The sequence below is a fragment of the Pseudovibrio sp. Ad13 genome (genome assembly GCF_001623225.1).
Classification (GTDB): domain Bacteria; phylum Pseudomonadota; class Alphaproteobacteria; order Rhizobiales; family Stappiaceae; genus Pseudovibrio.
Map to the genome: position 1 here is coordinate 57,672 of NZ_LMCC01000004.1, position 57,112 is coordinate 114,783.

Here is a 57,112-nt window from a genome sequence, read left to right on the forward strand (position 1 = left end):
TACAGAGAAAGAATTACCTATAAATTAACCAGTATTCTTAACCCTAATATTTATTATTAACAAACAACTAACAGACACAAACCAAGCAAATGCTAGAAAGTTAATTTACATTTACTTATGCACCCCTCAGATTTCAAATCAAAGAAAGCGGACATCCGAAGATACCCGCTCTCAAAACTCGATAAATTAAATAGTTTCAACTAGCTAGCTGCAGCCTTTTTAACTGCGTCAACAATGCTATCAACCACCTTGTTCAGAAGATTTGCATCATCAGCCTCACCCATCACACGAATGAGCGGCTCGGTACCAGAAGCGCGAATAACAAGGCGACCCTGTTTACCAAGCTTCTCTTCTCCAGCCTTAATAACCGCCTTAACAGCCTTATCTTCGAGAGGTTTACCACTCGCATAGCGCACATTCTTAAGGACCTGAGGCACTGGCACGAATCGGTTACAAACCTCTGAGACCGGCTTCTTCGTCTTCTTCACGCAAGCAAGAATCTGTAATGCAGCGACGAGGCCATCACCAGTCGTACCAAAGTCAGACATCACAATATGGCCGGACTGCTCTCCGCCAACATTGAAACCACCTTCACGCATCCGCTCAACAACATAGCGGTCACCAACTTTGGTACGTTCAAGAGAAAGACCAAGCCCTTTCAGGAAACGCTCCAAACCTAGATTCGACATCACGGTCGCAACGATGCCTGGCGCCGAGAGACGGCCATCTGCTTTCCAGGATTCAGCAATCACGGCCATCAGCTGATCTCCATCAACCACCTTGCTGTTTTCATCCACGATGATCACACGGTCTGCATCACCGTCCAGCGCTATCCCGATGTCCGCCCGAACTTCATGAACCTTCTTTGCAAGTGCATCTGGTGCAGTGGAACCGCAATCCTTATTGATATTGAAGCCATCCGGATCAACACCCAACGGGAACACTTCTGCACCCAACTCCCAAAGGATCTCTGGAGCAACCTTATAGGCAGCACCGTTTGCACAATCGATCACGATGCGCATGCCATTCAAATTCAGATCACGCGGCAAGGTGCGCTTTGCAAACTCAATGTAGCGGTCCTTCATGCTGTCGATACGCGTTGCTCGACCCAGAGTGTCTGGTGCCGGCAAGCTTTGGCTCATGTCACTATCGATGAGACGTTCAATTTGAAGCTCAACTTCATCAGACAGCTTGAATCCATCTGGACCAAAGAACTTGATGCCGTTGTCTTCGAATGGATTATGGCTCGCAGAAATCATGACACCAATGTCAGCACGCAACGAACGCGTCAACATTGCAACCGCTGGGGTTGGCATCGGGCCAAGCACAAAAACATCCATGCCCATCGCAGTAAAACCAGCAACGAGCGCGTTTTCAAACATGTAACCAGACAGGCGCGTATCTTTGCCGATAACCACGCGGTGCCTGTATTTGCCACGGCGGAACACCACACCAGCAGCCATTCCAACCTTCAGCGCAACTTCCGCGGTCATTGGCCACTTGTTTGCAGTACCGCGCATTCCATCGGTGCCAAAGTATTTTCGCGACATTTAATGTTTCCCTGAACTCTCAAATGCGGAGCGTATCGCTCACGATAAATCTAATTGAAATGGTGATACACGCTTGCCCTTGCCTGGTCCTGTCAAATGATGTGTCCAAATATTACGTTTCACCCGCAATTTGCCGCAGCAGCAAAGGTGAATTCTCATCAATACAAAGCCAAACAATTGAGCCTCAATAGCAAATGCCCGACTGAACAGCCGGGCATTTAATACTTTAAAGCGCCATCAAGAAGACTGGCTGTTAGCTCTGCGGCTGTGGGTTAAGCCCATCAGAAGCTTCACCGCCATGCTTTTTTCCGCCGGCAGTAGGCACGCCAGTAGAGCGCGGAGTAGATGGACTATCATCACCGGTATCACGCACAGGCTGCTCACCATCAAGCATCTTGCGAATTTCGTCACCGGAGAGAGTTTCATACTCCAACAAGCCTTGAGCAATCAGATGCAGCTGATCTTCATGCTCTTTCAGAACCTTATTCGCGGTCTCGTAGCCCTGATTAACGAAGCTTTTTATTTCCGCATCAACCATTTTCTGGGTTTCATCAGAAACATTCTGACTCTTCGCAACAGAGTGACCAAGGAAGACCTCTTCCTGGTTTTCTCCGTAAAGCAATGGGCCAAGCTTATCGGACATGCCAAACTGCGTCGCCATAGCCTTCGCAAGCTTGGTTGCCATCTGGATATCGCCGGAAGCGCCAGAAGTAACCTTCTCATAACCGAAGATCATTTCTTCAGCCACACGGCCACCCATAGCAACAGCAAGGTCAGCTTTACACTTCGCACGGGTCAGAGAAACCTGATCTTTCTCAGGCAACCGCATCACCATACCCAGCGCACGACCACGAGGAATAATAGTTGCTTTGTGTACCGGATCAGACGCAGGCATATGCATCGCAACCAGCGCATGACCAGCTTCATGATAAGCAGTCAGCTTTTTCTCTTCTTCGGTCATGACAAGCGTACGACGTTCCGCACCCATCATCACCTTGTCTTTAGCATCTTCAAACTCAGCCATGGTGACCAGACGCTTGGAGCGGCGCGCGGCTAGAAGCGCAGCCTCGTTCACAAGGTTCATCAAGTCAGCACCAGAAAAACCAGGTGTTCCACGAGCAAGTGTATGCACGTTTACGTCTGGAGCCAAAGGCACTTTACGCATGTGAACTTTGAGGATCTTTTCACGGCCAGTGACATCTGGATTTGGCACAACAATCTGACGGTCAAAACGACCCGGACGCAGAAGCGCAGGATCAAGCACGTCAGGACGGTTGGTCGCTGCGATGATGATCACACCTTCATTCGCTTCAAAACCATCCATCTCAACAAGGAGCTGGTTGAGGGTCTGTTCGCGTTCGTCGTTACCACCGCCAAGGCCTGCACCACGGTGACGGCCAACAGCATCGATCTCATCGATGAAGATAATGCATGGGGAGTTTTTCTTCGCCTGTTCGAACATGTCACGAACACGAGAAGCACCAACACCAACAAACATTTCAACGAAGTCAGAACCGGAAATGGTGAAGAACGGCACGTTTGCTTCACCAGCCACTGCACGGGCTGTCAAGGTCTTACCAGTTCCTGGAGGACCAACAAGCAAACAACCGCGTGGGATACGACCACCAAGACGCTGGAATTTCTGCGGGTCACGCAGGAACTCAACAATCTCCTGAAGGTCTTCCTTCGCTTCGTCAATGCCCGCAACGTCTTCAAACGTCACACGGCCAGAAGCTTCAGTCAGCAGTTTCGCTTTGGATTTGCCAAAGCCCATAGCTTTGCCACCACCACCTTGCATCTGACGCATCACAAAGATCCAGATACCGAGGATCAACAGCATCGGTAACCATGAAATCAAGGCTCCAAAGAGAGAGAAACTCTCGGAAGGTGGCTTCGCGTTAATCAAAACGCCTTTGGTTTGCAGCACATCAACATATTTGGCATCACTAGGCGCATAGGTCTGGAAAGTACCGCCATTGCTGTATTTGCCGGTAATCTGTTGTTGTTGAATCGTGACCTCACGGATATCGCCCTGCTCAGCTTGATTGATAAACTGAGAATAAGCAATTTCATTAGTGTTACTTCGTGAGGTCGGGTTCTGAAAGAGCTGGAACAGCGCTATCAGCAACAGACCGATAATCACCCAGAGGGCAAAATTCCGGAAATTGGTGTTCATTTCGATCCCTTTACCGCAAGGTGGCGGCGATCCTCGCACGTGTCTCTGTCAAGATCATAGCGAGCCCTAATGGGCTTTCTACGTTTTCCTGAGAATGACACAGATTCTTTCTCAGTTTTCTTAAGGCCAACGGAATTTTGCCGGTTACCCCTGAAAATTCAGGATTGATGCTCCGTTAATTCCGACTTTACCAGCCCAGACGTTCAAGTTGCATTCCTCTAAAGCATAAATGCATAGATTTAACAGAACGCCAGCAAAACTAAGATTTACTCAAAATGTTCTGCTCACTGGAACCATCGAAATCCCGTAGGTCCTCGATCTTACATCAGCATCAGCTGTTGTTCGACCAATCTTCTTCCAAGGCATGTAGGATACCCCACCCGCAAAAACAATAAGCGGAGCTGTCAGAAATGCTGTTTTCAGCCAGTTAGCAGGAATTTCTAGCTCAAAATCTCCACAAAGCTCTTTTTGAACATAAGTGATTTTGAAGCTTTCTGCAGAATGCGCCGCTTTATAACGCCAGCGATCATCCCATATTCCTTCATCTCCCGGCTTAACTTCAATCTCCGGCAAGCCAGCCCTGCCGGCCTCTCGAAAGCAAAACCAGGTAGATTCGTCATGCGGTTTCGCCAGCGCAAACCTGACCCCGCCTAGAGTGGCCGCCCTGCTCCCATCTTCTGTTTTCAGAGTTTCATAAAGCCCCTCAAGCTTGGCAAGGCGCGGCATATAAGGCGCGCCAGAAATGTAGCGGACGAGCCGTCCAACCAGCCTCAAGCCAATCTCATCGGGAATGTACTCCAGACACGAACTGTCAAAACGGACGGGTCCGGCACTATGAAACGTACAGGATTTCTCAGCTACTTCATCCACCCAAACATCAATCGCATCAGCAGCACGGGCCATGCGTCGCGCCGTGTCGGAAAGCTTCGCCGCAGTCAACCCAAGTTCGTCGAGCTCTTGCTGCGCTTGTCGAAATTTTACACGCGTAAACTGCTCATCTTCATTAGAGGGATCTTCAAACCATGGCACCTGGGCAGAATGCAAAAGCGACTTGAGCCGAACCTTGCTGATTTCGAGTAATGGACGGCAAATCTGAAATCCATCCAACTCGCGGTCCTTACGAATACACGCAAGACCATAAACCCCACTGCCCCGCGCCAGACGTGTCAAAAACGTTTCTGCCTGATCTTCCAGATGATGACCTAGAAAGAGCCCCTCACATCCGTGGTCTTCAGCAGCCTGTCGCAAAAGAGCATGGCGCGCATCTCGGGCTTCCGATTGGATGTTTGAAGACGGTTTCTCACCAATCCAATGTAAGGTCTCATGTGGCACGTCAATGCGCCGGCAATACTGCGCAACGCCTGCAGCTTCGCTGGCAGCCTCAGCACGCAAACCATGATCGACTGTGAAAGCATAAAGTTCAGGAGCAGAAAACCCCAGTTCCTGCGTCCACTGCTTCAACAGGTAAAGCAGAGCCATAGAATCAGCACCGCCGGACACACCAACGGCGATCCGGCGGAAAGACTTATACTCTCCGAAAAGCTCATTCAGCTCGTCGGAAGAAAAGAGAGCAACTTGATTAGAGGCAGTTGTCACGTTTTTGTTGAACCTTGGCCTGCTCCAGCACAGCAGGGGCTGCAAACTGGAAATTGGCGAGAAGCTGCTTATAAGTCTCACAAGCAGCGGGCGCATTCCCCATACCTGTAAGGGCAGTCCCCAATTTCAGCAAGCTTTCAGGAGCCAGTTCACTCTCAGGAAAATCAGTATAGCTTTTTAGAAAAGCTTGTGCAGCGTTCTCATACTGACGCTGAGCCAGCAGGCTTTCGCCAAGCCAATGCTGCGCATTCGCAGTCAGCTCATGATCAGGATACATGCCAAGAAAAGTATCAAAACCCTCGGTCGCGGCAGGGTAGTTACCGCCTACCATCAGACCATAAACAGCATTGTAGTCCGACTGCGGATCACCGCTCAGCAGTTCATTCACGCTGCCAGAGAACTGAAGAGAACCAGAACTTGGTGCAGGTGTGGAACCGGTAGGCGCAGCGTTGTTGCCGCGTGCAATCTGAGAAAGATCCAACGGACCGCTATTCGTTCCCTGTGCAGGCGTATTCAGCGTAGAAAGTTGCTGAGACCTATTTGTCGGAGCCGTCGTGCTCGGCTGCTGAACAACAGGAGGCTGGACAACGCGAGGTGTCTGACCCGGATTTTCCAACTGCTGCAGGCGGTACTCAACGTCCTCCTGAGAGCGCCGCAGCGCATCTTCAGTCAGGCGTAGTTTGTGATTGAGCTCTTCAACCTTGCCTGTCAGCAAGCGAACCTGCTCTTCAAGTTGACCAAGGCGAGCAGTGTTCTGTGCGGTTTCATCATTTTTAGATGAACCAAAAAGCTGCGCAGATGCTGGTAAACTTGTAGAGGTTACAAGCGCAAGAACAACAAAGCTAGTTGCAATACGTCGGTAAAGAGCCATCAATTATCTCCTGAGACACCCTACAGGGGCCGGGTCGGAATTTCTCATCTCTTGGCAAGAGGAAAAGACGAAAATAGGGCACACATTCAGTGTTTCTCTCCTATTTGCGGCTTCTCCCCGACCAATTTCCGTTCTCCTACAAGTTTGCAGGAGTTTCAACAAAAAAGGCTCCCCCAATTTAGAGAAGCCTTTTCCATATTTCAGCGAGTCAAACTCAATTACTGACCGTTCAGAACTGTCACAGCACGACGGTTCTGGCTCCAGCAGGAAGCCGCATTACAAACCGCAACCGGACGTTCTTTACCGTAGGAAAGAGTCTTGATGCGGGTTGGGCTAATGCCTTTTGCAACAAGGTATTCCCGAACTGCAGCTGCACGTCGCGCACCCAGTGCAATGTTGTACTGGCGGGTGCCGCGCTCATCAGCGTGACCTTCAATAGTAATTGAGTAATTTTTATAGTGCTGCAGCCACTGAGCCTGCTTGTCCAGCACTGCTCGAGCAGAACCATCAATGGAGCTCTGGTTATTGAGGAAGAATACACGATCCCCAACATTCACAACGAAGTCCTGTCCAGAGCCAGCTGCAACAGAACTATTGCCACTGGTTAGTTCAGGGCGTGTCTGCGAACAAGCTGCTGCGACGAGACACACAGCCACCACAGCGGCGAAACGCGCTCCGCGCGCGAACAGCGTCTTTGACATTTATAGAATCTCCTGTCCCTCAAACCCCGAGGGTTAAAAAAGCCCTAGACCAACTTGGTTAAGGGTAACTTGAATTTATTGGTTAATGAAGTGCTAATGCCCCCAAATTCCCGCAAGAAATTAGGGGCTCAGCTTTTTGATTAGTCGAGCAACGGAGACCACGCTGGATCTGAAGCAAAGTTTGGCGTCTGAACCAGCTGTTCATTATAGCCAGTCAGGTCAACCGTCCAGACCTGAGGACCGCCCTGCTCACCCACAGTATCCCGGAAGAAAGTCAACACACGTCCATTCGGAGACCACGCAGGCCCCTCGTTGTGATAGCCCTCGGTGAGAATACGCTCCCCTTTGCCATCCGGACGAATAACGCCAATCATGAAGCGCCCCTGATGCACCTTGGTAAAGGCAATCAAATCACCGCGCGGCGACCACACAGGCGTAGAATACTGACCTGGACCAAAGGAAATGCGCGTTGCTCCACTTCCATTAGAATTCATCACATAAAGCTGCTGAGAACCGCCACGGTCACTTTCAAACACCACCTGACTTCCATCCGGAGAGAAGGAAGGACTGGTGTCAATTGCAGCTGTGTTGGTCAGACGCGTTGTCCGGCGAGTACGCAAATCCATGAGATAAAGGTTGGCGTTGCTGCCTTGCTGCAAACTCATGATGACCTTTTGACCATCAGGCGAGAAGCGCGGCGCAAACGTCATACCCGGGAAGTTGCCGAGAACCTCACGCTGTCCAGTTTCAATGTTGAACAGGTAAACCTGCGGATTACCGCCCACATAAGACATGTAGGTCACTTCCTGTGAGACAGGAGAGAACCGAGGTGTCAGCACAAGATCATCACCACGGGTCAAGTAGCGCACATTAGCACCATCCTGATCCATGATCGCAAGACGCTTACGGCGCGCATCCTTCGGACCGCTTTCATCAATAAAGACCACACGGGTATCGAAGTAGCCTTTCTCACCAGTCAAACGCTGGTAAACCGCATCGGAAATAATGTGTGCCAGACGACGCCAGTTTTCCGGTGTGGTGAAGAACTGCTGGCCAATCAACTGCTGACCGGCAAACACATCCCACAAACGAAATTCTGCCCGGATCTGTCCGTTTGCCTGCTGCGCAATGGAACCAGTCACCAAAGCCTGAGAACCAATGGTTCTCCAATCGCCAAAGCGCGGCATGGTGCCTACATTCATTCCCTGCTGGATATGCGCTGTCGGATCAATCGGACGGAACAAGCCCGAGCGCTGCAAATCCGCTGCAACAACTTGAGAAATCTGCCCTGCCACGTCTTCCTGCAAGCCGGAACCTGCAAAGGGAGAAATTGCAATCGGCATAGGTTCAACGTTGCCCTGAGTAATATCGAGTTCAATCAGAGCATATGCAGGTTGAGAGATCGCAGCAACAGCAACAGCAGCAGCCACAAGGCGACACGCATGACGCCACAGCTGCTTAATTCCTGTTGTACGCATTGGGTTAAGCCCCATCACAAAGGACATAGACCTAAGCTCCTTTCAATCTCAATACCTAGTATCCAAGCATATCGCGTGGATCAAAATTCAAGATGACGGTTTTCCATGCATCATATTTAGCTGCTGGCAGAGAATACGGACCGCAGCGATAGACCGCGCGTTCTGCACTGCTTGCAGCAGCTCTGAATGTCGGGTTACTGCTGGAATTCAGAACCTTTATCTGCCCTTCAACTTCACCGGTACGGCTCAAGTTAAACTCTAGGCGAACGTTAAGATCTTCAGCACCAGCGGCACCCACAGGTGGGTTCCAGCACCGGGCAACCTGTCCGCGAAGCGCATCCAGTTCAGACTGGCTCATCTTCACGTTGGTCTGACCCAATTCGGATCCAAGAGAAGCCGGTTTTGCGGACTTTGCAGTCCCGCTCGACTTCGCATTCGTTTTGTTCAGCAAAGCCGCCATCTTCGAGTTAAAATCTTCCTTCTTCTTCGGCTCTTCCTTCTTCGGCGCTTTAGGGCGCGCTGGAGGCTTTGGCTTAGAACGTGGACGGACTTTAACGACCTGCTTCGGCTTTTCTGTTTTCTCGACTTCAGGACCAAGTTCTGCAGTCTCCGCAGGAGCCTTCTCTTTTGGCACTTCCTTTGGGGCTGGTTCTGGCTCAGCTGGTTCTGGTGGTGGCGGCGGTGTTTCAGCCTGCTGCACTTCCTTTTTCGCTTCCTGAACCTTCTTCACCTCTTTCTTAGCTTCACCGGTCTTTTTCTCCGGCTCTGGCTTTTCTGCAGGCTTCTTGGTCGGCTGCAACGCAGCCTCTTTGATTTCCTTCGCTTCTTTTGTGCCTAGCTGCAGCTTTGTCAGCTCGCTCACAGGCACAAGATCCACGGGCAGTGAATCCACCGGGGCAGTGGTCAGCTCTTTACCGAAGTTAAGCGAAACCGCTCCGGCAACAAGCACGACCACGTGAACAACTAGCGATGCGATAAGGCCTGCACGCATTCCCGGTTAACCCTGCTCCTCTAGAGTGACGAGCCCGATGCGCTTGTATCCAGCAGCATTGATGCGACCCATAACTTTCATGATGATTCCATAATCGGCATCCTGATCACCACGCACGTAGATACGTTCGTTGTAACCATTCTCGGCAATCGCACCGAGTTTCGCGATCAATTCATCAATAGGGATCTCAGTATCCTGAATGAACACGCCCCCATCAGACTTCACCGAAATCGCTATCGGCTCAGTATCACCTTCCATCGCTTTTGCGCGAGTTTCAGGCAGGTCAATCGGCACGCCGACAGTCAGCAAGGGAGCTGCCACCATAAAGATGATCAGCAGTACCAGCATCACGTCCACCATCGGCGTTACGTTGATCTCGCTCATCGGTGCGTGAGAATGCCTGCGGCGACCACGTCTGCCACCTGCACGACCACCACCACCAGCTGCTCCAGTGCTCATACCCATGGGTTATCCTCGCTCATCAATGCGGCGGGACAAAATAGCGGAAAACTCATCTGCAAAGCCTTCCATACGCGCGGCAAGCTTGCCGGAATCGCTCTGCAGTTTGTTGTAAGCAATAACCGCCGGAATAGCTGCAATCAGGCCCAAACCGGTCGCAAACAGCGCCTCGGCGATACCCGGAGCCACAACGGCAAGGTTGGTGTTCTTGGAAGCTGCAATAGACGTAAACGCATTCATGATGCCCCAAACCGTACCAAACAGACCAACAAATGGAGCCGCACTGCCAATCGTTGCAAGGAACAGCAAGCGCTTTTCAAGCCGCTCAACTTCACGGGAGATGGTCAAATCCATCACGCGGTCGATACGTTGCTGCAGGCTGGCAATCGCAGGCTTATCCCCTTCATGAGAGCGCTTCCACTCACGCATCGCAGCCACAAACAATGCGGACATGCCGTTATTCGCGCGGGAGGATAAAGACTTATAAAGCTCTTCGAGAGATTGGCCGGACCAGAACACATTCTCAAAACGGTTCATCTGGCGACGAGAGCGACCGTACAGAACAATCTTGTCAAAGATAATCGCCCAGCTCCAGACAGAAGCAGCGATCAGACCGATCATTACAATCTTGACGACGATGTCTGCTTCCAGAAACAACGAAATGTAGGACAAGCCCGAACCCGGAGCTGCACCCAGCTCAACAGATTGCACGTCCTGAGCCGTTGCAGCCAATGGCGTCAACAAAGCCACCGCTGCGCTCATGGCCACAACGAGTTTCATCACCTTAGAGTTCATGTAATAAGGACCTCTTGCCCTGATAACCCAAAGACCTGTCCACGGTAGAACCCCTGCCATGGACACAACCAGTCTATTAAACATTTAGCAGCCTTCCTGCCTGTCGAATTTGGCGAAACTTCGACTACAGCCAGCATTGAAGGCATAAATGAAAAGACCTGTTTAAGGTTACTGAAGGATTAAAAGGTTTCCAGTCCCGTTTACTTTGAATGAATATTGGTGATTTTTCGCGATGATTATCGCGCTTATTCGCCGTTCATTTGGGCGACTAGATCCTTGGGCAATCTGCGTGGTTTCCCGTCCGCAGAAATAGCCACAGCAGTCACACGCGCCTTGATCAAAACTTCGTCACCACGCATAACTCTCTGGCTTATAAACATTCGGACACCCTTCACCTCACTGATATCCGTATGAACTTCAAGCACATCATCGATTCGTGCAGGCTTGAGAAAATCAATATCCATATGGCGAACAGCAAACGCCAGACGCTCCCCATGCATGCCTGAATCCAGTTCATGATGATGCACACCGCGCATACGCAGCAGCTCAGTGCGGCCACGCTCCATGAACTTCAGATAAGCCGCGTGATAGACGACGCCGGAAAAGTCGGTGTCCTCGTAATACACACGCACAGGCAAAATATGTTCGTTGCCGTCAACTCGCCCTGTCAGATCGGGCCAATTTGCCTCAGTTTTTTTGGTGTTCATATCTGCAGGTCAGTCTTCATCGTGTTGAAAAAGAGCCATCTGAGGTGCATTCGGGTTGTCCGGCACCGCCAAACCAAGGTGTTTGAAAGCGATTGGCGTCAAAATTCGGCCACGCGGTGTCCGTTGTAGGTAGCCATTCTGGATAAGATACGGCTCAACAATCTCTTCAATCGCATCCCGCGGCTCAGAAAGAGCCGCTGCAATCGTCTCGATTCCAACAGGGCCGCCACCAAAGTTCAGCGCAATCTGCTTCAGATAACGCCGATCGAGGCTGTCAAAGCCAGCACTGTCCACTTCCAGCTGCCGCAAAGCCCGGTCAGCAAGCCCACTGTCAATCTCAGCATCCCCGGCAACAATCGCAAAGTCCCGCACACGGCGTAACAAACGTCCTGCAATACGCGGTGTCCCGCGGGAGCGCTTGGCAATCTCTCGTGCACCAGCATCACTCATGCCGATTCCCAAGAGCCGCGCACCGCGCTTTACAATCAGCTCCAGCTCTTCCGGAGTATAAAACTCAAGTCGAACAGGAATGCCAAACCGGTCACGCAACGGCGTCGTCAGCAAGCCAATACGGGTCGTTGCGGCCACCAAAGTAAACTTGGCAAGGTCAATCTTCACAGACCGCGCAGCTGGCCCTTCACCAATGATGAGGTCGAGCTGGTAATCCTCCATCGCCGGATACAACACCTCTTCAACCGCAGGGTTGAGACGGTGGATCTCGTCAATGAACAAAACATCCCGGTCTTCCAGATTGGTCAACAGCGCAGCTAGATCACCCGCTTTTGCGATCACGGGACCAGACGTTGCCCGGAAGTTCACACCAAGTTCACGCGCCATAATCTGCGCCAGCGTTGTCTTGCCAAGGCCCGGAGGCCCAACAAACAACACATGGTCCAGCGCTTCGCTCCGTGCTTTCGCCGCTCCAATGAAAACCTTCAGGTTTTCACGAGCCTGCGCCTGTCCGGTAAAGTCATCCAGCGTTTGCGGACGCGTTCCGCTGTCAATCTCGTCGCCCCGAATTTCAGGAGTAACAAGGCGATCCTCACCCTCATTCATTACGCAAGTTCCTTAAGGCCGAGGCGAATAAGTTTTTCAGCGCTCGCATCTTCACCTGCTGTTTTTACAGCAGCCGCCACAGCGGCTGAAGCCTGAGCAGGCTGATAACCGAGATTGGAAAGAGCCGAGACAGCATCTGCCACAGGCCGGGACGCCACATTTTCCGCAACGCTTTGGGAAACAGCAATGGTGTCATCTTCAACAGAGGCAAAGGCAGGCGCTTTGTCTTTCAGCTCTGTCACGATACGCTCAGCAACGCGCTTGCCAACACCCGGCGCCCGTGTGATCGCAGTCTTATCGCCCAGCGCAATCGCGTTCGCCACTTCTGTCGCGCGCATGATGCCTAAAATGCCCAGCGCAACCTTTGCCCCAACACCCTGAACGGTCATGAGAATGCGGAACCATTCACGCTCATTGTCCTCGGAAAAACCGAAGAGCTTGATCATATCCTCACGGACCATGGTCTCAATGGCCAGCACAGCAGCTTCGCCGACACGCGGCAATTGTTGCAACACGCGAGAAGGGCAATGCACCTGATAACAAACACCCTGCACATCCAGCAGTACAAAATCATCGCCGTAACTGTCGACGACACCCTTGAGTTTCCCGATCATTTCAAACGCGCCTCCGCTGCGGCCAGACGGCCCGTTACACTACCCCGGTGATGACTATGGCAGATCGCAATCGCCAGTGCATCCGCCGCGTCGTCCGAATTAAACGTCGCCTTCGGCATCAACACCTTCACCATCATACGGATTTGCTCTTTTTCCGCATGCCCGGTTCCCACCACGGTCTTTTTCACCAGGTTCGGAGCATATTCTGAAACCACGAGATTGTGCAGAGATGGCACAAGCAGAGCGATCCCCCTCGCCTGCCCCAGCTTAAGCGTAGCTCCGGCATCCTTGTTCACAAACGTATTCTCAACCGCAGCCTCAGAAGGATCATAGCGTTCAATCACTTCTTGCAAGCCAGTGTACAACTGCTTGAGCCGTTCTGCGAGGGAGTACTTGCTGTTGGATTGTATCGTACCGCTTCCAATGAAGCTGACGCGATTACCTTTGGCATCAATAATGCCCCAACCAGTGTTCCTGAGGCCAGGGTCAACACCCATGATTCGAATTGAATGATCCATAGAACAAACCGGTAACGAAAAATCTCCGAAGACGCTAGCCGGTAACCTCAACCAATCGCTTAATCCGTTAAAATTCAGGAGTAATCCACGCGTTCCTGCAAATCCTGCAGGTAAGGACCCGGTATGATTGAAGCATTGTCTGCACACTCCGCCTTGCAGTTGTGTCTGGTGGCTGGAGCCATCCTTTTGGCAGGTTTGATGCGTGGATTTGCCGGGTTTGGCTCAGGTATGGTCTGGATCCCCCTCGCTGCCCTGGTCATCGGCCCAAAACTCGCTGCCGCCACACTTCTCATCCTCGACACCGTCATCGCACTGCCACTCATTTTCCCGGCAACCAAGTTGTGCCGATGGAAAAGCGTCGTGCCTGCCGCCATTGGAGCGATCCTAGCTGTCTCTGTCGGCGCATGGATCCTCGCCAACGCACCACCATTTATTCTGCACTGGGGCATATCCATCGTAGTGCTCGCGCTGCTGGCCGTCCTCATGTCCAACTGGACCTATTCAGAGGAACCCAGCCGCAAGCAGAACCTCGGTGTCGGGGCACTCTCCGGCCTGCTTGGCGGCTTCAGCCAGATGCCATCCATCCCCATCTACACACTTTGGGCAACCGGCCCCCATCCACAAAACGTAATCCGCGCTAACATGATCGTGTTTATCGCGATAGCTGACGTCTCCGCGTATGCCTCCTACGCTTACAACGGCCTTTTCACAAAAGAACTCATACCGGTCCTGATCATCGCCGGCCCAATCTATCTGGGCTGTCTTATGTTTGGTGCGAAAGCCTTCAAAAGCGCACCACCTACGTATTTCAAATGGGCGGCAAAAGGCATCATCTTCCTCGCTGCTGTCGTTTCCCTGCCATTCTTCCACGACCTCTAACCATACCTGCCTCACTCAATTTCCCGCAGTTTCACAAGGCTAAAGGGCAAATTGCGATGTCCTCCAGAGGGTAATTGAGAAATTCTCGACAATTCCTCCAATTGTCCCGATTGGAGGAAGGCACCTTCGTAACTTATAGTCCGCACAACTAGGAAGCCTAAAACCGACCTTCTCAGCAGAGGCATATATGCTCCCAGACGTCGCAGGACTAGAATCCCCGGCCTTCTTGATGGTGTGCGCAACTATAGCGCTCGCTGGGTTGACCCGTGGGTTTGCGGGCTTCGGAGCCGCGATGATCTACATGCCCATCGCCTCCGCCATTATGGAGCCAAAGCTGGCCGCCGCCTCCCTTCTCATGGTCGATGCAACAATCTCACTCCCCATGGTGGTCTCAGCCACCAAAATCTGCGACTGGAGAACCGTCCTTCCAGCAGCAGGAGGGGCAGTGATCACCGTATCTATCGGCGCATGGGTACTCACGAATGCCGATCCCTACGTTTTGCGCTGGGTTCTGTCCGGAGTGGTCCTCCTCCTGCAAATCATTTTGATTTCGGGATGGCGTTACACCAAGGCACCCAACAAGCGCACCTCCTTTGGGGTTGGCGCAGTTTCCGGCCTGCTCGGTGGCATGACACAACAGGCTGGCCCGCCGGTCATCACCTATTGGATGTCTGGCCCCCTACCCGTCAGCGTCATTCGCGCCAACCTGATCACCTACTTCTTCTTCACCAGTTTCGGCTCATTTGCAGCGTTCTGGTGGAATGGCCTGATCACACAGGAGCTGCTGCTCCTCTCACTCCTGATCTGCCCGGCATACGGCCTGAGCATCTATTTGGGAGCCAAAGGCTTCTCACTATCAAGCGGTCGCTCGTACCGCGCACTCGCTTATTCACTCATCTTGGGAGCCGCCATCACAAGCATGCCAATTTTGGATGGAATTCTCAGATGATCTAAGACAATACACACACGTTGAAAACGGCCAAGAGAAGCCTCAGGCAACCAACACAGCTTGCGAAACAAAGAAAAACAACTTAGTTTCCGCAATAATATCCCTATAAACAGACGAAAAAACCAGATTTATGCCAAAATCATCGCTCGACAAGATTGACCTAGAAATCCTGAAGAATCTTCAGGAGGACGGTCGCCTAACCAACGTAGAGTTGGCAGGTAAAGTTGCCCTATCCCCATCCCCATGCCTGCGCCGCGTCAAAAACCTCGAAGACAGCGGCGTGATCAACGGCTATCAGGCATCCGTGAACCGCAAGACTGTTGGTCTTGGCATGACGGTCTTTGTTGAAATGCGCGTAGGCAAACAAAGCAAAGCGCAGATCATGTCGATCATCGAGCGCGTCACCTCTCAGCCAGAGGTCGTATCTTGTCATCTGGTCTCAGGTCAGTCTGATATCCTTGCTGAGATCGTTGTCCCAACGCTGGAAGCCTACGACGTCTTCCTCTCTGACTTCCTGATGTCACTGGACGGTGTCGAGGATGTGCGCTCCAACTTTGCAATCCGCACACTCAAGGCAAACGGCGCATTGCCACTGCAGCATTTGGAATCCATCATCGACGATGATTAATCAATCAGGAGGCGTCCTCGTTCTTACCTGAGCCGGTAACGATCTGCGCCATACTGACAAGCTCGGAAATCCTGTCCTGAAGGAAGTTGCTGTTTTGAGCGATGAGCAGCATCTGCCTTTGATAAAGGCAAAACAAGTATGCACCAATACAAAGCCCCAATCCGATAAAGGAGAGGGGCTGCCCGAGCAAAGCAAGGCCGATGTAGAGCAAAGGTGGGAATACAGTCACAGTGACTGAACACAGGGATACCCACCATTCTCCCTTATGAAAACCATTGATCGGCATGGTTAGAATAGCAGCTGTCGCAATCAGACAGCGCTCTTTCATTGTCCGGGCAATGTTCACCGCCTGCCGCAGATACAGCGCTGTCAGTAGACCAGCCACCGTCAGCACATACGGCGCACTGAGCACACAAAAGCCGTAGACCCGCGCCACCAATGGCGCCCTCTCCTCCCAAACACCGGAAGGCGTTTCCAGCACGGCACCAAGAACCAGCAGAGCGGCATAAGCAATCGCCAGCAAATGCAGCCGCCATGCTGAGCCGATAGCATGCTCAATCACGCGAACCTTGTCGTTTTCCTCACTCACGAACCTGCCTCAACCCTGATCATAGTCGCAAAAAGGTTTCACAGAGCCCCAACGAAGCCAACTCCATTGAAATCAGGGGCACCCTCACAAAACAAGCACGTAACAAAAAAGGCGGCACGCAAAACGTACCGCCTTTAGAGAACTTAATCAGAAAACAGGCTTAGCCGAGCTTTGCCATGATTTCCTCTGAGATGTCGAAGTTAGAGAAGACGTTCTGCACGTCATCATCATCTTCCAACGCATCCATCAGCTTCATGATGGTGCCAGCTTTCTCTTCGTTCACTTCTACAAGATTCTGCGGCTTCCAGATGATCTTTACAGACTCAGCTTCGCACAGCGCTTCTTCCAGCGCCTTGGAAACGTCGGAGAGATCCTCGAAGGCACAGATAATGGTGTGGCCGTCTTCATCGCTCTCAACGTCATCAGCACCGGCTTCAATGCCAGCTTCCATGACGGTGTCCGCATCACCAGCTTCAGGCTTGTAAACAAGCTCGCCAACACGATCGAACATGAAAGAAACAGAACCGGTTTCTCCCATGGATCCACCGTATTTGGTGAAGTAGGAACGCACATTTGCAGCAGAGCGGTTTTTGTTGTCAGTCAGGACTTCAACAATAATCGCGGTACCACCCGGGCCATAACCCTCATAGCGAATCTCGGTATAGTCAGCACCCTCACCAGCCTGAGACTTTGCGATCGCGCGGGCAATGTTGTCCTTCGGCATGGACTGGGCCTTCGCGTTCTGCACAGCAAGGCGCAGGCGAGGGTTTTTGTCCGGGTCAGGATCACCCATCTTCGCAGCAACGGTAATCTCTTTGGAAAAGCGCGAGAACAGTTTGGAACGTACAGCATCCTGACGTCCCTTGCGGTGCATGATATTTTTGAATTTTGAATGTCCGGCCATAGGTCTTCCCGGCTTGTGTTTGCAAATAAAACTTATAGCTCAAAGGAGCGCTCACCAAGCCGCTGATAGCTTGGACAGCGCTCTCCCCGACACGTATGTCGCCAAAACGTCGAGCAAATTTGATGAAAGCTTATAAGACGCTTACACGACAAAATCCAGAGCAAGAAACCGCGAGAGAGCTCCCAACCTTCCTCTTCCCTACCAATCAGCGTGTAAGCATGACGTTTATTCAGGCTCAGCCGTTTGCTGCGATTGGCCAAAATGGTGGGATAATCTGCGACAAACGCCCGCCAATCCGTACCGGAGAGACATGCTTGGCCAGACCCGTGCGGTCATCCGTCTCAACAGCAACACCACAAACCGTTGCTTCACCCAATGCAGGTGTAAAACGGCTGCCATTCACTTTGCGCAGGAAGCGGTTGACCGGTTCTTCCTTATCCATACCCAAAACAGAATCATAATCGCCACACATACCCGCATCGGACATATAAGCCGTACCACCCACCAGAACCTGATGATCAGCAGTTGGAACATGCGTATGGGTGCCAACAACCAGAGAGGCACGTCCATCACAGAAATGCCCCATCGCCTGCTTTTCACTGGTCGCTTCGGCGTGCATATCAATAATGATCGCATCAGCCATTGCGCCCAGTGGGCAGTCAGCCAGAATTTTGTCGATAGCAGCAAACGGACAATCCAGCGCATCCATGTAAACACGGCCCATCACATTCACTACCAGCACGTCAGCACCGTTTTTGGCACGGTAAAGGTTTGCGCCCTTACCCGGTGTACCTGATGGATAGTTTGCAGGGCGCAGCAAGCGGTTCTGACGCTCAATGTAAACAAGCGTATCGCGCTGATCCCAAATGTGGTTGCCAGTGGTAACAACGTCAGCACCAGCATCCAGCACATTTTCAAGAATTTCTTCGGTGATACCAAAGCCTGCTGCGGAGTTTTCGCCGTTCACAACGACAAAATCCAATTGGTTGTCTTCAACAAGTTGAGGCAGTTCATCAGTCGCAGCGTTGCGACCAGCGCGCCCAACAAGATCCCCAAGAAACAGCAGCTGCATCTATACACCCTTTCAGACGTATCCCCGAAATGCTCAGCTGGCTTTCTATCAGGACACGCACAAAACAAACCGTAGAACATGACGCGTAACTGCATTTAAACGCGAGACATGCCCTGCCACGTATTCCAGACCTAAGGCTTTATAATGAAAGAATACGCGCACATCATTTGGACCAAAGCAGACCCGTCAGCTCTCGAGCATTTCATGCAAATCGCAGAAGGCCCAGTGCCTGACAAATCACTCTAATCACCAGCTTTCAGAAGCCCATGATCTGTCAGGATTCCATCCAATTGACGATCATGCGGTTCCATCGGAACCTCTTCTACCTCTTGAACCGCAAATGCAACCCCAATCGCAGTGAGATCGGTAAGTTTTTCCAGATCACTCAATGCACGGTCGTAAAAACCTTTGCCATATCCGATCCGGTTGCAATGCCTGTCAAACGCTGACAATGGCACCAACACCACGTTGGGGTGCACAACCTCTGCCTCAGGTCCCGGTGCCATACTACCAAAACCCGCCGGTTCCAGCGGCCCGCCCTTATCCAAACGGCGAAACTCAAGATCATCACCAATGACAACAGGAAGGCACAACGAACAGCCACTCTTCGCCAGCGCATCCATCAGCGGACGTGGATCAACCTCATCCCGAATAGGCCAGAACCCGGCAACAACCGATCCCGTTTCCACCCCAAGCTCACCAGCATACCCAACAAGATCAAGCGACCGCTCAATCCGCTCTACTGGCGATAGAGTTGCCCGCGCAGCAAGTCCTGCTTTGCGGACTTCACGCTTGGCCAGCTTGCACTCATCATTCTCGATGTCTTGGGATGTCAACACGCACCTCACTTCTATTGAATGGCGCATTTCCGAAAGGATTGGATCACTTATCGGAACACAATACGCATGAACGACGCGCATTATGATGCAGCCTGCGAAAAATCGCAAAGCAAGAGAGCATCACTGAAATGAGAGAGGAAAACAAAAAGATAAGAGCGCGCCACAACAGCCGTTGGAGAGTGTGCAATCCCGGAGAACCTACTATGTAGGTGGGCGCCGTGTCCCCAAGCCCACGAGCGAGGGAAGGAACAGCTCCCAAAGGAATGCGTAAGGCCCCGGGGATATGTGTCTCCTGACGAACCGCGCAGCAACGCAATGGGTGATATAGGCCAGAGCGAATAAAATTACCAGCCCCTCGGATCCAACCTTCCCATTAAATCAAGCGTAACCCACTGTCATAAACAAGTATCGCCAGCCCGTATGCGGGTAATTTTTCAAGACTATTAACTCGATTACCGAGAACCCTTCATAACGCCAGGGCATGTTCGGCAGCTTCTTCATAGTTTCCGCGTAAATATGGGCCCTTGAAGAGGAAGACGGACTTAAAGGCCCTTGGGACTTATCGAGAGGAAGGAAAGTTGAATGTCAAACAATGCATTTGCAGGCGTTCAGAAGCTCGGGCAATCCTTGATGCTGCCAATTGCAGTGCTGCCGGTCGCAGCGATCCTCCTGCGCATTGGACAAGCCGACCTTCTTAATCTTCCCTTCGTTGCCTCTGCTGGGAGTGCAATTTTCGCCAATCTGGGCATGCTGTTTGCTGTAGGTATCGCAGTCGGCTTTGCCAAAGGGAACCACGGCGCAGCAGCTCTGGCAGGTTTGGTCGGCTTCCTCGTTGCACAACAAGGCGCTGTTGAACTGGCAGGGCTCAGTCCAGAACAAGCTCTCAAGATGGAAGGCCGTATTGCAGTCCCGGTCGGGATCATCATGGGTATTACGGCAGGCCTGCTCTACAACAAGTTCCGGGATATCAAACTTCCCGATTACCTCGCCTTTTTTGGAGGCCGCCGCTTTGTACCCATCGTAACCGGCGTCGCCGCGCTGCTCGTTGCCGCCCTCTTCGGATATGGCTGGCTCTGGTTCGACAGGGCTTTAATCTCCCTCACAAACACAATTACGCATATGGGTGATGTGGGCTTGTTCCTCTATGGCGCTTTGAACCGACTGCTGATCGTCACAGGCCTTCATCACATCCTGAACAACATCGCCTGGTTCATTCTGGGCGATTATATCACCGCCTCAGGAGATGTTGTCACCGGCGATCTGAACCGCTTTTTCGCAGGAGATCCAACCGCCGGAGCCTACATGGCCGGCTTTTTCCCAGTCATGATGTTTGGGCTGCCCGCCGCATGCCTTGCCATGTACCATTGCTCAAAGCCAGAAAATCGCAAAGTCGTAGGAGGCATATTGCTCTCCATGGCGCTCACGTCATTTTTGACCGGCATAACTGAGCCGATCGAGTTTGCCTTTATGTTCCTGGCCCCTGCACTTTACGTGATCCACGCAATCCTCACAGGCGTCTCGATGGTTGTCATGAACGTGCTGGGTGTGAAGCTGGGCTTTGGTTTCTCAGCAGGTTTGTTCGACTACCTGATCAACTACGGCATCTCCACAAAACCGCTCCTGCTAATCCCGGTTGGAGCTGCATTCTTCGCCATCTACTACTTTCTGTTCGTAGCAACCATTAAGCTTTTTGATCTGAAGACCATGGGTCGTGAAACTGAAAAAGCGGCTGAAACAGCGGACAACCCAACCGCAACAAACAGCAAAGCGCATGCTTATCTGGAAGCCTTGGGTGGCTCAGCCAATCTTTTGGAAATAGATGCCTGCGCAACCCGGTTGCGCCTGAAAGTGGTAGATAGTGATGCCATAAATGAAGCGGTTTTGAAGCAACTCGGCGTTCACGGAGTCATCAAACCTGCTGCTGGCTCAGTCCAGGTGGTTGTTGGCCCAATAGCGGACCAACTGGCAGGCGAGATAAAGGAAGAAACAAAAAAGTCTTAAGCGGCGCTTTCGTCTTCGCGCAGCTCGCTGTCCATATCAGTGCTCAGCTGCTCAATCTTGTCTGCGCTTTCCAGCAGGCGCGCAACAATTCTGGCTTCTTTCTCACGATACTCTTGTTCGAGCTCTTCAATGCGGCTCAGATAACGCTGCTCTTGCGCAGCCAGGCGCCCTTCAACAGAAGCCTCAGCCTTTCCGAGTTCTTCGATACGCCCTTCAGCAGCGCGCAATTTCCGCTCAACTTCGGCAAGGTGATCCGTCACCATGATGCCCGCCATCACGGTTAAGCGCTGATCGCCAATCTCACCAAAATTCTCTCTCAGGCTACTGATGCTGTCGTCAAAACGCTGAGCAAGACCGAGAAGCCGTTCTTCCTCACCATCATCACACGCCATGCGAAAGCTGCGATCATTGATTGTAACTGTAATCTGCGCCATTGATCTTAGCTCTCCTGTCCGTCGAGAACAGTACGAATGGATTCCATGGCAGCAACAAGGCGGCGGGAAACATCTTTGTTGACATCTTCAAGTCGCGAACCACGCGCCTCGGCCTGATCAAGCTTTGATGCCAGCTGTGTTCGATCCTCACCAATTCTCTGCAAGTCGTTTTCTAACGCATCAAGGGTCTTGTCACGGGACGTCCTGCGATGAAGCGCCCCTTCAAGCTTCGTGATGGAGGCAGTAATACGATCCAGCGCATGATCCAGATCTTGCCCACTATCCATCTTCACCTCTGACATCTACCTGTATCCGTACTCACCAAAACATCAGTCACCATTGGGAGATGGCAACCCGACCTAATCCCGTCTAGGGAAGCGGAAGACAATTATCCATTAGCTGGAGGGAATCGTCGAGCTTTATTCACATAATATCTTAGGAATATGCGAGAACCATCTCATTTATCAGTGATTACAGAACTTACAAACGCCTTCGACTCGAAAAATTACCCCACGCAACATTCGTGAACAAAACACAAGCTCCGCCACCATAAAAATCTAATGAACACGCATTTTACGCTAAGCAAATTCACTCATTAAAGAGACCTTGGCAACATAACTTATGTTGACAAATGCTATTCAAATTTCAAAAGCGCTCAACTTACGCAATAAACGGCACCAGAAGAGCTCAGTTTCATTGACTCAACTTTCTGACCTGCTATGTCTCCTTCCGTTATTCGTTCGTGGACAACTGCCAATTCGCATTAGTCTGGGGCAAAGACTATGGCACCTGTCATCGAATTTACACTAGCTATTAGTAAAGAACCGGCTGCCCTGCCGGGTCGACAGCGGGAATAAGATGACCGATCTCGAAAAGCACTCTCGCATGGCGAATGCGATACGCTTTCTTTCAATGGACGCCGTTGAAAAAGCAAAATCTGGGCACCCTGGACTTCCAATGGGTGCAGCCGATATCGCAACGGTCCTGTTTTCCAAGTTTCTGAAGTTTGATCCGAACTCCCCGAAATGGGCAGACCGTGATCGCTTTGTGCTCTCCGCAGGGCACGGATCCATGCTGCTGTATTCCACACTCTATCTGCTGGGATACGAAGACTTCTCCATTGAACAGCTTCAGCAGTTCCGCCAGCTCGGCGCACGGACATGCGGCCACCCGGAATACGGTCATGGCGCAGGCATCGAGACCACCACCGGTCCTCTCGGACAGGGCCTTGGCAACGCAGTTGGCATGGCAATCGCTGAGCGTCTGCAGGAAGAGCGTTTCGGCAAAGATCTCGTAAACCACTACACCTACGTTCTCGCAGGTGATGGTTGCTTGATGGAAGGTATCTCTCAGGAATCTATTTCTTTGGCAGGCCACCTCAAGCTGAACAAATTGATCCTCATCTGGGACGACAACGGCATCACCATTGATGGTTCCGTAGATCTGTCAGACAGCACCGATCAGATCGCACGCTTCAAGGCATCCGGCTGGAACACCATCTCCATCGATGGTCATGATCCGGAAGAAATCGAAGCAGCGTTGACTGAAGCTCGCAAGAGCGACAAGCCAACAATGATTGCGGCGAAAACCACAATCGGCTTCGGGTCTCCAAACAAATCCGGCACCAACAAAGTGCACGGTGCTCCTCTGGGCGCTGAAGAAATTGCAGCAACCCGCGAAGCTCTTGGCTGGTCTGCTGAGCCGTTTGAAGTACCAAGCGACGTTCTTGATGCATGGCGCATCGCAGGTCTGCGTTCCGCAAACGCTCGTAAAGAGTGGGAACAGCGCTTCAACGAAGCAAACCCTGAGCAGCGTGGCGAGTTTGAACGCCGTTGCCGTGGCGACCTGCCATCCGGCTTCGACGCAGCAATCGACGCCTACAAGAAAGAGCTTGCAGACACCCAGCCAAAAATGGCGACCCGTAAGGCGTCCCAGGCTGTTCTGAAAGTGATTACAGGTGCTGTGCCAGAAACCATCGGCGGCTCTGCTGACCTGACTGGTTCCAACAACACCAACACCGAACATACACCACCAGTCACTCCGGACGACTTCTCCGGCCGCTTCATTCACTGGGGCATCCGTGAGCACGGCATGGCTGCAGCAATGAACGGTATGGCCCTGCACGGCGGAGTTATCCCCTACTCTGGTGGCTTCCTGATCTTCTCCGATTACTGCCGTCCGTCTCTGCGTCTGGCAGCCCTGATGAAGCAGCGCGTCATTCACGTAATGACTCACGACTCCATCGGTTTGGGTGAAGATGGCCCAACACACCAGCCTGTGGAGCACTTCGCGGCTCTACGTTGTATCCCAGATCTGCAGTTCTTCCGCCCAGCGGACATCACTGAGACCCTGGAATGCTGGCAGTTGGCAATGAAAGCCGCTGATAATCCAAGCGTTTTGGCTCTGACCCGTCAGAACCTGCCGTCCCTTCGTCCTCACTACGAAAGCGAAAACCTGTGTGCCAAAGGCGCATACATCATCGCTGATTGTGAAGAAGAAGCGACCGTTACTCTGTTCGCAACCGGCTCCGAAGTTGAGATCGCAGTCGATGCGAAAAAAGAGCTCGACGGCAAGGGTATTGCGACCCGTGTGGTCTCCGTCCCTAGCTTCGAACTCTTTGAGCAACAATCTGACGCATATAAGAATGCCATCATTGGTGGTAGTCCGGTGAAGATCGCTGTGGAAGCGGGCGTTCGTATGGGTTGGGATCGCTTTGTCGGTTCTGATGGTGGTTTCGTAGGCATGTCAGGATTTGGTGCCTCCGCCCCTTACCAGGAGCTCTATGAGCATTTCGGGATTACTGCCGATGCAGTGGTCCAAGAGGCAGAAAAGCGCCTTGGCGATAGCGATAACGCCTAAAGCTGACTAAATGAAGCTTCTGGCTCCTCTCAGCCGGAGGCCTCTCAGAAGACGGCCGGCAAGAGCTGGCAGAATATATAAAACGAGGGCGTTTTTTAAGGCGCCGTACCGAAAGAGGTTCTTAAATGGCAGTCAAGGTAGCCATCAATGGCTTTGGTCGCATTGGTCGTAATGTTCTCCGTGCAATCATTGAATCCGGTCGTACCGACATTGAAGTTGTAGCAATTAACGACCTCGGCCCGGTTGAAACGAACGCACACCTGCTGCAGTTTGACTCCGTACACGGCAAGTTCCCTGCAAAAGTGACCGTAGACGGCGACACAATCGATTGTGGTCGTGGTCCAATCAAAGTAACTGCTATCCGTGATCCTAAAGAATTGCCTTGGGGTGAAATGGGTATCGATGTTGCGTTGGAGTGCACTGGCATCTTCACCGCAAAAGAAAAAGCTTCCCTGCATCTGGAAGCTGGCGCAAAGCGCGTTCTGGTTTCTGCTCCTGCAGCAGGCGCTGACAAAACAATCGTTTACGGCGTAAACCACGACACCCTGACTTCTGAAGATCTGGTTGTTTCCAACGCATCTTGCACCACCAACTGTCTGTCTCCGGTAGCTTACGTTCTGGACAATCTGGTTGGCATAGAAAAAGGCTTCATGACCACCGTTCACTCTTACACCGGTGATCAGCCTACTCTCGACACAATGCACAAGGATCTGTACCGCGGCCGCGCAGCAGCTCTTTCCATGATCCCAACCTCCACAGGTGCTGCTAAGGCTGTTGGCCTGGTTCTGCCTGAACTGGCTGGTAAACTGGACGGCGTTGCAATCCGCGTACCTACTCCAAACGTTTCGGTTGTTGACCTGACCTTCATCGCGAAGAAAGAAACTTCCGTAGAAGAAATCAACGCAGCAATCAAAGCAGCGGCTGAAGGCGAACTGAAGGGCGTTCTTGGTTACACCGAAGTGCCAAACGTTTCTTGCGACTTCAACCACGACCCACACTCTTCCATCTTCCACATGGACCAGACCAAGGTCATGGAAGGCACAATGGTTCGTATCCTCACCTGGTACGACAACGAGTGGGGCTTCTCCAACCGCATGGCGGACACCGCTGTTGCGATGGCAAAGCTCATCTAATCAGAAAAGGGCCGCTTTTAAGCGGCCCTTTTTTCTCACATATACCAGTGCGGAGTGATCCAATCCCTGAGCCGCACCATTCAGTGCGAATACTCCCATAGATTTGATCACGAACTCCGCAAAGTCTTTCTGTAGGTAAGTCGACCAGTATAAGGTCACAGACAGAAATTCCGGAGATTTTTATGTCTTTCAAAACTCTTAGCGATGCCGAACTTTCCGGCAAACGTGTTCTGGTCCGCGTAGACCTCAACGTCCCGATGAAGGATGGCATCGTTACCGACGCCACCCGTATTGAGCGTGTCCTGCCAACCATCCGCGAAATCTCCGAGGCTGGCGGCAAAGTCATCCTTCTCGCACACTTTGGCCGTCCAAAAGGCAAAGTAGTCGAAGAGATGAGCCTCGCACCTGTTGCTGGCCCTGTTGCAGACCTGCTTGGCAAGCCAGTTGCTTTCGCTAAAGATTGCACCGGTGACGTAGCCAAAGCTGCTGTTGACGCAATGGCTGACGGCGACGTTCTGCTTCTGGAAAACACCCGCTTCTATGCTGGTGAAGAAAAGAACGATCCAGAATTTGCAAAAGCACTGGCTGCAAACGGCGATCTGTATGTAAACGATGCATTCTCAGCAGCACACCGCGCGCACGGTTCCACCGAAGGCATTGCAAAGCTGCTTCCTGCATTCGCAGGCCGTACCATGCAGGCAGAGCTGGAAGCACTCGGTTCCGCACTTTCCACGCCTGAGCGTCCGGTTCTGGCAGTTGTTGGCGGCGCAAAGGTTTCCTCCAAGATCGACCTGCTCGAAAACCTCGTGTCTAAAGTAGACATCCTGGTCATCGGCGGCGGCATGGCGAACATCTTCCTCGCGGCTAAAGGCGTGAACGTTGGCAAATCCCTGTGCGAGCACGATCTGGCTGACACAGCAATCCGCATCATGGCGGCAGCTGAAAAAGCAAATTGCGAAATCGTTCTGCCAACAGATGCTGTTGTTGCATGGGAATTTGCAGCCAACACCAAGAACGAAACTGTTGCTCTCGATGCAATCCCAGCAGACGCAATGATGCTCGACGTTGGCGCAGCTTCCATCGAAGTTGTGAAGGCGAAAATCGACACCGCGAAGACCCTCGTTTGGAACGGTCCTCTCGGCGCATTCGAAATCGCACCATTCGACAAAGCAACTGTTGCAGCAGCACAGCATGCAGCAGCACGCACCAAAGAAGGCAAGCTGAAAACTGTTGCTGGTGGCGGTGACACCGTTGCAGCCCTCAACCACGCAAAAGCAAGTGAAGATTTCTCTTACATCTCCACTGCTGGCGGTGCATTCCTTGAGTGGCTGGAAGGCAAAGCACTACCTGGCGTTGTTGCTTTGGAAGCATAAGACAGTTAGTTCTTACATTATTCTGGATTGAGGGGCCTTTTTGGTCCCTCTTTTCGTTTTATTCTCGCTTTTGCCTAGAATTTGACACAGCCTCTTGAAAAAGAGATCAAGACGCTGTTTAGAACTTATCCCAATGAATGGGCCAGAGGCTTGACGTAGGTTACACTACCGCCATGATCTCTTTTTACTGGAATTTTATCAGGAGCAACCTCAGTGCATCCGCGTCTGTATCTTGTCACACCGCCAACCTTTGACCTCGACGAATTCGAAGGACAACTCAATCAAGCTTTGGAAGGTGGCGACATTGCGAGCCTGCTGATCTCCATGCCGGACGCAAACGAAAGCGACCTGCAGGCGGCTGCAAAGCGTCTGGTGCCACTGGCACAGGCCAAAGAAGTTGCTGTTCTGATTGAAAACAACACCCAAATCATGGGTCGCTCCGGCGCAGATGGCCTGCACGTTTCCGGTTCTGACAAGGATCTGGAAGAAGCCATGCAGTCCTTCTCGGAAGACCGCATCATCGGCCACGCTGGCATCAAAACACGCCACGAAGCAATGACTGTTGCTTCTATGGGCGTCGATTACATGTTCTTCGGCCTGCTTTCACTCAATCAGGAAGAAGAGCCACATCGCAAATCACTGGACTACGGGCACTGGTGGTCTGAAGTGTTCGAAACGCCATGCGTCGTTCTGGCGGGCACCTCAGTTTCCTCAGTTGACACAGCAGCCCAAACTGGCGCTGAATTCGTAGCAGTACGTGAAGCTGTCTGGAATCACCCTGAAGGGCCCAAAGCAGCTGTTGAGCAGGCCAATGCAATCCTCTCAACACACACACTGGCGGAAGCTGAGGACTGATATCTTGAAGTTGTCTGGTTCTATCAAACTCGTAACTGTCGCAGCTGTGACCGGTCTGCTCGGCTTACAGGGCATGGCTGTTGCACAAACAACTCCGAGCGGTGGAACCACACCTCAAGGCGCAAGAACTGTTGATCCGTATAATCCAAACGGATCAATCCTGCTGCCCTCCCCTCTTTCAAAAGCACCATTCATTCCGCAGGTTTCACCAACGCCGGAGACCATAAAAGGCGATCCGGCCTATGGTGCATTCCAGCGTGGGTGGTATCTGACAGCTCTAGCACTTGCAACCCGTCAGGCAGAAGCTGGCATCACCAGCTCCAAGACTCTGCTCGGTGTACTTTACGAATCCGGCAGAGGTATCCCTCAGGATCTACCGTTGGCCGCAAGCTGGTATGAACTCGCCTCAAATGATGGCGACCCGCAAGCAGCATTGCGCCTCGGCCTACTCTATCTGGCAGGTGCCGGCACAACAGCTGACAAGGACAAGGCAGCCCAGCAACTGGAAAAAGCTGCTGCTGTCAACATCCCCGAAGCACTCTACAATCTCGCCCTCCTTCACCAGGAAGGCAAAGTCCGCTCGAATGATCCCAAGCAAATCAAAGACCTGCTGGAACGCGCATCAGAAACCGGTGATGCCGACGCTATGCTGGAACTTGGCATCTACCTGAAGGATGGCCCGGAGGAAATCCGCGATCCACTGCGCGCGGCCTTCTGGATGGGCCGAGCCGCCCGCCGCGGACTGGTCCCTGCGCAGATTTACTACGCAACCCTGCTGTTCAAAGGCGAAGGCCTTGTCCCAAATGAGACTGAAGCGGCAGACTGGTTTGAGCGCGCAGCAACCAAAGGCAACCCAATCGCCATGAACCGCCTCGCCCGCATCTATGCCAATGGCCGCGGTCGACCGGTTGATCTGATTGAAGCCTCTGCCTGGCAGTTCCACGCAGGCCGTCAAGGCATCTTGGACAGTGAGTTGGAAGCTATTTCCAATTCTCTTTCTCTGGAACAGCAAGAGCAAGCCAGCAAACGTGCGGCAGAAATTGGAATAAAAATCGGTGCCTCTCCAGTTCTCCAGCCTGCTCGCTAACGCTTAACTACAATCCTCTTTATGAAAAACCGACGAATTTTTATGTAAAATTATCTCCAGTCAAAGTATAGAAGGACAGGTAGACTCCAACACACACCACCCTCAACTTAACAACACTCAGCTTCGCGCAACGTCAGGCGATTAAAATACTCTGGCACTTTAATCGCAAAAGAAAACCCATGAAGCAAATAAGTATATTCATCAGTCGCTTGGCACTAGCCTTAGGTATTGGTGTAATTTCATTTCTGACATTTGGTGAAATGGTCAGAACTGGCTTACTTGATATTGGCGCTACCACCGCAATAGCTGGGCTGGGCAAGGTGGCGACTTTCGTTCTCAGCGTCGTCTTTGTTGAACAGATTACCAAGCGCAGAAGCGATAAAAAGCCCTAAGGTTGTCCGCACTAACCTTGTGGATATGCACCGGAATGTAGGTTCACGGTGAGCATCCGCTCTTTTTCCTTGAAAATCGCGCGAAATTATGTTGCACAGACCTCCAGACAGGCTGCGATCCTAGGCCCAGCGCCAATCCGTGCCAGCCTTTGCTAAAGCATATCCCTGACAAGGACCAACCGGACCTCAGATCAGGATACGCATGAAAACAAAAGTTAAGAATGTGGCGCGTCAATACAAGTGAACGCGACATACTCTGAACTTATCAAACTGATTGGTAGTTCTATGAAACTCAATGGCAACGAAATTAAGCCGGGCCACGTGCTTATGCACCAGGACACACTTTGGGCTGCGGTTAAAGTTCAGCACGTGAAGCCAGGCAAAGGCGGCGCATTCGCTCAGGTCGAAATGAAAAACCTGCTCGACGGTCGCAAACTGAACGAACGCTTCCGCGCAACTGAGTCCGTTGAGCGTGTTCGCCTTGAGCAGAAAGACTTCCAGTTCCTCTATGAAGAAGGCGACATGCTGGTATTCATGGATAACGAAACATATGAGCAGCTCGAACTCCAGAAGGAATTCGTTGGTGAGCGCGCAGCATTCCTGCAGGACGGCATGACCGTCACTGTTGAACTGCACGAAGAAAAGCCAATCGGCATTTCTCTCCCAACCCACGTCACTCTGGAAATCGTAGAAGCTGACGCAGTTGTAAAAGGCCAGACCCAGTCTTCCTCTTACAAACCAGCAGTTCTGGAAAACGGCGTACGTTGTATGGTGCCTCCATTCATCACCTCCGGTGAGAAGATCATTGTAGACACCGACTCCGTTGAATACGTTCGTCGCGCAGAGAAATAATCTTAAAGCAATAAAGATGAGGCAGCATACGGTTGCCTCATTACCCATTCAGGAACGGTGAATAAAAAATGGCACGTACGGCCCTTTTAAACGTAATGGTTCAGGCTGCGACAAAAGCTGGTCGCTCTCTGGCACGGGACTTCGGCGAAATTGAAAACCTGCAAGTATCCCGCAAGGGCCCAGGTGACTTTGTCTCCCAGGCAGATCACAAAGCAGAAAAAATCGTTCGTGAAGACCTTCAAAAAGCACGCCCAACCTACGGCCTGCTGATGGAAGAATCCGGCGAGATCGAAGGTACAGACGGTCAGCACCGCTGGATCGTTGACCCGCTCGACGGCACAACAAACTTCCTCCATGGTATTCCGATCTTTGGTGTTTCCATCGCTCTGGAACGCGCTGGTCAGATCGTTGCAGCCGTGATCTACAACCCGATCATGGACGAACTGTACACTGCAGAAAAAGGCTCCGGCGCATTCTGTAATGACCGCCGCCTCCGCGTTGCAGCACGTAAAGACATGACCGACTGCCTGATCGGCACCGGCATTCCATTCATCGGCGTTGGCGACCATGGCCGCGCGCTGAAAGAAATTCGTCACGTGATGGGCGAAGTTGCAGGTATCCGCCGCGCTGGTGCAGCTGCACTGGACCTGGCATGGGTTGCTTCCGGTCGTCTCGATGCATTCTGGGAAAACGGTCTGCATCCTTGGGACATGGCAGCAGGCGTTCTGCTGGTGCGTGAAGCTGGTGGTTTCGTGTCCGACGCCAACGGCAAAGATGACATGTTCGAAACCCGCTCCATCATCGCAGGCAACGAGTTCACACACCTCCAGATGCGTGAACTGCTGGCAAAAGCCAAGGCCTAAGAACTAGACCGCTTAGCCAATACAAATTCCAAAAGGCAGCTTGCTCCGGGCCACTCCGGCAAGCTGCCTTTTTTGTTGGTCTCTAGAGCGTATCTCCGAAAAGGGGGGCCGGATTTCGAATAAGAATACGCATTCAATAAAGAGTTAGGGCATGATGCATGAATGCATATGAACGCAACAAGCTCTAAAGCCTACATCCGCACTTGAAACTTCTTCGCAAGCACCTTCACAGCAGCATCCTCACTCAAGCCTGCGACCGCTTGAATTTGGGCAGGCTCGTCAAAGAAACACTTCATCACGGCAATCGCGGGTGATTGATCCCAATGCGCCCTGTCCACCTTTGAAATCTCCTGAGTGAGCCGCTGGTAGAACCGATGCAGAGCAAACTTCGTGCTGTGCTTGGTCAGCGTATCAATAGCGTGCCTCTTAATCTCCGCAACAACAGTACTTCGTCGCGCAGACCCGTCCTGACCAATCGTAATATTGTGCTTGCGCGCATATTTCTGCATGGCCTGCTGATCACCAGCAATCACCTTCTGAAGCTGCTTGCTCTGATAATGATGCACACCCCACTTGATCAATCGTGTAGCCGCAAAGGCGATGGAGCCCAAAACTACGGCCCCGCCAATGGCAGCTGCAACAGGCCACGCTGCTGCTGCTACCCCAGCAGCTAATGTGCCACCCGTTGCCATGGCCACAATACCTGCAATACTGGCGACTGCTCCTACCCCAAATCCAGTCCCATCAACTGCAGTTATTATCGCTTGGCCGATCTTAGTGTTTCGCAGCTTAGACTGGTTTGTCGCTATTGTCTTTGTAATTAGCGCCAGCTCAATATCTCGTGCCTGCGATACTTCTCGTGTCCCTTCTAAGCCTGGAGCAGGTACCTTCTGTTGTTCGGCAAAAAGTCGGTGTAATTCCGTTGCCTTCTTTCCAGTTTGATGGGCACCATATGCACTAATAGCGGTAATACTGGCCTTGTAAGCTGATATACCAACAGCAAGCACTCCAACAGCAGCGCCAGTAGAACTTGCAGCATAGCCCAATCCGGTCGTAATAAGAGAAGTACCCTCAACACTTGAAGCAATAGCCTTTTGCGCAGTAGACATAACACCTGACACCATGGCAAGACCCCACACTTCGGCAGTCAAGACTTCCACATGCATCTGTTTTTTGTAGTCATCCCGCATAGCCTTCGCTAAGTCTGCATTCTTACCATAATTGGCGACAAGCCCGGTCAATGCTTTATGAGCCCGATCAGCTTCTCGCATCCTCTGCTTAAGTGCGCCCTCAAGATGATCCAGACCACCTTTCAAATGCACACTGTCAGTGGTGGCACTCTCGCCATAATGCAGCGCCACTTCATTGTGCAAAGTAGTCAGACACGCAGTCTCTCCGGCTGTTCCCATCTCTGCTTTAACGTAAGCTTCCAAAGCAGCAGTCCCGCGCGGCGATAAATCAGGAAACACCCCGCGCAAGGCAACACCAAGCCCCACCTGAGAAACCTTGCCTGCCTTCACTGCCTGAGCCATCGTATCCAGCAACGTCAGCGGGGAACCGCCACCTTTCTGCACATCCTTGACCATGCGGGACAGTGCAGCGACTTCAGCGATAGATTTTTGCGCCTCAAGAAATTGGGAGGACTTAGAGTGAAAGGTATCCAGTGCTGCATCCGCGGCCTTCATGCTTGTGTAAGCAGACCGCGCAGAAATCAGGCTCTGGATTGCACCCAGGGCGTAATAAAAGCTGGTAAACCCGAAGCGGCCATAGGCAACCCCATCTGTAATGGGCACCTCACCACGAAAAATCTCAGCACGCCCATTCACAGCCGCATTGATCAGCGGCGTGACATTGTGAGGAAACTTGCCCAGAGCATTTCTCACAAGCCCTTGCGTCTGCACGCCTTCAACAACGGCCCCACGGACAGTCACACGGGAGGGATGATACCCAGTGTCCTTGTCCTGCCCACCCGCAATCTTGGAAAGCTGCTTGGTCTGGACCTCATTCCACTCAGCCCGACTAGCACGCAACCTCGACTGTGCCCTGCCACCGCCCAATGCCCGATCAAGCGCTGGCTGCCTGTCCTCAATGTGGCGCTGCAAATCTTCAACAACTGGACGAAGAACACGCACGGTCTGGCGGTTCGGCGTAGCTCCACGTGCAACTCTTTTGAAGTGCTCAACCAGAGTTTGTTTGGTCTCAGCCTGCTCAGGGTCAGAGAATGATATAGCACCCAGTTGCTTTTGTAGGTCAGCAGCCCGATCTTTCGTCAGCAAGCTTGGGTCTTTGGCAAATGCCTGCAGCTCCTGCAACACACGGTTCTCGGCTCCAACCCCAGCAACCTTGTCACCAAACCGAGCCGTCTGACCCAGATAATCACGCTGAACAGGTTGAAGCTTAAGACGTGCATCCAAAAGCGCCCGCTCCATGGAGGAAATGCCAGGCCCCGCTTCTGACCGTGCATTTTGCCCGGACACGCCAGAAACCGGAACACGCCGGGGCTGAAAACTTGCCAGAGAAACCCTGCTCTGCTGTTGAGGCGCCCGCCGCTCATGCCCGCCAGCAACAGGCACTGCAGAAAGCCGGTAAGGCATCCGTGCAGACTGAGTATTGGACCGCGCCCTTTCCGGCCTACCCCCTGTTTGCTCGGAAGCCTGACTAACATTTGAACTGGCCGCACTGGCCTGCGTTGATATTCCGGTATTCCTCATAGTGGCGTCTCTCCCAAACCACTCAGACCAAAATATGCTCTGAGGACCACTGGCTTTCTGCTTCTGCGGTGTTGATCAGCGAATGGCGCAGCTGCAAAGCCTCTCCAAGAAAGCTCTTCAAAGCCTCCATCAGGTGTTCAACCGGGTCAGTCATTTGCAAAAGGATTTGTTGCCGCACAGCATACCGCTGCTGGGCATCGAGTATCAGGCCACAGGACGTAAGTTGGCCCACACGGGCCAGCAGAGTTATCAGTTGAGGCAACTCCAGATCATTTTCTGGAAACACATCAGCTTCCAGCTGAATCTGATAGCGCCGCTCCTGAAACCGCGCAGAAATCAATGTCGTAAGATGATGCTCATCAGAGTGAAGGGCAACTTGCCCAGCTCCATTCGGCGCCAGAGCAGGCAATTGAAGCTCCGCTGCCAAGCCATCAAATAGGTCTTGTAATTCCGTTTCCTGACATCGCTCCAAAATGCCCTCCCAAACAACTGCATGAAGCAAAAGCGAACAGGACAAGCCTAGAGAAGCAGTTGATGCACAAGTGTATCGAAGAGCACAACCACACCGCTAAGTTGATATTTTATTTCTCTACAATTCTAATCATTGAAATAAAATAACCCAAACTCAATAAAAGGTGCTGAAAAGAAGCAACGTGTATGGATGCTCTCCTCACACGTTGCCTATCAGCCATGCGTAAACTCAAAGCAAAAGGTCTTCCTAAGGCTTTAGTCTCGCGGTTTCATGCAAAATTGCAGGTTTAATATCAAGCAGTTTGGTCTCATTCAGGCAATCGAGACCCCGAACAGTAATCACACCATCTCCGATACTTAGAATTGGCAATTGAGAGACTGCAATAGGGTTGGGCCGATGAGGCGAGCGAAGCGCGAAACTCCCAATCAGGTCATCAGTTGAGTGCCTGCACCCTTTCTGCTGGATGAGAGATCTTTGCGTATTTTCGAACCAGTACAGCAACATAATCGCCTGCCCCGGCTGAAGGCCCTTTAATCCTGCCCAATAATCATGTTTCAGGATGACTTTGCATTCTGGCCCTTCAGGCTGAATGTTGTTCGGGCAATCCTCAACATCAAAATACGGGGTTTCAATATGCCCGATATAGATAAGTTCTCCAGTCATACTATGCTCCTTAAGCTTCTTCCCTGCCGGAAATCACTGCGTAAATAAGGATCGTCACGACGATAATCGTGCCACCGATGAAGCTTTCCTGATGCGGTATCTCACCAAAAAAACCGAAGGCAAAAAGAGGGGCCAGCACCGTCTCTATCATCAGCAACATGCCAACCTCAGGCGTTGTGATATAGCGCGTCGCAACTTGAGAAAGGACACGACCAAATGGAGCGGTAAACAATCCCATCAAGCCCATAATGATCCATGTGTTCAGGCTGTAAGTGGACGGCGCAGCGAGAAAAAACATAGCCACCGCCAACAGGAAGCCACCAACACCAACACTCGCCATGCGGCTGACACCTTGATACTTGCGCAAGAGTGTTTGATTGAGAGACAAACACGTCACCGCCAGCCCTGCCAGTACATCCCCCATAAGGGTTCCGGACCCAAACGAACCGGAGACAACAATCGCAATTCCAATCATTATCGAAATGATAGAAATCCACGTTGCGCGTTTCGTCACCTCCCCAAGAAAAAGCCAGCTGAACGCAGCAGCTAATGCTGGTGAGATACTGAGGATAACAAAAGTGTTGGCGACCGATGTCAGCTTGATACTCAGCACCAGCGAAGAAGCACTCCCCAGCATCAACAAGCCGGAAAACAAGACTGGCCATCCGCTCGCCCGCAACGCCCCAATCACCCCGCGCTCATCCCGCATCTGGATAAAGAATGGCATTGAGATAGCTGTAAAAAGCCCGAATAAGAATGCTGTATCAAACCCGCTTACACCCGAATACCGGATGAAGATCGGGTCAAAGCTCATCAGCACAGCACCCAGCAGGGTGATAAGAATTCCGGATACTCTCAGATTTTTCTGGTCTAACGTGTACCCTGTTAGATAAGACATGATGTATACCTTCAATAATCATACCGTTCAGTATGATTTATGCAAACACACACGAATGTCAACAAAATCATACCAATCAGTATGATTTTGTTGCGAAGGGCAAAGTATGGGGAAGATCGAGCAAAACAAAGAGAAGAAGCGCCGTGCGATTCTGGAAGCAGCACAACACGTATTTCTCTCTGAGGGCTATATACTGGCCAGCATGGACAAGATCGCTGATCAGGCTCAGGTCACAAAGCAAACAGTTTACCGCTATTTCTCTTCCAAAATCGACCTGTTTCAAGCAACCTTGACGCACATGGGCTCAGATTCAGAAGACAACTTCTTCGATCACCTAAAGAAGCCTGACGCAAAGGATGCCCTGGAAGGTTTTGGTGTAAATTTCATCCATGCGCATTTAACCGACAATCACCTGAGCACATTCCGCTTGCTGGTCGCAGAGAGTGCAAAAGCACCCGAAATAACAAGCACTTTCTTCTCGGTCGGCCCAAATGAAACAGACAAGCACCTCTCAGAGTTTTTTGCAGACAGGTTGGGTTTGACTGCGCCAGACACTGCCGTTCAGTTATGGACATCAATGCTGCTCGCATTCAGAGATTCCGTCTTAATGGGAATGCCCCACCCTTCAGACCAGCAGATAGAACAGCATGTGAAAGCTGCAACAGAACTACTTCTGGCCAAAACAGCTCGCTGAAAAACCTCGCCTCCTGCACCCCAAGTACTCGAAACACCAGCAAAGACACTTTCCGATCAGCTTAAACCTCAATCCTGCGTGCAAGCTGATCCAGACGGCCTGCCAGTTAGTTTGGAAACGGCAGTTCTTTGCTGACCTCAAAGACTTTCGCCGTCATGCCTTTTGATTTTAACGAGCTAAGTTCTGCCTGAAACGCTGCCATATGTGGCGTTTGGAAGTGCGGAATAAGAGCATCCATACTCTCCCACATCTCATAGATTCTCAGGATGTTCGGATTGGTCGCATCCAGAGAAGACTTGTAGGAAATACATCCAGCTTCTTCAGCAGTTGCCGCATCCATCTGCTGAACAGCAGCAAGTTTTTGCTGGATCTGATTGTCTTCAAACTCAACTTCGACAGTGACAATAATCATAGCTCTATCCTTCTGTTCCAATTTCTGTGCAGCAGCAAAAACATGACCTGGCACCATGCCAGTCACGATGCTTGCAGCCAGTGCCTGCAATACGGCGCGTCTTTCCATTCTCGATGTCCTCTTCAGCTCCAAAGCTTTGCATGCCCATGTAGGAAGCGTTCTTCCGTAAATTACAAAATGACATTTTTCGTATTTTTGTAATTCTTGACAAAATGACATTTTTTGTCAAGATGCCAATATGGAAAATTTGCGAGAGAAGATTCTGGAAGCCGCCGTGCGGGCCTTCATGCGCTTTGGCGTAAACCGCACCCGCATGCACGACATCGCGTCAGAGGCAGGCGTTGCGCGCCAGACAGTCTATTCAAACTACAAGAATAAAAACGAGATCCTGTGCGCCTCCATCAGGCACTTTTCTAACCAGTCTCTGGCAGCCGTGCAAAAAGAATGGTCCGCTCTGGAAACTCTGGAGGACAAGCTAAGCGCCTACTACAAGCACTCCATCATCCCATCCTTCAAGGTCATCACCGCATCTCCTGAGGCAAGAGACATGATCGGTGGGTTCAATGCAGAAGGCAAAGCGGCCACACTGGAAGCACAAGCAACCAACATCACCGCCTGTGCCGAAATGCTGGCGCACTATAGCTTTCAGGGACACAGCGCTGAGCAACTCGCAGAATATCTGGTGCTTTCCTCACTTGGAATTCGTGACCACGCGCGGGATGAGACCCAACTTCTCACCCTCCTGAACACCCAAAAGGCAGGCTTAATAGCACTGTTAACCTGAGAAATATTATCCATCAAAATCTAGAGAATTCTCTTGACCTCAAGTCGACTTGAAGTGGCACGGTGCCGCCAACTCCCTATCAGGAAAGGTAAAACCGTGCACACAACAAGTCTTTTGATCAATGCTGCCCTACTTGGCATTGGCGCAACAATTTTCATGGATCTGGTCGCCTGGGTGCGACTTCGGTTTTTCGCTATTCCCGCCCTGGATTACCGGCTGGTTGGCCGTTGGATGCTAAGCATGTTGCGCGGACGTTTCCAGCATCAGAACATCATGCAGAGCCCTCCACAGCCGTTTGAACGCTCCATCGGCTGGATCGCTCATTACGTCATCGGTGCTGTATTTGCGCTCGTTTTGCTTGCCCTAACCGGACCAAACTGGCTTCAAAATCCAACCATCCTGATGCCGTTCTTAATTGGCCTGCTTTCAGTGGGGTTCCCCTTCTTCTTCATGCAACCAGCATTCGGTTTTGGAGTTGCCGCCTCCAAAACACCAGCCCCAACAATCGCAAGAATAAGAAGTCTCATCGCCCATCTTTCATTTGGGCTGGGCCTATACCTCACCGGACTTTGCCTCAGCCTGTTGCTCGTAACTGGAGCAACATCTTAGAGCGCGCTCTTGAAAAGCGGCTCTGGTTTTCCGATAAGAACACGCAAAAACAGAGAGTTAGAGCTTGGTGCGTGAATACATAAAAACGCCCCCCCCAAGACACGAAGAGCAGCAACACCTGCTGCTACCTCTCCTCATCCCGCAACTGGTCAATCACCGCACGAAATTCACTTATGCCCGGCAAGAAGGCAGAGACCTGCTCAGGTGGAAACCGCTCGGCCAGCTTTTGAAACAGCGGCTCCAGCTGCTGCACAGCATCATCACGAAACTGCCGCCCCTCTGTTGTCAGCCACACCCGCTTGGAGCGCCCGTCATCCGGGTTGGGGCGCAGTTCCACAAAGCCGTGCTTTTCCAACCCGCTCAGCGTATGCGTCATGGTTGTTTTCGCAACCTGAAACGACCGGGCCAATTCCAGCGGAGTGGCCCCATCAAATCCACGGCTCAAATGGCTGGTCACCCCGAAATGCGAAACCAGAAGGCCCTTTGGCAGCCGCGCTTCTAAAAACGCAGAGCCGATCTGGTTTATAATCCCCACCTCAACGAACATAGAAAAGTAGGGCGTCAGATCTTGGGAGGGGGTATCGTCAGACATTCGGTACTCGTGTTTTCAAAGGCCAGCGCGGGCTGGGATCAATTTTGGGACCATACCCCAATCGCGCAAGCATTTGAACAGTCTCACCCGGACCTGCCAGCATTTCGTGCACCGCAGAATAATGCTCTACCATTTCAGGAAACTCCTGCAGTGCCTGACTAACCGGCTGCATGGAAAGACCCAATCCAGTAGCTGCCAGTTGCAACCTGATCCAGTCATACCCTGCTTTAATCTGATCGACCCGCGAATTGCCCGGACTGGTGACCACCGCATACGCCTGTGTCGCGTTCATCGCATCCCGGATCATATCCCGTCCCTGCTGAAAGCTAGAGCTGGTCTGATCTGCCTGATCTTCGCGGCTCAACATCCCAGCCAGCATCAGGCTCTCCAAAAACGGACCACTCAGCGCAATGCCATCCGGGTTCGCTTCAATCTCGGCTTTACCAAACCGCATCAGATCAACGCTTTCCATCATCACACGTTGCGTTGTCAGTTCAACATCCATCGCGTCCCACGTCAGCTTCCGCAAGGCCGCAACCTCAGCCTTGCCGCTTTTGATCGTCGCATAGTCAGCCAAAACCGCCTGCGCTTCTGCTGAAACAGACATATCCTTATAAGCGTTACGGTTGGTATGCCGCTCAAAAACATGCGCAAACAGCGGATCAGGTGTGCCCCCTTTCGCAAAGTAAGCCGTTGCAACCGGCCCATCTTCTCCCAGTGGAAACAGCTCCATCTGCAAATCGTACCCATCTTCCGCCGCAGCCATGCGCAACAGTTCCAGAAAACACCCCATGCCAACGGTCAGCTGGCGGTCAAACGGGTCAGTCTCTGGCAGGTTCAACCTCTTGTCACGGTAAATGGCCAGCATGTTACTTCCGCGCAGCTCAGCCACCCACGGCTGACGGTTATGAGGGTTAGGCGCAAGCAAAGCGTAGGACAGCGCCTTCATCCGCGGCTCAGCGTAAGCGCCCGCAGTCTCCCAGGGAGCCAGCGCCCGCGTTGGACGACGGGTCGCCAGAAATGCACCAGCCGAGGCAGTCGCTGCCACAACCACACCACCACCCATAAGGCCAATCATCTTGCGTCTGGAAAGGTTCATCGTTCAACTCCATTTAGTGCAATATCGAACTATAAGCATAGCACTACATATAAAACAAGTGCGATATCGAACTATTTTCATTGAACCAATTTTCAACACTCATCAACTTGCCCACTTCCCACAGCCCCAAAGCCAACAAATTGAGGCTGTCGGTTTGCTCCTCATTCGTTTTCTTAAAGTAGATTGGACCACCAGTGACCGCGACACAGACAAGCATTTGGAACGGGACGACCATGCAAAACACCCATCCAACTCTTCCGGAAGGGACACGCGTTTATGCGACGGGAGACATTCACGGCAGGCTCGACCTGCTGGAAGTCATGGGCAAAGCCATTGAGAGCGACCTGAAAAACCGCCCAATCACGGACCCGGTCTCCATCTTTCTTGGTGATTACATCGACCGCGGCCCGGACAGTCAGGGCGTCATCGATTTCCTTGTCGATCACCACCACCGCACCCCGCGCCAGGTTTGCCTGAAAGGCAATCACGAAGCCTCGCTTCTGGAGTTTCTGCAAGACGCAGGCACGCTTTACCATTGGGAAGATCTGGGCGGCACAGAAACCCTGCTCTCCTACGGCCTCTCCATTCACGATCTCATGGGCTCAGCAGGTGCGGAAAGCGTGCAGACTATCTTCAAGGAAAACCTCTCCAAGCTACACGAAACCTTCTTCGAATCTCTGCCGCTCCATTACCAATGCGGAGACTACTTGTTCGTCCACGCAGGCATTCGCCCTGGCGTTCCACTGGAAGACCAACGCGCTGAGGAGCTGATGTGGATCCGCGGCCCTTTCCTCGGCTCTCAGGAGGACTTCGGCGTCTTCGTCGTCCACGGCCACACCCCGGTCGAACACATCGACCGCCGCTCCAACCGGCTCGACGTAGACACCGAAGCCTACGCCTCAGGCCGCCTCACCTGTGCGGTGCTGGAAGGCACCGACATGAAGTTCATCACCGCCACCACAGACGGCTGGGACCTATTCGACTTCATCCCCACCCACAAGTAGCCCTCACCCACAACAAAGCACTGGCCTGCGGAAGGATGACAGCTCCGCCGACCAGCAGGCACCCATTGAGGGCTGAGCAAGGGTGTATATGCGTATCGCCGAAAAGTGGCATCCGGTTTTCGGATAAAGATACGCAAAAGCAAAGCTAAAGCAGTTCAGGTATTTCAACTTAAATGCGAACTGCTTTAGGGCACGCTGCCATCTCACGCAAACGCAGCAACGCTGGAACCAGAGCGGTACGGTTAAACCTTCAACTGCGCCCCACGGTGTCATCCCGGCCCTCGAGCCGGGACCTATACCCACACGAGCCAAGTTACTTGTGTTTTTGATCCAATCACACAATCCATTTTTACACACGAAGCTTTCTCTACATTGCTCTTTGAGACAATCGTGAAAGAAACAGAAACATGCAAAAAATTACCGCACTGATCACATGCAGCCTTCTCCTGGTTGGATGCAGTGAGACTGCCAAGAAAAATGTTAAATCTTCATTCAGAGACGCAATTTTGGGACCACAACCGGGAATACCCATTTCACAATTGTATGATCCGATTGAGGGTGTAAAGCAGCACAAACTGCGCCATTCAGTAAAGCACAATGGTTTGCGCGTGCGTTACACATCAGTCAAAGACGAAAAAATTGGGTTGGCAATAAAAGGCGGTCCAGACAATGCTGGAACGCTTGAGAAAGCCGCCAGATTTGCAATCGACAAAGCTTGTAAGGACAAAGGATATACGACTGGTGTAATCCATGCAGCAGATAGCAAGATCCAAACCTACCCGCATGGGCGACCTTACAGACCAGCATTCGATGCAGAAACCGACAACACGTTCTATACAGGCCGGTGCATGACGTTCCAGTTCTTCGATCAAAAGACGTAAGCGACTTGGAGCTGCACAGATAAGCCATTGGCAACTCCTCCACGCTATCATCCCGGGTCTTCGTGTACATACCGGAGACATAGGTGACAGGTGTTCGGAGAGATGGTTGACACATTAACATGGCATTCAGGGAGGGACCGGGATGCCTTGGCAAGAGTGTTCAACAATGAAACTTCGAGAAGAGTTTGTCCGACTTGCAGATCAGGACAATGCTAATCGGCGTGCCTTGTGTCGCCGGTTCGGTATCAGCCCACAAACAGGCTATAAATGGCTGAGGCGGTGGCGTGCGGGAGAAGATTTGAATGATCTCTCCCGCCGGCCCAGAACATCTCCTGGACGTTCACCACAGGAGGTGGAGCAGAGGATTTTATCAGTGCGTGATACTTACCCGGCTTGGGGTGCTCGAAAGATCCGCGCTTACCTGCAGCATCAAGGCATTACAGTTCCAGCAAGCTCCACGGTGCATGTCATTTTACAGCGCCATGATCGCATAGAACCGAAATCAATCCCAGCGTCCTCGGATTGGCAGCGATTTGAAGCTCCTCTTCCTAATCAACTCTGGCAAATGGATTTTAAAGGTTGGATCAGGCTGGAAGATAACACTCGTTGCCATCCTCTCACGGTTGTCGACGACCACTCCCGGTTTGCGACCTGTCTTAAGGCTTGCCCAGACCAACGCACCAATACAGTTAAAACGGCTTTAGAAGAGAGCTTTAAGCTCTACGGCTTGCCGAGAGCCTTTCTGGTTGACAACGGTTCTCCATGGGGGACTGCTCTTACCGATCAGCGTTGGACACCATTGCGGATCTGGTTGGCCCATCTTGGTGTCCGCCTGATCCATGCCAGACCTTTCCATCCTCAAACCAAGGGCAAGAATGAGCGGTTTAACCGAACCCTGAAAGAGGAGGTTCTGGCATACAGAACATTTCGCAGTCACCACACTATGCAATCGGCCTTTGATCAATGGAGGCGGATTTATAATTTCCATCGCCCGCATGAAGCACTTGGATTAGCGCCACCTATCAGCCGCTATACAATCTCACAGCATATCTTTCCCAAACACCTTCCAGATATCAGCTATCCCAAAGGAACAATGGTCCGAAAGGTACCCAGAACAAGAGCGGAAATCAGCTTTAAAGGCAGGCTCTGGTATGTCCCTAAATGCTTCCGCGGCTACACTCTCGCCATACGTCCCTCAGACAAACCTGAGATCTTCAACGTATGTTTCGCCGCAAACACAGTCGCAAAAATCGACTTAACATAATAACATAACCGTCACCCATGTCCCCGAACAAACGTCAACCATCTCTCCAGGACAAACATCAAGTGCGGGATGACGTCCTTTGCGGCTCTCGTCTCAATCGCTGCTGCAGCCGTTTCATATACTCTCCAGCTCAATCTTACACCTTGCCGATACCTCACCATCCCCTTGCACTCACAGCGCTGCCTTCCACCGTCATCCCGCACAAGCGCAGCGCGATGCGGGACCTAGGGTGAGAAGGTAAAGAGGCTGTGTTTAAGGATGTAACAACTCCCTCGCCTGAAATCTGTGAGTGCACAGCAGGGGGCCGCATCGCGTTCAAGATGACGTTTGAGGCAGTAAACCATCGATGATTGATCTTTGCTTGCTGGCTATAATGTTGCTCTGCTCAAAAATGGTAGAGTTAATTAAGTGAACCTGAGAGGAAGTTAGCTCGATAAGTTTTCTGTCTAAAGCTTGGCCATAAGGCGAGACCGCCACTTTAGATGAAATGGGGAGCCAGAATTCTGTTGTGGGGTCTTCTAGGTTGCCTGTCTGTCCTAATCTAACAAATGGATGATCACCAATTATCAGTTCGTCAGACTCTTTTGTAACGACCCCATAGGCGAGCCCGCGGCGATTAAGAGTAGCAAGTATCTCGGGATCATGATTTTTACGCGCCGTAACTCTGGTGTTTTGCTTGAATTTATCGAAATTTGCAGGGTCTTTTACGTTTTTTAATTCTTCAGCATCGATTTGAATATTGTTTGCTTTTGCATATTCTTCGAACTTCTGCGTTGCTTGTTGCCATACGTCTTCAAAATCGGCCTCAATGCCTAACTTGCGAAATATATCTGGGGCACGTCCATACTGGTGGTAAAAAAACACATTCCAAGTGTATTTATCATTCTCAGAAATAGGTAGGCAAATTTTCTTTTCTGAAAACTCGATTATTCTTTCCACTAACGGTTTTGCATCTGACTCAATTTGAGAATAATTCACTTCAAGTGCTTTATCTTTGTTCCCCTTCTTGTCAGTAAACGTATTCAGCTCGCTTTCTACAAAGGCATTAACGATCCCTGTCTGGAAGGGTTCTCCCTCTCTTTTCACCCAAAGTAAGTTAGATTCGTCAGCGAAGTTTTTTAAAATAAATTTTGGTATAAAATGATGCCGCTTTGATTCAGACATTTGTATCGCCCCGAATTGAATAGGTGTTTGGTAAAGCTAATTTAAAATAACCCAGAATACATCCCCACAAAATCCCACGGCTACCTCAACACCATCACGCATCTTATTCTCTGACAAATGTACGCAGTAAGAATGACTAGGCAAGGATATAAAGTTGTCGATTGACAACCTAAATGCAGAGGGACTAGGCTTTTGGGGAGAAGGCGGCATGCCAAGAAGGAGGTTGAGGCGGTCCTTTGCGAGCTGGAAGAGCTTGGATGGACGGTCAGGCTTCGCAATGGCAAAGGTCATGCCTGGGGGTTGCTGCTGTGCCCCTTCAATGATGAGCAATGCCGCTGTGGTGAGTTCTGTCAAATGTCGATCAGTTCAACACCACAAAATCCGTCAACGCATGCAGCCAAACTCAAGAAGAAGGCGCTGAGCTGCATTTACCTGAACCAGAAGGAAACTGAAGATGTCGAACCTGTTTGAATTCGATCTTGTGTTTGCTCTTGGGGAAGGGGAGCAGGATGTGTTTGAGCTAGCTGATGCTGTCTACGCGGCGGGTTTTGATGATGCCGTTGTTGGAACAGGGCAGACGGGCCTGCTCGCTGTGGCACTGGAAGTTGAAGGCGAGCAACCTGATTTGGTGATCCTAGAGGCCGCACGCGCCATTATCCCGCATCTTCCAGAAGGAAGCGCTTTGAGAGAAGTGCGGCCTGATCTGGTGAGTCTGGCCGATGTTGCTAAAAAACTCAGTGTGCAACGGCAAGCCTTACAAAAGCGCAAGGTTCCACAACCTGCAGTGCAAGGCCTCTATCGGGTAACTGAACTGGCAAAATCGCTTGAACAGCAAGTTGAGCAACCCACAGCAGGAGCGCGCCGCCCTCGGTTTTCTATGGACGCAGCAAAGCCTTGGCTCGCAGCTGGTGCTGGAGCACAAACGGTGAATGCCCGGATGGCTTTGGGTGAGCTGGATCCACAGTCGCTACAACCACGCAAGCGCTCCACCTAAACCGTCACTGCACTTCCCCCGCCGCCGTCATCCCGCACAAGCGCAGCGCGATGCGGGACCCAGAGCGAAAAGGCAGAGCGGTCGAACTGGAGGTGCAACAACACCTCGTTCTTGGAAGTTGGGAACATCCAGCTGGGTCCCGCATCAAGTGCGGGATGACGCCCTAAGGGCTTCTCACATTCCCTTGAAACCGTCTCCCCTCCGCCACACAACGCGCGCTTGCAAACCTTGACCATTGACACCGCATGCATCTGGTTGCATGCTCTTGGGTGAGGCCCAAAACCTCCAACAACGCGGTACCCGCTCCCGTTAACTAGCGGATTTTTTGTGCCTTTTTTCCAAAAGTGCGCAAACCCTTCGTTATGAGCGGGAGGGCGGTGAATACAATACCTTCTTCGGAGGGGAATAAACCCGCCTGTCGTTGTCAGGTTTTTGGCCTCCCGCTCGCCAGCGGGTTCCAAAAGCCCTTTGTCGCGCGGCCCTTCAACAGCCAACAACGAGGCTTTGAATATGGTCGACTCCGCATGCGCATGCAGCGCCACAAACACTCTTCAGAATGAAATTGACGAAGTCCAGATCGTCGTCTCTGATCTTCAGAACCTTGCGTACATGCAACAGCTTGTACTCAGCGAGCGCGTGAAGAACAGCTGCGAGCGGGATGCTTTGCTCACTTTGCACCACGCTTTATGTGACCGCCTGGAGGCACTGAAAAAGTCCTGCGGATTATTGGAGCGGGTCGCCCTTCCGCAGCCGGTCAACACCAATGTTGTGTCTCTGGATTAACGCACTGTGACAGGTGCTCGGGTGGTGTCACACGCACCCCGTGTTCACTGCCACAGGGAAGCCTCCACACCAAGGCCTCCAACCTCGGGTAAGAGGCACAACCCTGCAAATGAGCACCCTGCTGGTCTGCGGCCGGGCAACAAGCGCCCGCAGGCCAGCATCCCAAAGGGCAGGGGATACACTCCAATCTGATCAAACACAGCTCGATCAGGCTCTCTGAATGTGAAAGTGATTCATGCTAATCAATCTAAAAATAATGGCAGGAGTTGCTAATATATAAGTTTATTGTGGAATAAATAGGATGTTTTGACGAATCGTGAAGTCTGCCAAACCGGGTGATATACACCCCGTAAAACCCAAAAACCCTTGGTATTTCAGGGAGCTTGTAACGGCAGGTGTGTCGCGCCGCGGCAAGGCACCCCCGTCAACCCACTGTCTCTAAGTAGTTTTTCCTTTTGACTTTCAGAGCAATTCGCCCAAACTCCGTTGTGTGTAATCAATTAGGTCTTGAAGTTACATTGGGACTAGGAAAATGCGCTGGTATCAGCTGTATTTGAATATCTTAAAGAGAGATAAGCTGCCTTGGCACATCGAAGATGTTTCCATGGCCAATAATCTGCATCTCGTCTGACGACCTCCGCCTGCAGTGGAGTCGCTCCTGCTGCACGGCCGCATGTAAGCTAGCCTCCTGCCTCCTATAGTCCACCAAAGATGCAGAGTGTAGAGGCCAGCCAAAACATGCAACACCCCCAAAACAAGTAATATTGGGCACTCATTCCAACACTGCATCCCCTACGCAGCAGAAGAACTGTGCTTTGATATTGGCAATACCATCGGCACCTCCGGTTTGCGCTGCAGGTGTGTCGTGATTGCTTCAGATAATGACGGTTGTATTTGCTCCTGTCTTCCAAGTGTTGAGCGCGCTGGGGGCAGAAGAACGGCACCGCCATGCCTGAGACTTGCAGCGGGGAAATATACAGATCACAGCACAGCCAAGATTATACAGGCAATAACTCTGCATGATCAAGTAATGCTCATGTAAATATCAGCGCCTTGTGTATTGCATAAAGGTACATGTGTATGTGATCTGTATATATAAACGATTATTTATTCACATATCCATATTGTTACTTATTGTGATGATCGAATATTTGGATAATTAATGAATACGAAGATTGGTGAAGCGAAAATGTTTTCGATTCGTAAGTAGATAAACTTCGAAATCGATAATTTCTTCACTCCTTGAGAATTCGGAGAGACATGGTCCCTCCGCCTTATTGGTAAAGAAGCAAGTAAGAGGACGTTCTTATGACTAAGTTTATGCCAGAGCCGTTCAAGATTAAATCTGTTGAACCAATGTACTTCATTTCTGACGAGCGTCGCGAAGCGGCAATCCAGGAAGCTGGCTTCAACACATTCCTGCTGAAGTCCAAAGATTGCTACATCGATCTGCTGACCGACTCCGGTACATCCGCGATGTCCGACAAGCAGTGGGCTGGCCTGATGGTTGGTGACGAAGCTTACGCTGGCTCCGAAAACTTCTACCACCTTGAAGAAGTTGTTAAAGAGCACTTCGGCTTCAAACACCTCATCCCTACTCACCAGGGCCGCGGCGCAGAAAACATCCTGTCCACGCTCACAATCAAGCCAGGCGACTACGTTCCAGGCAACATGTACTTCACCACAACACGTTTCCACCAGGAACGTAACGGTGCAACATTTGTTGACGTAATCTGCGACGAAGCCCACAACCCTGACCTGGCTGACGTGCCATTCAAAGGCAACGTGGACCTTGCAAAACTGCAGAAGCTCATCGACGAAGTTGGTGGCGACAAGATCCCTTACATCTGTCTTGCTGTAACCGTGAACCTGGCTGGTGGTCAGCCTGTTTCCATGGGCAACATCAAAGCAGTAAGCGAACTCTGCCACAAGCACGGCATCAAAGTGATGTACGATGCAACCCGTTGTGTAGAAAACGCATACTTCATCAAAGAACGTGAAGCTGGCTTCGAAGACAAAACAATCAAGGCAATCCTCCTTGAAATGTTCTCCTACGGCGACGGCTGCACCATGTCCGGCAAAAAAGATTGCCTGACAAACAACGGCGGTTTCCTCTGCATGAACGACGACGACCTGTTTGCTGAAGCAAAAGGCATGGTTGTTCAGTTCGAAGGCATGCCTTCCTACGGTGGTCTTGCAGGCCGCGACATGGAAGCAATGGCAATCGGCATCAAGGAATCCGTAGAGTTTGACTACATCTCACACCGCGTAAACCAGATCCGCTACCTCGGCGAACGTCTGGATGCAGCTGGCGTGCCAATGGTCAAGCCTTACGGCGGTCACGCAATCTTCCTCGATGCACGCGCATTCCTGCCACACCTTGACCAGCAGCAGCTCCCTGCACAGGCACTTGCCGCAGCGATCTACCGCACCTCCGGTGTACGCACCATGGAACGTGGCATCGTATCCGCAGGCCGCGACGTTAAGACCGGTGAGAACCACGTTCCTAAGCTCGAAACAGTTCGTCTGACTATCCCACGTCGGGTATACACATACGCACACATGGACTACGTCGCAGATGCGATCATCGAGCTCTACAAAAACCGCGAAAGCATCAAGGGCCTCGAATTCGTATTCGAACCTAAGGTACTTCGCTTCTTCACTGGCCGTTTCGAAGAAATCTAAGAACTAAGCCATTGAAGTGACTAGCAATAGTCAAAGACTAAACTGCATTGGAGGAGAGCCCGTGTGCTCTCCTCTGTTGTTATCAAAGCACAAATCTTACCCATCGTAAGTCTATGTGCGCTTTTCGGGAAAGCTCTGCCACGGGGCACTTACAAAATCGGCAGGCGTTTTCTCAATTGGTCACGGCAAATGCCGGAGTTGGGAGGCTCAACATGACCATTGCTTCTGAGCAGGTTCCTACTGCAGAGACAGTTGAACCAAAATCTACCAAGAAAAGCCAGGGCACAATCTTAGGCGCCAGTGTGATCGCTGCTGGCACCGCCGTCGGCGCGGGCATGTTCTCGCTCCCTGTTGCAAACAGTGGCGTATGGTTTTCTGTTTGCCTGGTTCTGATGATCGTTGTTGGTTACATCATGCACACTGCATCGTTGTACATCATGGAAATTACGCTTCATTTCCCTGAAGGGTCCAACTACGACAGCCTTGCCAAGGGCACCATTGGTAACGTGGGCCGTGTGGTCAACGGTCTCTCCGTTGCCTTCCTGTGCTACGTTCTCACCTACGCCTACATCTCAGGGGGTAGTTCGATCATCACATATTCGCTGTCGATTTTTGGTGACGTCAACATGTCATCAGGGGTGGCGAGTTTGATCTTCGCAGTCGTGTTACTATCGATTGTGATGATGGGGACCCGAGCTGTTGACCGTGTGAACACTGTTCTCATCGGCGGCATGATCATCACATTCATGATCAGCTTGAGTTCATTAATCGGCAACTCATCTACAACGAACCTGTTCCCAGAGATCTCTCTCGGCGATCGCATGCCATATGCGTTCTACACCATCTCCTTCCTGGTGGCGAGTTTTGGTCTTCAGATTACAGTTCCAACTGTAACCAACTATCTGGGTCTGGATGCGAAGCGGACAAGCAAAGCGCTGCTGATCGCGATTTTCCTTGCAGGCTTCTTCTACTTCCTCTGGATGTTTGCAGTATTCGGAAACATCTCCCGTGATGACTTCCCTGCGATCATCGCTGAAGGTGGCAACATCGGTAACATCATCGGTGCTCTGAGTAAGTCTGGTATCAGTGAAAACATCTCTGTAATCCTGCAGATCTTTGGCAACATGGCTGTTGCAACATCCTTCCTGGGTGTCTCTCTCAGCCTGTATGATTACATCTCTGACTTGTTCAAGTTCGATACAGCTACCGTTGCTGGCAAAGCAAAGACTGTAGGCATCGCATTCGTACCAACCATTATCCTTGCTATCCTGTACCCACACGGGTTCATCGCAGCAATCGGTTATGCTGGTGTGGTTCTGGTGATCTTCTCCTTGCTGGCACCAATCGTGATGGTTCGCATCTGTCGTGAACGGAACCCAGACATGTACCAGGTTCCAGGCGGCAACGCCCGTCAGGCAATGGTGTTCGGTTTCGGTATCCTGGTGTTCATCATCACTGCATTCGAACTGACCGGTAACCTGCCAATCTTCGGTTAATCCGTTTGAAGAGAAAGCAATAAAGACGACTATTCAGTCGGGGCAAAACCTGATTGCGAGGCAAGCCACAAGCCCCCGCAATCAAACCAACTGACCCTCAAATGTCAGCAAAAGACTTGCCGCAGCCATTCCCGCTGCGGCAAGTTTTGTCCGTTTCAACATCCCGAACCCACTGGGAGGCAGGTTCGGGGTGTTGGCGTAACCCCCAACAATGACTGATCAGGTGTAGTCGAAAGTAAAACCGCGCTCTAAGAGGACGACTGTTTGCCCTCAAGCAACCTCTCACCAAAAACGCAAAGCAACACCGAGTGCCAAATATCAGATCGGCAATTCAGGCGGGGTAGCTGTCCATTGTTGCATTTGCAAAGTACCGCGCCAATAATAAGGTCAGAGCTGGAGTGTCGGGCCAGAGTGGACATTCGATAGCGTCAATCAAGGCTTGAGATCGTACTACCTCAATATTATAAAATACACGCCTCCGGTATTTTCTTCGAAAATAAATATTCACGCAGTCGAAGCACTAAATGATCATGGTGTAGGGTTGTCGGAGAACGAGTTTTTCTTGCTTTCAGGGCCGATCAGAGTAGCAAGAATTGTAGATTGTTTAGCATATCTTACATAGCCTCTTGAAAAGAGAGCTGAGAATAACTACATAAACAAAGCGCGTTTACAGCCATCATTGGCTATCTTTTCTTCCGGCTTGCCGGTTTGCTAGGTTCCCCCTGATTTTGAGAATGTTGCACCCCATGTACATATCGAACATGGGAAATACGCCCGCTTAGCCCGGGTAAAGTTACAAGGTATCAACCATGACACACGGCACTGTAAAATTCTTCAATTCCACAAAAGGTTTCGGCTTTATTTCTCCTGAAGATGGCGGAAAGGATGCATTTGTTCATATTTCTGCTGTTGAGCGGGCAGGACTTATGGGTCTCGAAGAAGGTCAAAAAGTTGCTTATGAACTAGAAAGCGGCCGCGATGGCAAAGCTTCAGCTGTGAATTTGCAGCTGGTTGACTAATAAAAGATCAGGGCTGCGCCTGTTGCGTAGCCCTAGTCCTTATAGAAAGAACCAAAATATGCCTAATATTTCAATGTCATGTGCAAAAGATCGATTTGCTGCGATTGAAAAAAACAAAAAAAAAGAACTCACCGATGAAGAGGAACGGGCTCTGCAATTAAGTGAAAAAACGTCTCGCCTAAAAGAACTCCGTCTTGCTAAAGAAGCTACCGATAAAAAGCCTCGCCCTTTGATAAAATAGTCTACCAAGTGATTGGCAGTCAGCGAGTGCACAAGATATCGCTAAATATCTTGGGCTAAGATCTATTCTTTGATCTAGCAGGTCTAAAGTTCAAGAAACTATGTTTCTCTAAGATTTACTTATACTATCCAAATAAATCCGTATTAAAATTTAAATTGATTGAACCAGTGCGATAAGATGTGCAATATGTACATAATGGAATATTGCTTTTGGGGAAGTAGTATTCTCTGGCCAAGCGACTGTACATAAGTACTAAAGCGTTTTTGGTCATCACAGATTGTATCCTAAATGATCAATGGTTCCGTGAAATTCTTCAATTCTGAGCAAGGCTTTGGCTACATTCAGGAGGAAGGTACAAATTCACAGTTTCGCGTCCTTCGTGCGTCCTTAAATCGTGCTGGTATTAAGAAATTGGCTGAACGCCAAAAAGTACGTTTCGATACGCTTACAAATCCTGCAAACGGGAAAATAGAAGTCAACAATATCGAAGTTGCCTAACAAAAGACGGTCCCTGGACACGTAACTTCCTTACTCATGACAGTGGTGTTTATCAGATCTGCAGCTGGTCATATACACTACCTCACAGCTGCTCTCCCTATTCCTACAAGATCTTAGTGCCGTGAATACAGCCATCCTCACCCGGCACTGTGTGAGTTAAATCCACGTTTTACCGGTCAATTATCCTCGCCACTTCCCGTGCTCTAAACAAAGGGCCGGCAATTTGCTTGTCAACTGATGACTGAGCAACGAAAGAATGGTCCAATGACAGAACGAACTGATCTTGCTAAAATTGGCTTAACCGCAGAATTAATTGGTCCTCTCCAGTTTCCCAATCCAATTGCAAACAATAACCATCGGCAAAATTTGCAGGAACACTCCTCAAAATTGAAGAACCACATTGCAGTTGTAGCGACCAATACACATGATTTGAAAGAAACCGGATTTGGATCGATTGAGACATGTCGCTTCTTTTACGATGCTCTAAAAGAAAAATATCAAACAGTTACGTTTCACGAGATTTCTTCGATATCCAGTTTAAATGATATTGTTACGTCTAGACCAGATCTTGTTGTCCTTTGCAGTAAATACTTCCTGGATGTAAGTAATAATACAAAAACTTGGTTTTCAGATTACTTTTCTAAGCATGCAATTGCTTTTACCGGATCTGATCGCAACAGCCTGGAGTTCGATTCCAATAAAGGAAAGGCTAAGACGGCTATACAAAACCACGGTATTGCTACTGCCAAGTTTTTCCAAGCCTGCCCTGGCCAGTTCGAAACAGAAGACAAACTCCCTCTTTTTCTTCCTCTTTTCGTTAAACCAATAGATGCTGCTAATGGAAATGGAATTGATGAAAACTCGATAGTTCGCGACTTCGAAAGTTATCAAAGTAAAGTCAAAGAACTTTTCGAAAGCTATGGCGCAGATGTTCTGGTCGAGGAGGTGCTACCGGGACGAGAGTTTACCGTTGCAATCTTTGACGACCCGGAAACCGATTCAAGATCTATTATGCCCGTAGAAATCATAGTTCCCAAGAATGAAAAGGGTGATCGAATATTGGGATGTGCTGCAAAGCAGCAAAATCATGAGTTACTCAGAACTATTACCGAACCCACTTTGAGCGCTGTTTCCGAGCTTGCAGGCAGTGCTTTTACAGCATTAGGAGTTAAGAGTTTTGGTCGGATTGACATCAAGCTTGATGCAGAAGGAAACCCCAATTTTCTTGAAGCAAACCTAGTGCCGGGTATGACGCCCGATTCAAGTTACTTCCCGAGGGCTTGTTCATTACAAACTGGGTCAAAATTGAAGGCGAACAGGTCGTCAGCGATGACACATTCTGAGGTTGCCTTGAAGATCGTTGAACTCGGCCTCAATCGCATCAACACATTACAGCAAGTGGGCTAATTACAATCGACTGCTACAGCGTATCTCCGAAAAGTGGAAATCGGCCTTCGGATAAAGGTACGCAAAAACAAAGGCTAAAGCAGTTCATGTGTTTCAACCTAAATGCGAACTGATTTGGGTAGTTCTTGACCTTAAGTGAAGTAGGTTATTACTCAGTAGAGCCTACTTCCTACTCTTTACGTGTTGCCGAATTAGACCCAGATAAGGTTCAATTATTACTCTCGCAGGGAGTGACTTGTTTAGAGCGAAGGCCGGTTAGGCTAACTGATCATCACGCTGTTCAAATCGCTCCTCACGCAAATATCTCCCCCAATATTTCAAGATGAAAACACGTAACAACTTTATGTTGTGATTCATGTTTCTGTCATACAACTTTCCCACCCGCTTCTCAGAGTGCTTCAGCTCTATATCTGCGTCGGTCACTCAGATTTACTTGAGTACATACATTCCAGCGAACGATGTCCAAAACGAACAAAAACGATAAGGACACAGCATGAAAATTAACGGCAAGCCGCTCAATTTTTTGATTATTACGACGGATGAAGAGCGCTTTCCGCCGGTCTATGAAAATGACAGTGCCAGGCAGTGCCGGTTGCAGAACAGTGTGGCGCTTGGAAAAATGCGCCAACACGGATTGGAGTTTCTCAACCACCACACTGCAACCACAGCCTGCGCTCCCAGCCGAACCAGTATTTACACTGGCCAGTACCCATCATTACCCGGTGTCAGCCAGATGCCGGGTATTGGTAATGACATCCGTCACGCACTGGAACAGGTGCCGGTTGAACAGCGCCTGAAGAAACGTCTGCTTCCCCATACATTGAACAATGAAGACAGTTCCAGCCCCGCACCTTTGCGGCGCTGATGGACACTCTGACAGCGACATCACGACACCATAAGCAAGCAGATAAGCATCCCTGACTGTTAGCCCATAAGACGGCAACCGTTCAGCGCAAAAAGGAGATAACAAATGCCGCTGAAATCAGCTTCACGATTAGCAACGCTATGGCTCGTACTCGCGTTCCCGCTGCTCAGTATAGGTGCAGCCAACGCTGAAACCGGTACAGACGCAAGCACAGACCTAAGTCTTTTCAAGGAATGCCCGGTATCTCAGGATGATCCCAACACGTTTGCCCTGTGCGCCACAGCCAAATGCTGGACCGTTGACACTGTTGCCTACTGCAAATGTGATGTGATGAACGAACAGAGCATTTCTCTCCCGTTTCACTATAAAGAGGGTGACGAGAAAAAGGATGTCTGTGATCTGTTAAAGGCCGGCATTGATAATGGGTTCACGGTAAGCACCTATGCCACACCGCGCCAGATGGAAACGGACTACGATCCCGATACAGAAAAGCTGGGACCACCCATGGCGACGTATAGCTGCCCCAACACCGAGAGCGCACCCGCTGGCTACTCTGCTCAATGTGATGGCGGCTTCTGTTTTAACAGCACGCAGGGGAAAGACTTCCCTGGCATCGGAGCGGTCAAGGAAGACGAGATCATCTGTTCCTGTCCCGCAGTGCTCAGCCCGTCTGCAGGCTTTCAGATGGCTGGCCCCTGGTTATGCGCACCCGGCGATCGCAACACCGATGGCACGTGCTGCGATAAGTCGTTCCACGACAAGCTTTGTTCAGTCAAATCAGTCAATTCCACTGGCACTGAGCTTATGGTAGGTGCGCCTCTGGGAGTAGCTAAATTGCTCTCGAAAAAGTTGGACGGTAAGGATCCGGCCATCAACCGCTGCGCTTTTAAATAGGCAGCAAGTGCATCAGGCTGGCGCTTAGCAGCCAGCCAGCACTACGATGATGTTGTCATGATCCTTCCACCTGAAGCCGTCAATGACGTTGATTTCAGGGTCGTAGCCGTAAAAAGCGCAGCCGGGCGAGAGCTCGATCGCTGTCTTTGCTAATTTCAACCTCTCGTTCACAGACAAGCTTGGCGAGGCGATGGGCGCACGGGTCTCAGGATCAAGTTCAGTAAACGTCACAGCGACCAGGCTTAGCGTGCTGCCAGTTTGCTCCTGAAATGAAGGCCTCTCTTGCCAGGAAACGCTCATATCACCGATGGCAACATGGTGCGGCTGTGTAGAGACAACCACATTCTGAGCTGAGGTGGTTGAGGCAGCGTCATAAACAGGGCTTGCAGCGTCTTCTGCATTGCTGGCAGTGGCCAGCACACAAGCAGCAAAACACAGTCCGAAACGCTTCATGAACATGGCTGGAACTTCCTTCGTAACTTTCTGCCCTGCAAAACACTCTGAATATGAGCAGGCAAGGAGAGATGAGCGCCTGGCCTCTGGAAAGTTAAAGGAGAGGAGGCAAGATCTTTCCCTCCCTGCCTGAGCCAACCCTTACAGTCAACGGACCCACTGAAGAAACTAAAGGTTTTACAAAGTCTCAGTCTGTGAGGGAGTGCCTTCTGATAAATCTCTCTTCGCCTCTGCTTCAGCCGAAACTTCAAATCCCCAAAACCGTAAAGCGTCAGGGCCGATCTGGCCTAACACCTGCTCAAAGCGGGGAAGGTCAACGCGGCTGCGCAAAACCTCAACCACACGTGCAGGCGTCTTATCATCCGCAAAGTTGTGATGTGCCCTGAGAGCTTTCACCTCAGCAGCCCAATCGTGTTCAGCGCCAAAGTCCGCAGTGTAGTCGCTGCTGCTCCAGCCTGACGTGAAAATCGCCCGAAGAACCGCTGGCAGCGTATCTGCAAAGGACAGCACCTGCTCAGCGTCCAGTCTCCGGCGGAACACCAGCAAAACAGCCTGTACGCTTGTGTAGGTCTGATTGCGAGTGGTCAGGCCAAGCGCGTCCTGAGCATCAGCAAGGAAAGATTCGTACTGCTGAGAGGCCAGCTGATACTCCTGAGGCATAGGCATGAAGGTAACTCCGAAAATACGGGTGATCGCTCTATGTACGACCTTAGCTCAGGTTTTCGCGCTGCAAAAGTGACTGATTTTCAGCTGGCTCTTAAATCGATTTAACTTAGGTAATCTACGTATATGTACTATAACTGCGAGTAAAGGTGAGGTCAGTGCTAGAAAGTTTGTGGTCAAGAATAATAAAATAAATAATTACACTAAGTTGTGCGGTGCGAAATGAAATGATGAAGAAATATCGCTTCTGACCATGAGTAAATTTCACATTAGTCAAATTATAAATTCATATTGACATAGGTCAAAATGCTATCTACGCTTTAAATGTCATTGAAGTGGAGGCACTATGACTTTCGGCTTGATATTATTCATTTGCGTATTCTTAGCGATCTTTGGGATGGTTGTGATTTCAGAGTTTTCTTCACGGAATAAAACTGCAGATCGCATGATCGCGGGTTTAGACGCAGATCTCAGCAAAGAATAACTCGGACAGAGATTCAGTCGAAGTGTGAGGCGCTGACTTTAAAGGACGGTTTGAAGTCGGCATCACCTCATAACGATAAGGCGGCTAGAGCTAGGGTATAGGGGGACTCTAGCTCTGCCGCCTTCTTCGTTTTCAGGCAACCCGCAGATTCGAGCAGGAGTT

The 57,112-nt window shown here is 51.0% G+C and carries 57 protein-coding genes, 1 other RNA gene and 1 pseudogene; 28 read left to right on the forward strand and 31 right to left on the reverse strand.

The annotated features are described in order from the left end of the window. Positions 1-200: 200 nt before the first annotated feature. The 13 genes from glmM to ruvC form a co-directional block, all read right to left on the reverse strand. On the reverse strand, positions 201-1,550 hold the full coding sequence (gene glmM / locus PsAD13_RS04950) for a phosphoglucosamine mutase (protein WP_063302743.1): 1,350 nt from the start codon (positions 1,548-1,550) through the stop codon (positions 201-203). A 253-nt stretch (positions 1,551-1,803) separates the two neighbouring features. After that, positions 1,804-3,726: an ATP-dependent zinc metalloprotease FtsH gene (ftsH, locus tag PsAD13_RS04955; protein ID WP_057461975.1), complete on the reverse strand. Its 1,923-nt coding sequence runs from the start codon at positions 3,724-3,726 to the stop codon at positions 1,804-1,806. Between the two features lie 270 nt (positions 3,727-3,996). Beyond that, on the reverse strand, positions 3,997-5,322 hold the full coding sequence (gene tilS / locus PsAD13_RS04960) for a tRNA lysidine(34) synthetase TilS (RefSeq protein ID WP_063291534.1): 1,326 nt from the start codon (positions 5,320-5,322) through the stop codon (positions 3,997-3,999). After that, a complete protein-coding gene (gene ybgF / locus PsAD13_RS04965; RefSeq protein ID WP_057461977.1) occupies positions 5,306-6,193 on the reverse strand; it encodes a tol-pal system protein YbgF in 888 nt (295 codons plus the stop codon). The genes tilS and ybgF overlap by 17 nt, the downstream gene beginning before the upstream one ends. 218 nt (positions 6,194-6,411) lie before the next feature. Continuing rightward, on the reverse strand, positions 6,412-6,894 hold the full coding sequence (pal, locus tag PsAD13_RS04970; protein WP_063290216.1) for a peptidoglycan-associated lipoprotein Pal: 483 nt from the start codon (positions 6,892-6,894) through the stop codon (positions 6,412-6,414). A 140-nt stretch (positions 6,895-7,034) separates the two neighbouring features. Then, positions 7,035-8,399: a Tol-Pal system beta propeller repeat protein TolB gene (tolB, locus tag PsAD13_RS04975; protein WP_063302747.1), complete on the reverse strand. Its 1,365-nt coding sequence runs from the start codon at positions 8,397-8,399 to the stop codon at positions 7,035-7,037. Positions 8,400-8,427: 28 nt separating this feature from the next. Next, positions 8,428-9,363: a hypothetical protein gene (locus PsAD13_RS04980; RefSeq protein WP_063302748.1), complete on the reverse strand. Its 936-nt coding sequence runs from the start codon at positions 9,361-9,363 to the stop codon at positions 8,428-8,430. A gap of 6 nt (positions 9,364-9,369) precedes the next feature. Next, entirely contained in the window at positions 9,370-9,828 is a 459-nt protein-coding gene (tolR, locus tag PsAD13_RS04985; protein WP_057461980.1) for a protein TolR, read from the reverse strand. 3 nt (positions 9,829-9,831) lie between these two features. Then, a complete protein-coding gene (gene tolQ, locus PsAD13_RS04990) occupies positions 9,832-10,617 on the reverse strand; it encodes a protein TolQ (protein ID WP_057461981.1) in 786 nt (261 codons plus the stop codon). A 245-nt stretch (positions 10,618-10,862) separates the two neighbouring features. Next, on the reverse strand, positions 10,863-11,324 hold the full coding sequence (gene ybgC, locus PsAD13_RS04995) for a tol-pal system-associated acyl-CoA thioesterase (RefSeq protein ID WP_063302749.1): 462 nt from the start codon (positions 11,322-11,324) through the stop codon (positions 10,863-10,865). A 9-nt stretch (positions 11,325-11,333) separates the two neighbouring features. Continuing rightward, positions 11,334-12,380 carry a Holliday junction branch migration DNA helicase RuvB gene (gene ruvB / locus PsAD13_RS05000; RefSeq protein WP_063290221.1) on the reverse strand — a complete coding sequence of 349 codons (1,047 nt, stop codon included), beginning with the start codon at positions 12,378-12,380 and terminating at the stop codon, positions 11,334-11,336. Further along, entirely contained in the window at positions 12,380-12,994 is a 615-nt protein-coding gene (gene ruvA, locus PsAD13_RS05005; RefSeq protein WP_057461983.1) for a Holliday junction branch migration protein RuvA, read from the reverse strand. The genes ruvB and ruvA overlap by 1 nt, the downstream gene beginning before the upstream one ends. Continuing rightward, positions 12,991-13,512, reverse strand: coding sequence for a crossover junction endodeoxyribonuclease RuvC (gene ruvC / locus PsAD13_RS05010; RefSeq protein ID WP_082827053.1), 522 nt, complete (start codon positions 13,510-13,512; stop codon positions 12,991-12,993). Before ruvC ends, ruvA begins: the two co-directional genes overlap by 4 nt. Before the next feature lie 123 nt (positions 13,513-13,635). Here ruvC and PsAD13_RS05015 point away from each other — a divergent pair, with 123 nt between their 5' ends. From PsAD13_RS05015 to PsAD13_RS05025, 3 genes are all read left to right on the forward strand, one after another. Next, on the forward strand, positions 13,636-14,391 hold the full coding sequence (locus tag PsAD13_RS05015; protein WP_063301075.1) for a sulfite exporter TauE/SafE family protein: 756 nt from the start codon (positions 13,636-13,638) through the stop codon (positions 14,389-14,391). Between the two features lie 187 nt (positions 14,392-14,578). After that, on the forward strand, positions 14,579-15,340 hold the full coding sequence (locus PsAD13_RS05020; RefSeq protein ID WP_208986442.1) for a sulfite exporter TauE/SafE family protein: 762 nt from the start codon (positions 14,579-14,581) through the stop codon (positions 15,338-15,340). A gap of 130 nt (positions 15,341-15,470) precedes the next feature. After that, positions 15,471-15,968, forward strand: coding sequence for an Lrp/AsnC family transcriptional regulator (locus PsAD13_RS05025; RefSeq protein ID WP_057461985.1), 498 nt, complete (start codon positions 15,471-15,473; stop codon positions 15,966-15,968). 4 nt (positions 15,969-15,972) lie between these two features. On the opposite strand, the gene PsAD13_RS05030 is transcribed toward PsAD13_RS05025, so the two are convergent. From PsAD13_RS05030 to ssrS, 5 genes are all read right to left on the reverse strand, one after another. Next, positions 15,973-16,557 (reverse strand): hypothetical protein, encoded by a 585-nt coding sequence (locus tag PsAD13_RS05030; protein ID WP_063317461.1) that lies wholly within the window; start codon positions 16,555-16,557, stop codon positions 15,973-15,975. A 160-nt stretch (positions 16,558-16,717) separates the two neighbouring features. Beyond that, a complete protein-coding gene (locus PsAD13_RS05035) occupies positions 16,718-17,461 on the reverse strand; it encodes a YebC/PmpR family DNA-binding transcriptional regulator (RefSeq protein WP_057461987.1) in 744 nt (247 codons plus the stop codon). Between the two features lie 235 nt (positions 17,462-17,696). Next, complete coding sequence (locus PsAD13_RS05040) at positions 17,697-18,533, reverse strand: TIGR00282 family metallophosphoesterase (protein ID WP_063317462.1); 837 nt, start codon at positions 18,531-18,533, stop codon at positions 17,697-17,699. A 242-nt stretch (positions 18,534-18,775) separates the two neighbouring features. After that, entirely contained in the window at positions 18,776-19,369 is a 594-nt protein-coding gene (locus tag PsAD13_RS05045; RefSeq protein ID WP_063317463.1) for a 5-formyltetrahydrofolate cyclo-ligase, read from the reverse strand. A gap of 157 nt (positions 19,370-19,526) precedes the next feature. After that, a non-coding RNA gene (ssrS, locus tag PsAD13_RS05050) (6S RNA) lies at positions 19,527-19,686 on the reverse strand. Positions 19,687-19,954: 268 nt separating this feature from the next. Here ssrS and nagE point away from each other — a divergent pair. Beyond that, positions 19,955-21,373 carry an N-acetylglucosamine-specific PTS transporter subunit IIBC gene (gene nagE, locus PsAD13_RS05055; RefSeq protein ID WP_063317464.1) on the forward strand — a complete coding sequence of 473 codons (1,419 nt, stop codon included), beginning with the start codon at positions 19,955-19,957 and terminating at the stop codon, positions 21,371-21,373. Here nagE and PsAD13_RS27540 read toward each other — a convergent pair. Continuing rightward, on the reverse strand, positions 21,370-21,807 hold the full coding sequence (locus PsAD13_RS27540) for a cell division protein ZapA (RefSeq protein ID WP_063317465.1): 438 nt from the start codon (positions 21,805-21,807) through the stop codon (positions 21,370-21,372). The genes nagE and PsAD13_RS27540 overlap by 4 nt on opposite strands. A 5-nt stretch (positions 21,808-21,812) precedes the next feature. Continuing rightward, a complete protein-coding gene (locus PsAD13_RS05065; protein ID WP_063298475.1) occupies positions 21,813-22,109 on the reverse strand; it encodes a DUF4164 domain-containing protein in 297 nt (98 codons plus the stop codon). Between the two features lie 556 nt (positions 22,110-22,665). Here PsAD13_RS05065 and tkt point away from each other — a divergent pair. The 8 genes from tkt (at position 22,666) to PsAD13_RS05105 (ending at position 31,221) form a co-directional block, all read left to right on the forward strand. Beyond that, positions 22,666-24,666, forward strand: a complete 2,001-nt coding sequence (gene tkt / locus PsAD13_RS05070) for a transketolase (protein ID WP_063317466.1) — start codon at positions 22,666-22,668, stop codon at positions 24,664-24,666. Positions 24,667-24,791: 125 nt separating this feature from the next. After that, the gene (gene gap / locus PsAD13_RS05075) at positions 24,792-25,799 is read left to right on the forward strand and encodes a type I glyceraldehyde-3-phosphate dehydrogenase (protein WP_063317467.1); all 1,008 of its coding nucleotides are present in this window, start codon (positions 24,792-24,794) and stop codon (positions 25,797-25,799) included. A 182-nt stretch (positions 25,800-25,981) separates the two neighbouring features. Next, positions 25,982-27,172: a phosphoglycerate kinase gene (locus PsAD13_RS05080; protein ID WP_063317468.1), complete on the forward strand. Its 1,191-nt coding sequence runs from the start codon at positions 25,982-25,984 to the stop codon at positions 27,170-27,172. 213 nt (positions 27,173-27,385) lie between these two features. Then, a complete protein-coding gene (locus tag PsAD13_RS05085) occupies positions 27,386-28,027 on the forward strand; it encodes a thiamine phosphate synthase (protein ID WP_063317469.1) in 642 nt (213 codons plus the stop codon). A 4-nt stretch (positions 28,028-28,031) separates the two neighbouring features. Then, the gene (locus tag PsAD13_RS05090; protein ID WP_208986443.1) at positions 28,032-29,114 is read left to right on the forward strand and encodes a tetratricopeptide repeat protein; all 1,083 of its coding nucleotides are present in this window, start codon (positions 28,032-28,034) and stop codon (positions 29,112-29,114) included. Positions 29,115-29,293: 179 nt separating this feature from the next. Beyond that, the gene (locus PsAD13_RS28030; protein ID WP_208980557.1) at positions 29,294-29,506 is read left to right on the forward strand and encodes a hypothetical protein; all 213 of its coding nucleotides are present in this window, start codon (positions 29,294-29,296) and stop codon (positions 29,504-29,506) included. A 285-nt stretch (positions 29,507-29,791) separates the two neighbouring features. After that, entirely contained in the window at positions 29,792-30,358 is a 567-nt protein-coding gene (gene efp, locus PsAD13_RS05100) for an elongation factor P (protein WP_057462058.1), read from the forward strand. 68 nt (positions 30,359-30,426) lie between these two features. Continuing rightward, complete coding sequence (locus PsAD13_RS05105) at positions 30,427-31,221, forward strand: inositol monophosphatase family protein (RefSeq protein ID WP_063308181.1); 795 nt, start codon at positions 30,427-30,429, stop codon at positions 31,219-31,221. A gap of 191 nt (positions 31,222-31,412) precedes the next feature. On the opposite strand, the gene PsAD13_RS05110 is transcribed toward PsAD13_RS05105, so the two are convergent. The 4 genes from PsAD13_RS05110 to PsAD13_RS05125 form a co-directional block, all read right to left on the reverse strand. Continuing rightward, positions 31,413-33,932, reverse strand: a complete 2,520-nt coding sequence (locus tag PsAD13_RS05110) for a hypothetical protein (protein ID WP_208986444.1) — start codon at positions 33,930-33,932, stop codon at positions 31,413-31,415. A gap of 22 nt (positions 33,933-33,954) precedes the next feature. Beyond that, positions 33,955-34,404: a hypothetical protein gene (locus PsAD13_RS05115; RefSeq protein WP_208986445.1), complete on the reverse strand. Its 450-nt coding sequence runs from the start codon at positions 34,402-34,404 to the stop codon at positions 33,955-33,957. Between the two features lie 246 nt (positions 34,405-34,650). Beyond that, positions 34,651-35,067: a TrmO family methyltransferase gene (locus tag PsAD13_RS05120; RefSeq protein WP_063302762.1), complete on the reverse strand. Its 417-nt coding sequence runs from the start codon at positions 35,065-35,067 to the stop codon at positions 34,651-34,653. A gap of 10 nt (positions 35,068-35,077) precedes the next feature. Next, the gene (locus PsAD13_RS05125) at positions 35,078-35,965 is read right to left on the reverse strand and encodes a DMT family transporter (RefSeq protein WP_063317471.1); all 888 of its coding nucleotides are present in this window, start codon (positions 35,963-35,965) and stop codon (positions 35,078-35,080) included. 106 nt (positions 35,966-36,071) lie between these two features. Between PsAD13_RS05125 and PsAD13_RS05130 the strand changes: the two genes are divergently transcribed. Further along, the gene (locus PsAD13_RS05130) at positions 36,072-36,659 is read left to right on the forward strand and encodes a TetR/AcrR family transcriptional regulator (RefSeq protein WP_063317472.1); all 588 of its coding nucleotides are present in this window, start codon (positions 36,072-36,074) and stop codon (positions 36,657-36,659) included. 106 nt (positions 36,660-36,765) lie between these two features. On the opposite strand, the gene PsAD13_RS05135 is transcribed toward PsAD13_RS05130, so the two are convergent. Beyond that, complete coding sequence (locus tag PsAD13_RS05135) at positions 36,766-37,179, reverse strand: putative quinol monooxygenase (RefSeq protein ID WP_063301065.1); 414 nt, start codon at positions 37,177-37,179, stop codon at positions 36,766-36,768. 130 nt (positions 37,180-37,309) lie between these two features. Here PsAD13_RS05135 and PsAD13_RS05140 point away from each other — a divergent pair, with 130 nt between their 5' ends. Next, positions 37,310-37,855 (forward strand): TetR family transcriptional regulator, encoded by a 546-nt coding sequence (locus PsAD13_RS05140; protein WP_063317473.1) that lies wholly within the window; start codon positions 37,310-37,312, stop codon positions 37,853-37,855. Between the two features lie 96 nt (positions 37,856-37,951). Continuing rightward, positions 37,952-38,464 carry a DUF2938 domain-containing protein gene (locus tag PsAD13_RS05145; RefSeq protein ID WP_063317474.1) on the forward strand — a complete coding sequence of 171 codons (513 nt, stop codon included), beginning with the start codon at positions 37,952-37,954 and terminating at the stop codon, positions 38,462-38,464. Positions 38,465-38,588: 124 nt separating this feature from the next. Here the strand turns inward: PsAD13_RS05145 and PsAD13_RS05150 are convergent, their stop codons facing one another. Then, positions 38,589-39,056, reverse strand: coding sequence for a MarR family winged helix-turn-helix transcriptional regulator (locus PsAD13_RS05150; RefSeq protein WP_063317475.1), 468 nt, complete (start codon positions 39,054-39,056; stop codon positions 38,589-38,591). Beyond that, positions 39,049-40,155, reverse strand: coding sequence for a hypothetical protein (locus tag PsAD13_RS05155; RefSeq protein ID WP_063308190.1), 1,107 nt, complete (start codon positions 40,153-40,155; stop codon positions 39,049-39,051). Before PsAD13_RS05155 ends, PsAD13_RS05150 begins: the two co-directional genes overlap by 8 nt. A gap of 194 nt (positions 40,156-40,349) precedes the next feature. On the opposite strand from PsAD13_RS05155, the gene PsAD13_RS05165 reads away from it, so the two are divergent. The 3 genes and pseudogenes from PsAD13_RS05165 to PsAD13_RS05175 all read left to right on the forward strand — a co-directional run bounded on the left by PsAD13_RS05165 (position 40,350) and on the right by PsAD13_RS05175 (position 43,377). Continuing rightward, the gene (locus tag PsAD13_RS05165) at positions 40,350-41,159 is read left to right on the forward strand and encodes a metallophosphoesterase family protein (protein ID WP_244275107.1); all 810 of its coding nucleotides are present in this window, start codon (positions 40,350-40,352) and stop codon (positions 41,157-41,159) included. Positions 41,160-41,665: 506 nt separating this feature from the next. Then, entirely contained in the window at positions 41,666-42,040 is a 375-nt protein-coding gene (locus PsAD13_RS05170; RefSeq protein WP_153040846.1) for a hypothetical protein, read from the forward strand. Positions 42,041-42,182: 142 nt separating this feature from the next. After that, positions 42,183-43,377, forward strand: a pseudogene (locus PsAD13_RS05175) (IS481 family transposase). Between the two features lie 242 nt (positions 43,378-43,619). Here PsAD13_RS05175 and PsAD13_RS05180 read toward each other — a convergent pair. Continuing rightward, a complete protein-coding gene (locus PsAD13_RS05180) occupies positions 43,620-44,468 on the reverse strand; it encodes a DUF4238 domain-containing protein (RefSeq protein WP_063305511.1) in 849 nt (282 codons plus the stop codon). A gap of 454 nt (positions 44,469-44,922) precedes the next feature. Here PsAD13_RS05180 and PsAD13_RS05190 point away from each other — a divergent pair, with 454 nt between their 5' ends. Continuing rightward, positions 44,923-45,462 (forward strand): hypothetical protein, encoded by a 540-nt coding sequence (locus tag PsAD13_RS05190; protein WP_063317479.1) that lies wholly within the window; start codon positions 44,923-44,925, stop codon positions 45,460-45,462. Here PsAD13_RS05190 and PsAD13_RS28460 read toward each other — a convergent pair. Further along, on the reverse strand, positions 45,459-45,590 hold the full coding sequence (locus tag PsAD13_RS28460) for a hypothetical protein (protein WP_275496445.1): 132 nt from the start codon (positions 45,588-45,590) through the stop codon (positions 45,459-45,461). The two genes, PsAD13_RS05190 and PsAD13_RS28460, sit on opposite strands and share 4 nt — an antisense overlap. Positions 45,591-45,972: 382 nt before the next feature. Here PsAD13_RS28460 and PsAD13_RS05200 point away from each other — a divergent pair, with 382 nt between their 5' ends. From PsAD13_RS05200 to PsAD13_RS05235, 9 genes are all read left to right on the forward strand, one after another. Then, positions 45,973-46,245, forward strand: coding sequence for a hypothetical protein (locus PsAD13_RS05200; RefSeq protein WP_057463957.1), 273 nt, complete (start codon positions 45,973-45,975; stop codon positions 46,243-46,245). Positions 46,246-47,553: 1,308 nt separating this feature from the next. Beyond that, entirely contained in the window at positions 47,554-48,930 is a 1,377-nt protein-coding gene (locus PsAD13_RS05205) for a tyrosine phenol-lyase (RefSeq protein ID WP_063317481.1), read from the forward strand. Positions 48,931-49,142: 212 nt separating this feature from the next. After that, on the forward strand, positions 49,143-50,426 hold the full coding sequence (locus tag PsAD13_RS05210) for an aromatic amino acid transport family protein (protein WP_057464244.1): 1,284 nt from the start codon (positions 49,143-49,145) through the stop codon (positions 50,424-50,426). Positions 50,427-51,235: 809 nt separating this feature from the next. Then, positions 51,236-51,445, forward strand: coding sequence for a cold-shock protein (locus tag PsAD13_RS05215; protein WP_057464243.1), 210 nt, complete (start codon positions 51,236-51,238; stop codon positions 51,443-51,445). Between the two features lie 58 nt (positions 51,446-51,503). Next, positions 51,504-51,686 carry a hypothetical protein gene (locus tag PsAD13_RS27545; protein ID WP_152986764.1) on the forward strand — a complete coding sequence of 61 codons (183 nt, stop codon included), beginning with the start codon at positions 51,504-51,506 and terminating at the stop codon, positions 51,684-51,686. A gap of 288 nt (positions 51,687-51,974) precedes the next feature. Then, the gene (locus PsAD13_RS05220) at positions 51,975-52,184 is read left to right on the forward strand and encodes a cold shock domain-containing protein (RefSeq protein ID WP_063291013.1); all 210 of its coding nucleotides are present in this window, start codon (positions 51,975-51,977) and stop codon (positions 52,182-52,184) included. Positions 52,185-52,448: 264 nt separating this feature from the next. Continuing rightward, positions 52,449-53,591 carry a D-alanine--D-alanine ligase gene (locus PsAD13_RS05225; RefSeq protein ID WP_193777027.1) on the forward strand — a complete coding sequence of 381 codons (1,143 nt, stop codon included), beginning with the start codon at positions 52,449-52,451 and terminating at the stop codon, positions 53,589-53,591. Positions 53,592-54,084: 493 nt separating this feature from the next. Next, a complete protein-coding gene (locus tag PsAD13_RS05230; protein WP_063317483.1) occupies positions 54,085-54,456 on the forward strand; it encodes a sulfatase-like hydrolase/transferase in 372 nt (123 codons plus the stop codon). Between the two features lie 105 nt (positions 54,457-54,561). Beyond that, entirely contained in the window at positions 54,562-55,350 is a 789-nt protein-coding gene (locus tag PsAD13_RS05235; RefSeq protein ID WP_063317484.1) for a hypothetical protein, read from the forward strand. A 24-nt stretch (positions 55,351-55,374) separates the two neighbouring features. Here PsAD13_RS05235 and PsAD13_RS05240 read toward each other — a convergent pair whose 3' ends face one another. Both PsAD13_RS05240 and PsAD13_RS05245 read right to left on the reverse strand, forming a co-directional pair. Continuing rightward, positions 55,375-55,809: a hypothetical protein gene (locus tag PsAD13_RS05240; protein ID WP_208986446.1), complete on the reverse strand. Its 435-nt coding sequence runs from the start codon at positions 55,807-55,809 to the stop codon at positions 55,375-55,377. A gap of 171 nt (positions 55,810-55,980) precedes the next feature. Further along, on the reverse strand, positions 55,981-56,469 hold the full coding sequence (locus PsAD13_RS05245) for a DUF2267 domain-containing protein (RefSeq protein ID WP_063317485.1): 489 nt from the start codon (positions 56,467-56,469) through the stop codon (positions 55,981-55,983). Between the last annotated feature and the right edge of the window lie 643 nt (positions 56,470-57,112).

Excerpts from the sequence above, each read along its gene's own strand:
- PsAD13_RS05040 (WP_063317462.1), bottom strand. The coding sequence starts at position 18,533 with ATGCAGCTGCTGTTTCTTGGGGATCTTGTTGGGCGCGCTGGTCGCAAC.
- glmM (WP_063302743.1), bottom strand. The coding sequence starts at position 1,550 with ATGTCGCGAAAATACTTTGGCACCGATGGAATGCGCGGTACTGCAAAC.
- PsAD13_RS04980 (WP_063302748.1), bottom strand. The coding sequence starts at position 9,363 with ATGCGTGCAGGCCTTATCGCATCGCTAGTTGTTCACGTGGTCGTGCTT.
- tolQ (WP_057461981.1), bottom strand. The coding sequence starts at position 10,617 with ATGAACTCTAAGGTGATGAAACTCGTTGTGGCCATGAGCGCAGCGGTG.
- PsAD13_RS05155 (WP_063308190.1), bottom strand. The coding sequence starts at position 40,155 with ATGAACCTTTCCAGACGCAAGATGATTGGCCTTATGGGTGGTGGTGTG.
- tolR (WP_057461980.1), bottom strand. The coding sequence starts at position 9,828 with ATGGGTATGAGCACTGGAGCAGCTGGTGGTGGTGGTCGTGCAGGTGGC.
- PsAD13_RS28460 (WP_275496445.1), bottom strand. The coding sequence starts at position 45,590 with ATGTTCCCAACTTCCAAGAACGAGGTGTTGTTGCACCTCCAGTTCGAC.
- ruvC (WP_082827053.1), bottom strand. The coding sequence starts at position 13,512 with ATGGATCATTCAATTCGAATCATGGGTGTTGACCCTGGCCTCAGGAAC.
- PsAD13_RS27540 (WP_063317465.1), bottom strand. The coding sequence starts at position 21,807 with ATGGCGCAGATTACAGTTACAATCAATGATCGCAGCTTTCGCATGGCG.
- PsAD13_RS05205 (WP_063317481.1), top strand. The coding sequence starts at position 47,554 with ATGACTAAGTTTATGCCAGAGCCGTTCAAGATTAAATCTGTTGAACCA.
- PsAD13_RS05210 (WP_057464244.1), top strand. The coding sequence starts at position 49,143 with ATGACCATTGCTTCTGAGCAGGTTCCTACTGCAGAGACAGTTGAACCA.
- PsAD13_RS05140 (WP_063317473.1), top strand. The coding sequence starts at position 37,310 with ATGGAAAATTTGCGAGAGAAGATTCTGGAAGCCGCCGTGCGGGCCTTC.
- PsAD13_RS05150 (WP_063317475.1), bottom strand. The coding sequence starts at position 39,056 with ATGTCTGACGATACCCCCTCCCAAGATCTGACGCCCTACTTTTCTATG.
- PsAD13_RS05020 (WP_208986442.1), top strand. The coding sequence starts at position 14,579 with ATGCTCCCAGACGTCGCAGGACTAGAATCCCCGGCCTTCTTGATGGTG.
- PsAD13_RS05240 (WP_208986446.1), bottom strand. The coding sequence starts at position 55,809 with ATGTTCATGAAGCGTTTCGGACTGTGTTTTGCTGCTTGTGTGCTGGCC.
- PsAD13_RS05230 (WP_063317483.1), top strand. The coding sequence starts at position 54,085 with ATGAAAATTAACGGCAAGCCGCTCAATTTTTTGATTATTACGACGGAT.
- PsAD13_RS05130 (WP_063317472.1), top strand. The coding sequence starts at position 36,072 with ATGGGGAAGATCGAGCAAAACAAAGAGAAGAAGCGCCGTGCGATTCTG.
- PsAD13_RS05065 (WP_063298475.1), bottom strand. The coding sequence starts at position 22,109 with ATGTCAGAGGTGAAGATGGATAGTGGGCAAGATCTGGATCATGCGCTG.
- PsAD13_RS05135 (WP_063301065.1), bottom strand. The coding sequence starts at position 37,179 with ATGGAAAGACGCGCCGTATTGCAGGCACTGGCTGCAAGCATCGTGACT.
- ruvA (WP_057461983.1), bottom strand. The coding sequence starts at position 12,994 with ATGATCGGGAAACTCAAGGGTGTCGTCGACAGTTACGGCGATGATTTT.
- PsAD13_RS05215 (WP_057464243.1), top strand. The coding sequence starts at position 51,236 with ATGACACACGGCACTGTAAAATTCTTCAATTCCACAAAAGGTTTCGGC.
- PsAD13_RS05015 (WP_063301075.1), top strand. The coding sequence starts at position 13,636 with ATGATTGAAGCATTGTCTGCACACTCCGCCTTGCAGTTGTGTCTGGTG.
- PsAD13_RS05235 (WP_063317484.1), top strand. The coding sequence starts at position 54,562 with ATGCCGCTGAAATCAGCTTCACGATTAGCAACGCTATGGCTCGTACTC.
- PsAD13_RS05190 (WP_063317479.1), top strand. The coding sequence starts at position 44,923 with ATGTCGAACCTGTTTGAATTCGATCTTGTGTTTGCTCTTGGGGAAGGG.
- PsAD13_RS05125 (WP_063317471.1), bottom strand. The coding sequence starts at position 35,965 with ATGTCTTATCTAACAGGGTACACGTTAGACCAGAAAAATCTGAGAGTA.
- tolB (WP_063302747.1), bottom strand. The coding sequence starts at position 8,399 with ATGTCCTTTGTGATGGGGCTTAACCCAATGCGTACAACAGGAATTAAG.
- PsAD13_RS05025 (WP_057461985.1), top strand. The coding sequence starts at position 15,471 with ATGCCAAAATCATCGCTCGACAAGATTGACCTAGAAATCCTGAAGAAT.
- gap (WP_063317467.1), top strand. The coding sequence starts at position 24,792 with ATGGCAGTCAAGGTAGCCATCAATGGCTTTGGTCGCATTGGTCGTAAT.
- tkt (WP_063317466.1), top strand. The coding sequence starts at position 22,666 with ATGACCGATCTCGAAAAGCACTCTCGCATGGCGAATGCGATACGCTTT.
- ybgC (WP_063302749.1), bottom strand. The coding sequence starts at position 11,324 with ATGAACACCAAAAAAACTGAGGCAAATTGGCCCGATCTGACAGGGCGA.
- PsAD13_RS05110 (WP_208986444.1), bottom strand. The coding sequence starts at position 33,932 with ATGAGGAATACCGGAATATCAACGCAGGCCAGTGCGGCCAGTTCAAAT.
- ftsH (WP_057461975.1), bottom strand. The coding sequence starts at position 3,726 with ATGAACACCAATTTCCGGAATTTTGCCCTCTGGGTGATTATCGGTCTG.
- PsAD13_RS27545 (WP_152986764.1), top strand. The coding sequence starts at position 51,504 with ATGCCTAATATTTCAATGTCATGTGCAAAAGATCGATTTGCTGCGATT.
- PsAD13_RS05225 (WP_193777027.1), top strand. The coding sequence starts at position 52,449 with ATGACAGAACGAACTGATCTTGCTAAAATTGGCTTAACCGCAGAATTA.
- efp (WP_057462058.1), top strand. The coding sequence starts at position 29,792 with ATGAAACTCAATGGCAACGAAATTAAGCCGGGCCACGTGCTTATGCAC.
- PsAD13_RS05245 (WP_063317485.1), bottom strand. The coding sequence starts at position 56,469 with ATGCCTATGCCTCAGGAGTATCAGCTGGCCTCTCAGCAGTACGAATCT.
- nagE (WP_063317464.1), top strand. The coding sequence starts at position 19,955 with ATGTCAAACAATGCATTTGCAGGCGTTCAGAAGCTCGGGCAATCCTTG.
- ybgF (WP_057461977.1), bottom strand. The coding sequence starts at position 6,193 with ATGGCTCTTTACCGACGTATTGCAACTAGCTTTGTTGTTCTTGCGCTT.
- pal (WP_063290216.1), bottom strand. The coding sequence starts at position 6,894 with ATGTCAAAGACGCTGTTCGCGCGCGGAGCGCGTTTCGCCGCTGTGGTG.
- PsAD13_RS28030 (WP_208980557.1), top strand. The coding sequence starts at position 29,294 with ATGAAGCAAATAAGTATATTCATCAGTCGCTTGGCACTAGCCTTAGGT.
- PsAD13_RS05200 (WP_057463957.1), top strand. The coding sequence starts at position 45,973 with ATGGTCGACTCCGCATGCGCATGCAGCGCCACAAACACTCTTCAGAAT.
- PsAD13_RS05180 (WP_063305511.1), bottom strand. The coding sequence starts at position 44,468 with ATGTCTGAATCAAAGCGGCATCATTTTATACCAAAATTTATTTTAAAA.
- PsAD13_RS05220 (WP_063291013.1), top strand. The coding sequence starts at position 51,975 with ATGATCAATGGTTCCGTGAAATTCTTCAATTCTGAGCAAGGCTTTGGC.
- PsAD13_RS05035 (WP_057461987.1), bottom strand. The coding sequence starts at position 17,461 with ATGGCCGGACATTCAAAATTCAAAAATATCATGCACCGCAAGGGACGT.
- ruvB (WP_063290221.1), bottom strand. The coding sequence starts at position 12,380 with ATGAATGAGGGTGAGGATCGCCTTGTTACTCCTGAAATTCGGGGCGAC.
- PsAD13_RS05080 (WP_063317468.1), top strand. The coding sequence starts at position 25,982 with ATGTCTTTCAAAACTCTTAGCGATGCCGAACTTTCCGGCAAACGTGTT.
- PsAD13_RS05120 (WP_063302762.1), bottom strand. The coding sequence starts at position 35,067 with ATGACTGGAGAACTTATCTATATCGGGCATATTGAAACCCCGTATTTT.
- PsAD13_RS05105 (WP_063308181.1), top strand. The coding sequence starts at position 30,427 with ATGGCACGTACGGCCCTTTTAAACGTAATGGTTCAGGCTGCGACAAAA.